Below are 57,671 nucleotides of genomic sequence, written 5' to 3'. Positions count from 1 at the left end.
AACGAACTATTAGCTTATAATCAGGATTTAATTATTGATGTTTTTGGCAATCTGAGCATTGATAAAAATAGATTACCATCAAGTGGATTAAGTTCCGCTGGAATACCTAGTTTTGTTGCCGAATGGCTGCTTGATAAAGTTGTCCCGGGAACTGGAAAACTTACTACCCCAGAATTAGAAAAAATCAATAACTTTGTCAAAAAAGCCTTTCCCCGCAAAGATGACTACAACGAAATCATGTTTGAGTTATCCCAAGGAAAAGCTAAAAAAATTATTGCCCTCATGCGCGTCCGGATTAAAGTAAATAACGAAGGTAAATTAATTCCCGACCCATTAGCACAAATCAAAGTCTTAAATTTAGATGAATGTAGAATTTCTCCCACAATTGTAGAACGCCATACAATGCTTCTTCGCCAAGGCGTTTGGGGGAAAATTGATCTAGTTATGCTTCCTGACGGCACTGTAGAAGTAATGGATTTTGAGCCTTTCCAATGTTCGCAAATTAATTTACAAAGTTATGCCAAGCTTCGAGAAAACTTTAATACACAACAATGGAAAAATTTATTATTTTGCTCAATGGGATTTAATCCCGAACACCCAAGCTACAGTGAAGATGCAAAAACCTGGGTATTATCTAGATTATTACCTTTAGTAGAATCTAATTACCATATTATGGAATTAGCGCCTAAAGGTACTGGGAAAAGTTTCGTATTTGAAAATATCAGCAGTAAAGTATGTCTAATAAGTGGCGGTAAAGTTACCCCTGCACAGCTTTTCATCAATGGTCAAACCAGAGAAGTCGGTTTACTCGGTCGTCATGATGTTGTTGTTTTAGACGAAGTTCAAAGCTTAACTTTTGACAACAATGATGAAGTGATTGGCCCCTTAAAGAATTATCTTGCTAGTGGACGCTATAACCGTTCCGGCTTTGCGGATATTTCCAGCGATTGCTCCCTTGTCATGCTAGCAAATATTGAACTAGATGAGCAATTACGTCCGCGAAATGAAGATAATTTAATTGGGGAACTACCAAAATTTTTCGGCGAAACAGCATTGCTAGACCGCTTTGTAGGCATAATTCCCGGATGGGAAATTCCTAAATTTAAACGAGAAATGATTGCTAATCAAGTTGGTTTAAAAATGGACTTTTTTGGCGAAGTGTTACTATCTCTACGCCAAGATAATCGTTTTTTATCTTACACACAGGAGCATACTCAATTCGAGAAAAATACAACAGTTCGCGATCAAAATGCAATTCTCAAATCAGCATCAGGATTTTTGAAAATTCTTTATCCACATTTACAGCTAACATTAGAAGATTATCGGCGAGATTGCCTACAACCTGCCTGTAGGATACGTCAATATATCCGAAACTCGCTGTATTATCTCGACGATGAATTTAGGCAACTAGGTCAAGAAATTTCCGTTGATGTCAAGTGATTCAAACAGCTAACTCTATATATCTCGACTACCACTCCACAACACCTGTCGATCGGCGGGTAGCAGAATTGATGTTGCATTACATGATCACTGCATTTGGTAATGCTAGTAGCGTTGATCATATTTATGGTGACGAAGCAAACAAGGCGGTTTCTCAAGCATCTGTTAACGTAGCTAAATTAACTGGTGCATCATCTAAAGAAATAATTTTTACATCTGGAGCTACAGAAAGTATTAATTTAGTCATTCAAGGCAGCATAACTATTGATAACACTGCAAAAATTAAACCTCGTATTGCTGTTTTACCCGTTGAACACAAAGCAGTTTTAGATACCTGCTATACATTGGCAAAAAAAGGATTAGCTGAAATTATAAACTTGCGTGTTGATTCAAAAGGTAGATTAGACTTAGACAATGTAGAAAAAGCCTGTGCATCAGGGCTGTCGCTGGTATCTGTGATGGCAGCTAACAATGAAATTGGTAATATTTATCCCATTCAAGAAGTTGGAAAAATAGCTCAAAATTATAACATTCCTTTTTTGTGCGATGCTTCCCAAGCTGTAGGTAAAATCCCTATCAATTTTGAAGAATGGGGCATTACTTACCTCGCAATTTCTGCGCATAAACTCTATGGGACAAAAGGTACAGGAGCTTTAGTTGTGAGAAAAGCACATCACCTCAATCCCATTTTTTTTGGTGGTGGACATCAAAAAGGAATCAGGTCAGGTACTCTCAATGTTCCTGGTATTGTTGGGTTGGGAGAAGCTTGTCGCCTACGACTGCTAGAAATGGAAGAGGATGAAAAAGCGATCGCTGAACTGAGAGATAAATTACAAAGCTTACTACTAAGTAAAATCCCTGGTCTAGTCATCAATGGCGATGTAAGTTCCCGGTTATCTGGCAACCTCCATATCTCCATTCCTGATGTTCCTAACAGTGCAATCATTGCCAGAGTCCGTAATAAACTAGCTATCTCTACAGGTGCCGCTTGCTCATCTGGTGTAGAAACACCTTCTCATGTTCTTCAAGCTATGCTTTTACCAAAAGAAGTTATTGAAGGAGCGTTGCGTATTGGCATAGGTAAATTTACTAATTCTTTGGAAATTGAACACGCAGCAGAAATTTTATCATCAGCAGTCCACTTAACTCGTCAAGCCATGTGTTCTCAGATGTAATAGGAGAGCGATTTTTTTCGGGGGAGATGGGCATTAATCATCCCAAAGACCTTGAAATTTAGTAGATGCAAGTTCGGTGTAACGAACTGTGTGCTGAATATTTTTATGTCCCAAGTAACTTTGAATTGTCCGAGTGTCAATACCTCGATTAGCCAAATAATAACCCGTCCCATGCCTTAGCATATGAGCATGAATAGGGAAAGGTAAACCAGCTAACTCACCAGCTCGTTCAATGTGCCTCTAAAAATAATGCCAGCATCGCTTCTAGATTATCTTTTTGATACTGCGTGGGCATCAACTCTTTAAGGGTGTAAACTAAATTTTGGGCGTGGGCAAGCATTTTTCTTGCTTTTTATCGAAATACATTTCACGCCCTTTCTCTCATATTTTGAGACAAAGATGCAATCATCTTTATGCTCAGGTCAAACAGCCTCTGCATTCAGCTATCTCGCATTCTCTGTATTCATTACATGAATTAAGTTCTTTTTAAAACAAAAACTACTTACCTGATTCTATTCACCTACTGTTATACTTAAACACTGGTTTATCTAGCTTGTACGTGTGACTACGGTTGGTGCAAGAAATGAGACTTGATTAACCGTTGATTCCACAAATCCAGTAGCAATAGCTTCACCATTTCGCCAACGTTCTCCATAGTTTGGGATATAAGCCCCATTGTTGGAAATATAGCTCTGAGAGCTGATTCGTAAAGAAAATCTAAAAAGAAGTGAATCTGGGTTGACCCAGGTTATAGGCTAAACCGAGTGTAGTTATTTTGTTGTCGATGAGCCGTCTACCAGCGATTGAGAATCCACACCGCAAACCCTACCCAAGTGATTTAAGCGATGCTGAATGGTTAATTATCAAGCCTCTTCTACCTACACCCAAGGGATTTGGGCATCCTGTAGAAGTAGATTTACGAGAAATTCTCAACGCTATTTTCTACGTACAAAGGACTGGTTGTCAGTGGGAAATGCTACCTCATGATCTTCCTCCTTACACAACGGTGTATGGCTACTTTCAGAAATGGCAACGTAAAGGCATTTGGCAGACAATTCACGACCAAGTGCGGCATAAACTCCGACAAGATTTAGGGAGAGATGAAAAGTCTACCGTGGCGTAGGCGTAGCCCGTCGAAGACATCGCTGATTCTCAATCCGTGAAGACCACGGAAAAAAAGGGGAGGTCTACGGTTTCGATGGTGGTAAGAAGGTTAAAGGGCGTAAACGACATATAGTTGTAGATTCTCAAGGGTTGTTGATTGGCGTTTTAGTGACTCAAGCCAATGCGTCAGAACGTTTGGGTGCTGTGGTTGTACTGCATGAAGCAGCCGAGGAATTGTCTAAATTGGAAGTTGTTTGGGTAGATCAAGGTTATTCGGGAGAAAACTTTGCTCAAGCCGTTAAGCACGTTTGTGGAGAACAGGTTCGTGTTGAGGTAATTGAAAGGATATCGAAAACATTTGAGCGATTGCCAAAGCGATGGATTGTAGAACGGACATTTGGTTGGCTCAATCGATTTCGGCGTTTGAGTAAGGATTATGAGTTGTACACCGAGCTAAGTGAAGCAATGATTTATGGCTCATTGATTCGTCTGATGATCAAGCGAATGGCAGCTTAAGGTTTTCTTTACGAATCAGCTCTAAGTGTGATAATAAAAAAATACTTTTGCCAAAACATACTATCCTTGGTGCAAAGAATACATACTACTCTGCACCAATAAAATTAGGGTAATCAGCCACTTAGTTAAAGCATTAGCCATAGCATTGAAAAACAATAAAACAAGATTATCCATCAAGTTACGAAAAAGGAATTTTGTAATGGAAAAAAATCATTCAGATCGCACTCAAGAAATAGCTCTAGTAATTCCAGATTTCGCCGATGATCCTGATAGTATTTCTACGCCTGAATTATTTTTTGAAGATGATGGGATATACGTAAATTGCTGTCACTGCGGAGGCTCAGGCTATTTGTATGGTAATAGTGGCTGGATTTGCCCTGAGTGCGATGGTTCTGGAATTGGGGGGATGAGATAAATTCAAAATGGAAAATGGCGAATTATACAAGGATGGAATCATTGAAGTAACAGAAGTCGAAGATGAGGACGAAGATTTCTTTGAAGTTGCAGTGCATTTTGATGGCGATATTTTTCTACCCAGCGTCATTTTCAAAGGCGCAGATCACGCATTGCAGCAAGCCAAAAAGCTCTATGATTGGCTAGAAACTAATCCAAAAGAAATTAAGGGGGAGCAACTACGCTGGCGATCATACACAGTTAATCGTGAAATCCTAAGAGAGTATCCATCTTGCTATTTACCTTACTGCTATTCAAAATACGAGCAGAGTTTAGAAGTTTTCGTTTTTGAGCAAGACAAGGAAGCGATCGCTTACGGTTGGTTCAGCGCTGAACCTTTACCTTACCGTATGGATAAAGAAGATGGTTTGGTAGTTCTTGCAGACATTTCAGATGATGCTGTACTTGCTGGTTGGCATAAAGCTACTGACATACGTGTTTACATTTACTCTTTTCTTTACCAGTTAGATAGCCTCTGCTGAAAGCTTCGTTGTATCTACGTATCTACGCCAAATTACACCTATATGATGCTCAATCTCACTTACGGGTGTTATTGAAAAATGGGTGGCTAAGATGCTTATGGAGAAAGGCTTTTAGCCAAGCGCGTACAATTTTCCCGTTTTGGGTGCGACACGATGGCGCACGAAGGGCTGGAAGCCCCTATATACAAAACTTCCAAAAGATGAGTGAGGAACCGATTCCTCCAGTCCAGTGTCCAGGACTGTTCCTAACCTTCCCATGCACCACTGGTAACGGTGATGTGTGAAGCGGAAAGTAAAGCCCAAGGAAGCATTTAGCCTAAAAATGTCACCGGGCAAAGGAAAGATTGGATGGGTGAATGTAAATGAATCCTTGTTGAGGCATCGTAAGAATTGGTCATCGAAAAGGCTGACACGGTGATATGAGTAAAGCACTGAATACCCCAAAATTATTCAGTCAAGGTTCAACTCCCCAATTTGGTTGAACTGGGACACCAAACACTCCGGTGTAGAAAGGACACCCTACCCAATTAAATCTCATCCGTGCGTAACGTAGTAACCCCAATGGAGTCTGGGACTATACCCAGTAAGCAATCCGTAAGGAAAGCCGAATTCTTCAGTGGGTCAAGGATGCTTCCAGAAGCGAAAGCCACCAGCCGAAAGGCAAGGGAAATCCATAACCCGGTGGATAAGGCAGATGCCTAACCTGAAAGGGTGCTGACGGGAAGCAGGTGAGTCAACCAAAATCCGTTGTAATTATTTCAAACCGAGGTGTAAGTTAGATGCAGGCAACTGTAAACCGAACCAAGGGACAGACTGATTGGAATTGTGTCAATTGGCGCAAAGCCAATCGAATTGTTCGGAATTTGAGACAGCGAATCTTTAGGGCAAAAACTGAGGGCAACCTGAAAAAGGTACGCTCTCTCCAGAAACTGATGCTACGTAGCTATTCTAATCGCCTAGTTAGCGTTAGAAAAGTGACGCAGTATAACAGAGGTCGAAACACACCAGGAATAGATAAAGTAGTAGTTAAAACTGCTACTGCCAGGGGTCAGTTAGTAGATAAATTAACTGATTATTCTCCCTGGAAATCATCACCAGCACGACGAATTTACATTCCGAAAGCTAATGGGAAGAAACGACCTTTAGGAATCCCAGTAATACAAGACCGTGCCATCCAAGCATTGGTTAAAAATGCCTTAGAACCCGAATGGGAAGCAACTTTTGAAAGGTCTAGTTACGGTTTCCGACCAGGACGCAGCCCCCATGATGCTATTGCCAGTATCTATAACCTCGCCCGTCCCAATAAACGGAAGAAATGGGTGGTAGATGCAGACATTCAAGGATGTTTTGACAACATTTCGCATAATTTTCTGTTAGAGCTATTAACAGGCTTTCCAGCCCGTGAATTAATTAAACAGTGGCTATTAGCAGGATATATGGAAGCGGATTCTTGGCATCCTACAGATGCAGGTACACCGCAAGGGTCTGTTGTCAGTCCGTTGTTAGCAAATATAGCTTTGCACGGTATGGAATCTGCTTTGGGAGTCAAATATAACAAGGACGGAGAACTCCGTGCAGCAAGAGCCTTGGTGAGATACGCTGATGATTTTGTGGTGTTCTGTGAAACACTAGAAGATGCAGAAAATGTTGTTCAAATTCTTAATGATTGGATGCAAGTCAGGGGGCTTACCCTCTCCCAAGAGAAAACCAAAATATCGCATCTTACAGTAGGTTTTGACTTCTTGGGTTTCAATATCAGACACTACAAAGACCAAACCACTAAAACTCTCTGGAAGCTGTTAATCAAACCTAGTAAAAAGTCTGTGCTAAATATTCGGAGTAAACTGCGTTCCGAATGGCTTAACTGTAAAGGTAAGTCAATAGATGCAGTGATTAAAAAGCTCAATCCGATTATTCGGGGACAAGCTAATTACTTCCGAGTTGGGGTATCCTCAAAAATTTTCAATTCTCTTGACCACTGGTTATATGAGAAACAGAAAATGTATGCCAAACGTACTCATCGAAATAAATCCGATAGCTGGCGTAAGGCTAAATACTGGGGAAATCTAAATCTTGATAGACCATTTGACCGATGGGTTTTCGGTAATAAACAAACCGGAGCCTATATGTTGAAATTTGCTTGGTTCAAGATTGAAAGGCACATTCTTGTTAAGGGTAAATCATCACCTGATGACCCCAAATTAAGGGACTACTGGATTAAACGGCAGTCAGCTAAAACTAAATCCGAATTAATCAAAAGTAGGCAGAAGATAGCTCAAAAGCAACAATATGTCTGTCCTGTCTGCGGGGAATCGCTCTTAAATGATGAGGAGTTACATCTTCATCATAAAAAGCCAAAAACTCAGGGTGGTGGTGACAATTACGGCAACCTACAACTCGTACATCTGTACTGCCATCAGCAAATACATTCTGGAACAATAAGTAGTCTGTGACTTGCTTGAGCCGGATGCGTTGCAAGGCGCACGTCCGGTTCTGAGGGGGCGGGATTATAGCGATATAGTCCTGCTACCCGACCACGGTGATGCCAGACAGGGTAGAACAAATCCTAGAGTAGTCAAAAAAACTCGTTCTAAGTTTCCATCTAGAAAACCAATCCACTCAGGAGCGGGTACTAAACGTCAACCACTCACTTTTTTTATTCTCAATACTGCTTAATTCTTAACCGAGAAGTATTGTTAATTCTTAACCGAGAAGTATTGTTAATTCTTAACCGAGAAGTATTGACTTCACTTGGGATTGTCATCTTCTATCAGTGCGTTTAATTGGGCTAACAGCTTTTCTACCTTTGCCTGTTTTTTAGGGTCATCCCAGACTTGAGATTTTTTTAAGCGGCGAAAGGTTTCATCAGCTATGTCTTTTAATGATGGAGTCCCTGATCTAGACTGCTGCTCAATTTCTTTTATCTTGCGCTTGAGTTCGCTTAGTGAGAGATTATAGGCGATCGCATCTTCTAGGAGTTGTTTCCTGGTTAATTCATCTTGCAATTTGGCGATCGCTCGTGCTTTAGTATATTCAAGTTGTCCCTGACGGAGTGCTTCTATTACGTCAGCAGGCAAATTGAGTAAAGGCAAGCGGCTGACGCGAAAACTTTCAGCACTAAATTTACCAATGGCTGAAAGGACAGATTCAATAGTTTCAAGCTGACGGAAAACGTTTTCCGTCAAATCCAAGCTTCGCTTTTTGGCATTGGCAGCAGAGTTGAGGACGGAGATCACCTCATTTGTACTAACACCAAGTTCAATGCTCAAAAGTTCAAGTATTCCCTCGGTTTCTTCTATAGGATTGAGGTCTTCGCGCTGGAGATTTTCAACAAGCTGCACCTTAGAAGTGGTGATATTATTCATTTCGCGAATCACCACGGGGACTTCGGTTAGTCCTGCAAGTTGAGCAGCCCTTAAACGCCGTTCTCCTGCCACCAGTTCGTACTCTTCATTCGGTAGGGGGCGCACCAGCAGAGGTTCGAGAATACCCAGTTCTTTGATTGAGCGTGATAGTTCCTCTAGTTTTTGAGGGTCAAAGTAACGCCGGGGCTGGGATTGTGGCAGTTTAATTAAACTGATGGCAACTGTATTGGGTGAATTAGCCAGACTTTCCGTTTCGTTAAAACTTTCGCCTAGTAGGGCGGCTACACCTTTTAAGTGGCTGGTATAGGGTTGGTCTTTTTTGCTCACTGTAGTTTTTCTAAATTAAGGGCGATTTTTTTTATTACAGCGACGGCAGGATGTTTGGGATTATATAGTGCTAACGGTAAGCGTGCTTCACTTGCATCAGCAAAGGCAATAGATTTAGGAATAGGTTCAAAGACTGTTGCCACGGGTGAAAGTTGTTCTGTGATGGCTTTCATGGTTCTGCTTTCTTGAGCAGTACGTGCATCATACATTGTAGGTATGAAACCAGCAATAGCAAGTGTTTTATTAGCACCTTTACGGAGTGTGGCTACAGTTCTTAGTAGTAAATCAGTTCCTTGAAAGGATTTGAACTGACACTGAATTGGTACTAAAACATGGGTAGCTGCTACTAAGCTAATAACGCTAAGGATACCCAGTGATGGGGGACAGTCAATCAAAATGTAGTCGTATTGATCGAGTACGGATGCGATCGCATTTTTTAGGCGCATTTCCCGCATCAAGGCAGCAACCAGTTCTAGTTCTGCGGCACTTAAATTGATGTTGGCTGGAACTAAACCCATGCCGTGAATTAATTCAGGGTGAATTGGTAATGGTTCTTCTCCCACTACGGCCTCGTAGACGGTTTTAGAGAGAGTTTCTGGTTCTAGCCCCATAAATGTCGTGAGTGAGGCTTGGGGGTCTACGTCTATCAAAAGGACACGATTTTTCTTTTTTTGAGCGAGTTGGTAGCCCAAGTTCATAGTTAAACTTGTCTTTCCTACTCCCCCTGATTGGTTAAATAGCGCAATAATACGAGTTTTGCTCACGAGTGATAAATGCAGTTGTAATTAAAAATGCCTCTAATACGGCAGATTGTAGCTTTGGATTAACGGTTATACAACTGGAGAGAGTACATTTTTCACAAATTGAGACTATAACGCTTTTTGTTCAGAAGATGCGACAAAAGGCGATGCCTAACGTCAAGGCTAATGCCAACGCTTGTTTTGTGACGTAACTTAACTTAAATCCACCAGGGAGGTACTGCCCCTCCTGTTGCCGCGTTATCAGCACGGTGCTTCACTTTTTAGCCTCTGGTGGAAGGCGGAAGATGGAGGAATCGAACCCCTGGGTTTTACCCCACCCCGGTTTTCAAGACTGGTTGCCGACCATGTAGCGGCATCTTCCTTAAAGGGGTGTCCGACGGGGCTTGAACCCGTTATAACTGGTTCCACAAACCAGTGCCGCGACCGCTTTGGCTTCAGACACCATAAGTGGAATCAAGGGGATTTGAACCCCTAGCCTTCCGCTTGCAAGGCGGACGCTCTAGCCATTTGAGCTATGACCCCATGTGGCAGGAGTGAAGGGACTCGTAGGCGTAAGCCTTCCCGAAGGATACCCCTACAAATCGATTTAGAAGATCGATGCCCATCCATTAGGCGACACTCCCATAAATTGGTAGCCCTGGCAGGAGTTGAACCCGCTACTTCCTCTTTGTAAGAGAGGCACTCTACCAACTGAGTTACAGGGCTAAGAGAGCGATTGCCTTCGGCACGCTACGCGAACGACGAGACTCGAACTCGTACCGTGAGGAGAGGAAGACTCTGATGCTGCCTTTACACCACGATGGCGTAACCGCCCGCCGTAGGCGATCGCATAATTCAAGCTGGTGACAGGAGTTGAACCCGCAACCCATCGCTTACAAGGCGATTGCTCTGCCGTTGAGCCACACCAGCATTTGGTAGCGGAGCCGGGATTTGTAGCTTGCTTCCCGAAGGGTACCCGGTACGTGAAGGCTTATGAGACCTCAGAGCGCACCATAGCTCAATCTCCGCGAGTACCCCTGACAGGATTTGAACCTGTATAAAACCCGTTTTAAGCAGGTCATGTCTGCCAATTGCATCACAGGGGTAAAATTTGGTGGGTGCTACAGGAGTTGAACCTGTGTCAACCTGATTAAGAGTCAGGAGCATAACCGTTCTGCCAAACGCCCAAGATTTGGTGGGTCGCCCAGGGGTTGAACCTGGATAAGTCCGCTTAAAAGGCGGCTGCATATCCGCTCTGCCAACGACCCAAATTGGTACTCCCGACAGGAATCGTAGCTTGCTTCCGCGAAGCCGTACTTGTAACAATTCCGTCCCTCAAACGGAAGCGTTTACCAATTTCGCCACGGGAGCATAGTTGGGCAAATGCCCAGTACCCCTGACAGGAGTTGAAAGAGCAACAAACCCGGTCTAAACGGGCTACGTCTGCCAATTGCGTCACAGGGGTAAATGGTCGGGATGGTAGGATTTGAACCTACGACTCCTTGTCCCCAAAACAAGGCTTCTAGACCACTGAATTACATCCCGATATTAGTTGGTACTCCTGATGGGATTTGAACCCATACACAGACTGTTTTTGAAACAGCCGCCTCTTCCAGTTGGGCTACAGGAGTATAATTTGTCTGCTTTATCAAAGCAGAACTGGGAAGGCAGGAATCGAACCCGCGAGATCCTGAGCCAAAATCAGGTGGCTTTGCCAACGTCGCCTACTTCCCAATAAATGGCTGCCGAGGTAGGGTTTGAACCTACAAACTCCTGTTTCAGAGACAGGTGACTCTACCAATTCGTCTACTCGGCAATAAATGGCTGCCCCAGTAAGAGTCGAACTTACAACCTCGCGGTTAACAGCCGCTTGCTCTGCCATTGAGCTATGGGGCAATGTGCCAGCCCCCCAGATCCGGATTGAACGGATGACCTCCTGTTCTTCAGACAGGCGCTACTACCAACTGAGCTACTAGGGGATAGGCGAGAACGGAAGGACTTGAACCTTCACTTTTCAGTTTCGTAGACTGATGTGTTATCCAGTTACACCACGTTCTCATAAAGCGGAGAGAGTGGGAGTTGAACCCACAGTGAGATACTGAATCTCACGACTGTTTAGCAAACAGCTTGCCCTGCCAATAGCAATCTCTCCATAATGGGCCGGGTAGGATTTGAACCTACGAAGCACAGAGGCATCCGTTTTACAGACGGCTTCCTTCAACCGGACTTGGATACCGACCCAAATCAATGTCCACTTGATAGAAATACATCTACAAGGGATGGAGTGAAGGGGAATCGAACCCCTATCCAGCAAGCGTCCGTTTGTTGGTTTCGTTGCTGTCGATCACCATTCGTCACCCCATGAGGCAGTGCAGACGGGACTCGTAGCTTGCTTCCCGAAGGGTACCCGCTAATTACACGCTTGAAAGACGTGCCGCTCGACCACTTCGCTTCTGCACCATGTATGCCATGTAAGTTGAAAAAGCTGTTGATTCACACACAGGAATTGAACCTGCATAGACTGTTTTAGAGACAGTTGCCTTACCATTAGGCGAGTATGTAAGCTTTTTCGATCAGGACACGGCAACGCACAGACAAGGATTTGAACCCAGAACAACAGTTTTGGAGACTGTAGTGTTGCCAATTACACCATCTGTGCATTTGGTCGCAGTGGTGGGAGTTGAACCCACATTTACCAAGTTATGAGCTTGGGGCTTTGCCGTTAGTTAAGCTACACTGCAATGTTTGCAAGCCTCGACGGGAGTTGCACCCGCTTCTCCGTGCTTGAGAGGCACAGCGACTTATCTATTCGTCCACAAGGCTACACGGGGATGATGGGATTTGAACCCACGGCTTCCTGTTCGACAGACAGGCACTCTTAACCACTGAGTTACACCCCCACGTTGGGTGGCAATTATTTAGTTTTCATGGTTCTGATAGTGTTTGCTCTGTTCCTTTTTGGGAGGCTTGATTGCTTCACTACATTTATACTACATAAATACTACAGAAGTGTCAAGGGTGTACTACAAACTTTTTTTAGAGGTGAGAGGGCAGGATTATTTAATGGCTGTATTGCCCTCTGTGACTGGGATGGAAGTCAATTACTCACCTTCAGGGTGGCGTTGTGAGTTCCAGAACTGTTCGGCAAATGCTACTGCTGGGTGAATTGGGGCTTTGGGCTTGGTTTTCAGTACCATTCCAGCTTCATGGGGTAGGCGATCCCTCTTGGTTGAGTTACACTTCTCACACGCTGTTACAACGTTGTCCCAGGTATGTTGTCCACCCTTGGAGCGGGGAATCACATGGTCAAGCGTTAAATGCTTGGTGCTACCGCAGTATTGGCAGGTGTGGTTGTCTCGCCTCAAAACTTCACGACGGTTGACAGGAGGTACTTTCCAGTGCCGTTCGGGATTGCCAACGGTCAAGCGAATGTGTTCTGGTACTTGTAGTACGATACTGGGTGAGCGAACTTCCCACTGTTTTGTAGTACCAAAATTCACAGACTCTGCTTGACCTGTGACTAATAGCACGATTGCTCGTTTGATGTTGATGCGTGCTAGTGGTAGGTAGTTTTTAGAGAACACCACAACTGAATTTTGTAATATGTGTGGTTGCCTAAAAGGTGGTTGAGCTTCCATGTGATTCACTCCTAAAAAAATAACCCCCGCCTCTGGATGAAAAGAAGCGGGGGTTAGGTAGTTGATACTTTTTGCCCTATGTGGGTGCTATAAGACATTTGCACCTCCCGCTTTGCTTCAGTTGCTCTGGATTCAGCCAACAGGCTAACGCTCCAAAAAAGCCAATGTTTATAGATTTATCGCCAATGAACAGATAAATTCCCCCAAACGCAAATAGCGCAATTGCTCTGCCTAAACCCTTGTTGGTTCGGCAATGCACTGCGCTACTCATGCCTGAAGAGAATCTGGTGGTCATTGAATGTTTGTAGTATTTGTAATTAGGACTAATTTCAATAATACAGTTGTAGTATGTGTTTGTCTACTGCACATCTGTGGGGGGAAAGTCTAACGAGCGATCGCATCCAAGTCGCCTTTTCCTCTAAGAAGCTATTTAACTTTTTTAATATCCTCTCCTGCATTACCATACAGAATTAAATTTCCGTCGCTGTCAACAATCTCAATATACCCATTGGGGTGAAAGTCTGGATACACGTAAACTGTGACAATGCCTCTCTCTGTAAAAGGCTTGCAATGTTCGTCATAAGAAGGGAATTCAACTTTATCCCCAGGTTTTAATTGTCGTTTCGATTTTTTCATGGTTGTAGTTGGCGATCGCTCTGGTTGTAAGGCGATCGCCTTTTTCCTCTAAGAAAATTGTTTAGTTAAGTGCAGCCATAATCGCAGTTTCTATCGAATTTAAGGTTGTCTCCTGTACAAAGCCTGTTACTGCATTGATTTTGTTTAAATACTTGGATACTTGAGCATCTGCATACTCGCAAAGTACGCAAGCAACCACACAAGCACTTCATAGTTAATAGTTATTTGTTGGTATTGAACACCTCATCGCCAGAATCTTGTTAGCCACTGCTAAAGAAACAGGCATCACCGATAAGCGATTTCCTGTTCTCACCACCATTAATTCTTCAGGGTTAAATTCTTGTCTGAGTGTTGATAGCAAGATGGATTGGTCAAAAGTTTCCACGAATTCCACTACAACTGTTTGCCAACGGGGAGATTCGGGAGTTGATTTTGGATCAAAGTAAATACTATTTAGGTCAAACTGGGTGGGGTCATCAATACCCGTTGTTACTACACGCATTAGCCCAGCAATCCCAGGAGGATTAGTATTGGAGTGATAGAAAAAAGCTAAATCTCCTGGCTGCATTTGGCGCAAAAAGTTACGAGCTTGATAATTACGGACACCGTCCCAGATAGTTTTCCCCTGCTGTTGTAGGTCAGTAATGCTAAATACTTCTGGTTCTGACTTCATGAGCCAATAATTCATCGCCACAGATTATGGATATATAAGCTTTCTCATCTACTATCCCACTGGGGAGGCGAAAATTAGACCATAATTAAACCATTTATGCTAATCCCGGCAACTTAACCTGACATCACCGGAATTTGCATAGAATGACCCTCATCGCCATTTTCAGTTTTCAGCCCTTATCCCCTGCTTTATACTCTAGTCCTTCACTCTCACTAGGAGTCATTTTTTGAGCAGTGCCATTAAGAATTTGCTCCCACATCTCATCAAAGCTGATACCTCGTTTTTTAGCTAAATACTCCACCCTCTGCCTAATCAATGTGTCTCGCTCCTGAAGTTGGCTACATAAAAGAGACTGTGCCTGGACAACCTTAGTACGACCACTTACCCACGCATCCACAGTGAGTAAGTCATTGTCATACTCGCCAAGTGCGGGAATAGCTAACCTTTCATCCTTTCTGGGCATTTCATCCTTTCTGGGGTTTGATTCTACTGCATTCATATTGCTACTTTAAGTGCTTATATTTTTCCAAATCTGCCCCAGAATTGGCACAAAAAAGGTTACTCCTATATATTATCCCAATATTGACCCATATCTGGTACAAATACGCCCACATTTGCTAGGATGCAGAAGTACCCAAGAAAAACTAGTAGTTCACCAACCCAAAAATGCTGTTTTGTTGGTCGGCAGAGGAGCAGGGGGGCAGGGGAGCAGAGGAGAGATTTGTACAATTTTCCCCTCTGTCCCTCCGCACCTGAAGCCCCTCTGCTTGCCACTACGCAAAGTTTGCGTGGCGAAGCACTAGAGAGCAATACATGAACCAAAGCTCTAAATCTGGTCGTTCTTTACTGCAACTGAATCCTCAAAACTATTAAAATATGCTGAAATTCAAGTCAAAAATAACTTCTCGTCAAATTGTGGCTATAGGAACAAGCCTTGTTCTGTCTACGACTGCTTTACCACCGCGCCTAGTGAGTGCGAATCCTGCGGTACTTGCACCCGCAGCTTTGTGTGCAGGCACGGCTGGGGTAGGATGTGTGCTGATTGGAGTTGCTATTGTAGGTGGCACTGTTTACTATATTTGGCGATCTACCAGAAATGGGAAGTATTATGCAGCAAATGCCAATGGACAAATCAACAATTCTGAACGATTAGTTGGTACAGCGAAGCCTTTGCAAAGTAGAGCTATTTCTGGAATAGAGGCAGCAAAATTAGGGGATGCTCACTGGGCTAATAGTGTTGCTGATTGTTACAAGATTGCTAAAAGGATAGGTAAAACACTCAAGAGAAGTCATCTTGCAGCAGGTGGTGGATACTGGTGTATTTTTCCTGGAGAAACAACAAGTTTTGGAGATCACAGATGAACCTACAAGAATTAGAAGCATTTAACGAATTAAGAGGCGACACGCTTTTAACATCCATCCAGACTTTTCCTAGCTTTAATGCACCAGGATATGAACTTACGGGGGGAATGGAGGTTTGTGTCGGAGTCAATGATGCCATTGCTGAGATTGAGCCTATAGTGTGGACTGCTGGTTACAAAAACCACCCCGAACACGAATGGAAGTTGGTGAGCTATGAGGTGTTTGTACCTCAAAAGATGGTTTTAGTTGGTAATGGTAATATGCCGTCATGCGAAACTGCGCCAGTGCATAGTGCCGTCATTTTCTGCTATTACAGTCCGGTAAAACCAGAAGTAATTAACCAGTTGATTCAACAAAATCAACCTTGGGTTATAGTCAATGAGTAATACTTAAACGTCAAGCCTACTCTTGTCTTAAAGCGACACGCTACGCACGAAGCGATCGCGTAGCGTTGTGCTGTCAGGGTAAAACTGTAAAGCTTAGGCTGCACTTATAGGATTGCTTGTGTCTAAAAAATATGAAAATTCTCTCTATAAGGCTGGTTGCACATTGGACAAAATTTGTATTTTGTCTCAATCCTCATCCTCTTCTATTCCAAATTCTTCAACACTCTCCCAATTAAATCGCCAAATTTTACCATTAATCTCAATTAAATCTGATTCCCCATCACGATATAAAACTTCTTTTCCTTCACCATCTTTAGAATAACCATTAACTTTTATTTCCTCAAATAATGAAGGTTGTACTTCAAATAAGGAAATAAGTTTTTTATAATTTATGTCTGTTGGCTTAATCATGTTGCTTACTTTTCCTGTCTTTTTACCGGAGAGATTTTTCAATAACCCATCCAAAATATACACCGCTTTCCATAGGCCACAAGTAATAAAATGAGTAAACAAGGTAATCAAATCAGTGAACAGTAAGCAGTCCTGAAGGCGCATAGTGGGGGATGAGTGACCCACCAAAACACGCTGACCACCAATTGGTGTATTAACTGATAACTGTTAAACTTGCTTGTTCTAATTTTCTGGAATTTGCTATCTAGGCTTGGTAGTCATTATTAGTCAAGCAACTTATCAATAACTTCTATAAATTACCCTGGGGAAGATAACCCCAACAAAAGCCCAGTCATTCCGGCTGGGTTTTTGGTTTAAGAGGATCATACTTTTAGGACTTACGCAGTGATAGGAAGAATCAAGGGTTTGGGCGAGGGTATAGGGGTATAGGGGTGTGGGGGTGTAGGTGTTCAAAACCCTTACACCCCTTCTTCACAAATAACCTCTGTGCGTAAGTCCTGACTTTAATCAATTATCTGCCTTCTCATGGACTTAATTTGTCCTCGCTTAGTTTTACTATCAAGACGTTTGGAGTGAGAACTGCGAGTTGGTTTGGTGGGTTTGCGTTTTCTCTTGATTACAACTGCGCTTTTAATCAGTTCTTTGAGTCGTTCTAAAGCTTCCTCACGGTTTTGCTCTTGGCTGCGATGTTCTTGAGCCTTAATGACAATAACCCCCTCTTGGGTAATGCGTCGGTCATTCAGTTTCAAAAGCTGTTCTTTGTAGAAACTGGGTAATGATGAAGCCTGAATGTTAAAGCGTAAGTGAATGGCAGTAGAAACCTTGTTGACGTTTTGACCCCCTGCTCCTTGAGAACGAATCGCGCTCATTTCGAGTTCGCTATCGGGGATAATGATTTTATTAGAGATTTGCAGCATAACTTATATATAGCGTTATTGGGGCGATCGCGTAGCGGTAGCGAGTCATTGAGCGTCTGCCTACGGCGGTAAACTATGCTCCTACCTGATTCAAGCGTTCCCTTCGGGATGCTACGCAAACGCGTAGCGTCTCGCAGAGAGGAAAAAAACACAGCGATGGCGTAACCGCCGACGGTAGGTCATCGCCAAAGCTGTAAATTGAGCGATCGCTATCGCACCCCCATCACTCATCATCATCATCTAAATACAACCCACTACTATTAGTCAGTTGGCTAACATTTCCCTCAAAACCTCGGCAGTACCGTACCTGTTCCCGCATCCTTTTTGGGACGAATATAAGTTTTGGTAGTATCAGACTTGGTATGTCCCAACTGGTCTTGCACATCAAACAGTGGTTTAATCTCCACCGCCCTTGTTGCGTGAGAGTGCCTGAGCCAGTGACAAGAAAATTCTATTTTAGCCACCTCAGAGATATCTTGAATCAACCTTTTAATCGCCCTATCGCTCAACGGCAACCCCCGTTTTTTCGGGTCAGGTGACATATTGGGGAATACCGGCATCTTGTCACTAGCCATCCCCCGGTACTTTTTCAATAACTTAGAAGTCTCGTGGTCTAAGCCAATCTCGCGATACTTCCCACCCTTACCCCGAAACTTAATTGTGTAATATCCGCGCTCCCTATCTTCTGGTACTGGGTCAAATTGCCATTTAAAATCGCGCCAATATAAACCCGGATAATCTTCCTTGGGCTGGCCTGGTTCATCACCCGGAATTGTTACCCGCCCCACTTCACCAACGCGCATTCCACTATAAAAAAGCAAACAAAAAACTAGCCAATGCTTACCCCCCAACTGCTGGGCAGCTTGGGCTAGTTTCTTCATTTCCCAATCTTCTAGATAACGTTCTGCTTTGGGTAAATTACTGAAATTATCGTAATTTATGGTACTTGCTATATTCCGCAAGAAATAGCCAACATTTTCGCCACTCCCATAACTCCAAAGCGACCGGAGCATCAAAATCTGGTTTGATTTAGTATAAGGGGAAACCTCACCCCAACTAGCAATAAATTCCAGTAACTTTGGTTGCTGGATTAATCTGAAATCGGGTATACCTTGATGACGTACCCAATCGAGTAATTTTTGACCAAAACGATAGTATTTTCGCTTAGTTTGTTCCCGATTTTGACTGCCTGCCCAAGCTAAGATTAACTCCTCATCATTACTCACAGCAGGGGTGCGGTAATAATATTGTCTGATTACCTCCGATACCAATTCTGGAGTTACTTGTTGATTAGTATTTGGGGTGACAACTTCCCCTTGATGACGAGGAAGAATTTCTACGGAGCTAACCTCAATATTAGTCACATCCATTGGGGAAATAAGAATTACGCGACCATAAATATATGGCTTCCTGGAAGTGATGTTTCAGGAAGCTTATATTTAATTGTAGAGCTAAGTGGATGTGCTGGCATGAAGAGAACAGTTAACCAATGCCCAGGCTTTGGGGTTGGTGGTGATTTAGATGTAGCATTTAGACGGTACTTGCCAGAACTAAAGATTGTATTTTTAAAGAAGCTCTTGGTTGTGAGTCATGAGTAAACACCTGAATTTATGGCAAAAACTCAACCAACGACAACAAGCTACCCTCACCGCTATCTACCACGCAGACCAATCGGCGGAGGCAGCACAAAAAGAAGCTTGGCTATTAGGTTCACCCAGAGAATCTGCTGCTGTGTGGCGGAATCTGCAATATTATTTTGAACCCACAAGCCATGAAACTTTATTGCATAGGTTGCTGAGAAAGGCTAATGTGGTTGACCAAGGACTGGGTTCAACTTTGCGGGTGTTGGAAGGACACAAGCTAATTCAATGTAATTATTATCAAAACGAACTAATTTCCATCAAGCTGACTACAACGGGGCGTGCTGTTACGCGTGCAGGTAATGGTGAATCAGCACCCAAAAAACCACCCAAGGGACAGTTAAAACCAAGGCAGTGGGCAGCATTGGTCACGGCCTATCTTTCAGGTGAGAACGGAATAGACAGTGGTGCAAGCTTGGGTGATTACGCTGGGTTTAGTTGGCGGTGGACTTGGTTAAGACTGGTAGATTATTACGGAACAGACAATGGTTTAGTTAAAGAAATCGGCTACTGGAACAAAAACGGTCAACACTCAACCAAGCTGGTTGTTACTCAGGCGGGGATGGAGTTTTACCGTCAACAGTGGGAACATTACCACGCTCTTTACCCAGATGTGAATGCCCCTATTCCTGAGTAGTAGGTCATGCTGCTTTTAAGCCTTAGACACAACTTAAAATTATGTTGAATCGAATCCCATTCCATTAAACCCTATTGTGGGTACACTGGCAGTTATTTCACTGGATGGTACAGCCCGTCATTGGGGTGATATTCCCAAGCCGTACTCATGGGGTCGCGGTTACGTGACCAACTGATAAATTCTTTGGGGGTGAGTTTTTCCCTTTCAGCAATCAGGCTTTGGGGAGTTACACCAAGTCTTTGGGCTAAATTTTCATTTGTTCTGGGTAGCAGTTCAACTTGGGGTTGTTGATGTGAGTAAACTTGTCTGCGCGGTCGAGTGCTGTTGTATCTACCAGAAACCATCGCCCTCTCCATCTGCTCCAGCTTCTTGGTAATTGCGTCGAGCTTGGTTTCTAGTTTCTCTTCTAGCTGCTTGACTGCTAAACTACTAGGGGCAATATCGCTATCAATTTTGCTATCAAATTGGGTGATTAATTCCTCTAACTCTTGCAACAAGGCGATTGTATGACCTTGACGATGTAGTTTGGATAGTTTTTTTACTGCTGGAATTAGGGCAGTAGGCACGCGAATCATTTCACTGGGTGGGGTTTTTTGGTCTGGCATTTGATATCAAATTTGATAGCAATTAACTGATTGTAGAGTGAAAGCGGTCTTCTGATTGCGATCCGATCGCTTACACAACTATTTTCTTAGAGGAAATTTAAGCGATGACCTACGCTACACCGAAAGAGCGATGGCGTAATGCAAGAGCGTAGCTGATCGCCACTCACCAGAATTTTCTTAGAGGAAAAATTAGGGTTAGTGGGGCAGGAGACTTGACAATTTGAAGCCTAGCTGAGTGAAAGTCAGGAAATACAATCAAAAATACTGAAGTGAAATAAGTCTCTAGGGGTGCGTCAATTTATGGGAATTTGTCGAAATTTGGGTGTAGCGGCGTTGGTGGCGTTGATTGTCGGGTGTTCGCCAGCCCAGTCCCAAGTGCCACCATTAACTGAACTTTCCCCATCAATCAGTGTGCATTTACTGCTGGGAAATCCCAGTGGTGCAACACCAACAAAGCTGACACCTGATAATTACCTGATGGTCAAAAATCAATATGCTCTCTCCTACAACAACAGCAAGGGAACTGCTAACTGGGTAGCTTGGCAGCTAAATTCCTCATGGTTGGGAGATGCAGACAGGCAGAATAACTTTCGCCCAGATAACACATTGCCTGCTGGTTGGGTGCGAGTGACTGCTTCTATGTACTCTGGAAGTGGATATGACAGAGGGCATATTGCACCATCGGGCGATCGCACGCGAACAGCAGAGGATAATGCGGCTACTTTCCTCATGACAAACATGATGCCCCAAACACCCGATAACAACCGGAACACTTGGGGGAATTTAGAAGATTATTGTCGAGAATTGGTAAGCCAAGGTAAAGAGCTTTACATTGTCGCTGGCCCTAGCGGTAGTCAAGGTCAACCCCTCAAAGGTAAAGTGACAATTCCTAAATCCACTTGGAAGATTGTTGTTGTACTAGATAGCCCAGGCTCAGGGCTTACGGGTATTACAGCTAATACTCGCGTTATCGCAGTAAATATTCCCAACGAACCAGAATTAAATAATGACTGGAGAGCTTATAAAGTCAGTGTTGATGAATTAGAAAAGTTGACGGGTTATGATTTCTTATCTAATCTTTCCCCCAATATTCAAGCTAGTATTGAAAGTCAAGTTGATAACCAGTAAAACGGTCAAGTTTCCACAACTTTAGTAGAAAGACCAGCTAAATTTCTTGTAGGAGTTTCACCAATAATATAAACATCAATCGCTACATCACCCAGTCGATACACCTGCAAATTACTCAGGTTTTCTTTGAGTGTCTGCACAAGAGTTTGAAATCGTTTGACGGTTTCCTTCTCTTCTTCATTGTGCCAATCTTCAGGAGTTGTTGCTACACCAAAAAAATCATCCACTCCTACGATTTTTACGGGTGTGTCTATAGGATGGTTGGTCTGTTGTAAGACTTTCTCTGGTGTTGCAGGTGCAATATCTGACCACAGGAAAGCTGCACAGGGATATTCCGACTCGCTCATAAATAGCAATCCGTCTGATGCTCGTTTTAGCTGTTCTAAAATTTCTGAGTTGGTTTTAGTCATAAACCATAATAGACTAATCCAATAAAGTATAATGTGTATCGTCTATTTATCTACATTCAGGTCAAGCAGCAGATTTTTTATTCATACTTCATTATTTCTAACGGTACAAGAAAAATAATTAAAAATGGTGCAATTTAAGAGTAGTGTAAATCTTGTAAATTATGGACGCTGCTAAACGCCTTGCTACAGGGTAAGCTCATCTAATTTAGTATAATAGTAACTTGACAAATCGAAAAAGATAAGCATAAACGAGCAGAAAAAATGCACTTGACAACTGAGCAGAATAAATGAGAAGACTTCAATGCTGTTGTCAAAAAATGGTCAGGAGTCAGATCAATGTCACAAGGCTTTGAAACTAAATCTACTGATGTGATAAAAAAGTCTGGTGGTCAGAGACAACCAAGACAAGTAGCAGATATCGGCAGTATTCAACAGGGTTTAGTGGAGCATTTCTCTGATATCAAAGACCCAAGAGTAGAGCGAACTAAAAAACATCAACTGACAGATATTTTAGTAATTGCAATTCTGGCAGTAATCGGGGGCGCACAAGGATGGGAAGACATCGAAAATTATGGCATCAGTAAGCAACAGTGGTTAGAAGAATTTTTGGCACTACCAAACGGAATTCCGTCAGATGATACATTTCGACGAGTGTTTGAGTTCATCAACCCAGAAGCATTAAATCGATGTTTTTTGAAATGGGTAGAAACTTTGGTCTCCAAGATGGGGGGAGAAATAATTCCCATAGATGGTAAGACAATTAGGGGTTCATATGACCGGAATCAACGGAAATCGGCACTGAATGTAATTAGTGCTTGGTCGAGTGAACAACATCTGGTTTTAGCACAGATGAAAGTAGAAGATAAATCCAATGAAATTACTGCGATTCCTGCATTATTGGAATTGCTAGATATCACAGGCTCGATCATTACTATTGATGCAATCGGCACACAAACCGAAATCGCCAAAAAGATTATCGACAAAAAGGCTGATTATGTTTTGTCCCTAAAAGCTAATCATCCCACTCTCTGTTCTCAGGTGAGTGAGTGGTTTGAAACTGCTCAGTCCAGGAATTTTTCAGGGATTGATGTCAGTTATGACAAACGGATTGAGAAAGGACATCACCGCAGAGAAATTCGTGAAGTTTGGACTGTACCCGTTGCGGCGATTGGTGAGCTTTATCAACCCAAATTATGGGCAGGATTACAAACGCTGGTGATGGTCGTCCGCGTGCGTCATCTGTGGAATAAAACTACCCGTGAGGTTCAATTTTATCTCTCCTCTTTAAACAGTGATGCTCAACTTATCGGTCGGGCTATCCGAAAACATTGGGGCATTGAGAATCAGGCTCATTGGACGCTTGATTGTACTTTTGCTGAAGATTTTTGTCGTATTCGTTCTTTCCACAGTCCGCAAAATTTTGCTCTTTTAAGACGCATTGCGCTCAATGCTCTCAATTTTGAACATACCTACAAGCGTAGTCTTCGTCAAAAAATGAAACGCACTGCTATGGATAACAATTATATGATTCAGGTTCTCAGTTGTTGTTTTCTTGACTCTACATTAGATTCTTCTAATTCCTTATGTCAAGCCTAATTGAGATGCTCTTACCCTGCGCCTTGCTACTCTAAATCGCATCCGCCAACTCAGTCGTTTGATGGATACATCAATACGCATTCCGTTAACAAGTTTTCGTATGGGAATAGACCCAATTATTGGTTTAATTCCAGGTGGTGGTGATTTAATCAGTACAGCGTTTTCAGCTTATATTATATTTTTAGCTACACGCTTTGGTATATCACGCCAAGATTTAGCCAAAATGATTTTTAATGTGGGTTTAGAAACTGTTGTGGGTACTGTGCCTTTAGTGGGAGATTTGTTTGACGCTTTTTATAAGTCCAATATTCGCAATTTAGCAATTTTAGAAAAACATTTGACAGACGTTGAACCAGAACTTCAAGAAGTATCTGATGAAATTTACAATAATCAAGTTAGTCAAGTTTAAGTAGGGAAGAATATAGAGTGATCAAGAAATTGTCCTGTACAGTATCATTCATCCCGCCGTATATTCACCACATCCGTAAGTTGTATTCATTCACCGATACGATGAGTGCCATTTTCTTAGAGGAAAAGTCAGCAATGACCTTAAGCCCCACACCCTATACCCTCGCCCAAACCCTTTATTCTTCGTATCACTGTGTAAGTCCTAAGAAGCTTCAAACCCATGATTGACTAGCACCAGACTACAAAAATACAATTTACCGGAAGCTGGAGTTAGCTGTGTATCTCATTTAGGGAAAAATAAAATTAATTCCTGTGAGGATACAAAATGTCATATACAGCTTATTTAAGCTCTATTAAAAATGAACTCCAAAGAACTGGTAAACCAAAAAAAAGCCTGCGAGTGAAAACCATCATGGAACAGTTTGGCTATCAACGGAGAAGTCAGGCATTCATTGATGAGTTTAATGCTACTCTGGATAACTTAGGACTCTGTACCGAGCCAGGGTTTGATTTATACATTCCCTTAGACACTAAAATTAATATTTCCCTCAAAGGTGTAGCAATTTCTGAAGAATTATTAACAACTCAACCAATTGATCAAAAACTGAAAGAATTGATTCAAGTCAAGCATGATTTCTTTTACTATTTATTTGACTTTGGCTCAGATCAGGAGTATGAACGTTTCCAGTCTTGTTTAGATTCTAATCAACCGATGGGGATTTTTCTCATTCCCCAAGCTGGGGATTTCTTTTCTGATATTGTAGTCAAAGTCTTAAATTATGAATTGATTAGAAAATTTCAATATCAAGGCAGTAGTGAAATTCCTGTTGCATCTGTAAGACAGTTCTCTAATAATATTATTGACTCGGACGATAGTCATGGAAATGACAAAGGAGACTCTCTTCAAGGAGCTAACATATTTCATTTTTATAGCTCAACTATGACTAGTGTCATCTTGGGAAATACTGGCTTAGAATTGCTAGATTCTGAACAATTCGACGAGCAATTTGCTCATATATCTTTAGCTTTAAACAAATATAATTCAGCCCAATCATTTATTTTATTTCATTGTCCATCATTATTAGAAATTCAATCCCACCAAAAAGAAGATACTTTAGGACATTTAGTAGATAGAGTTGCCAGTAAAATCCCCTTCACTTTTACTCTGAGATGTAAATATAACCAGGAAGCTGAAATTGAGTATAAAGAAGAGATATTAGCGCATTTCCGTCTGCTATTAGAATTACCTTATTATCAGACAGATGAAGATGATGTATCTCTACTAAATTATTTTTTAGAACTGCAAAAAGCCCAGATTCAGGCTGAATCACAATTGTTGCTGAAAATGAACCCCGAACATCTTTATCACCTTAAATGGCAACAGGAAAGCAGTGAGTATATCTATCTCAAATATTTTGCGATTAAAACTTTAGAAAGTTTAGGATATGAATTATCTCATATAGGCTGTGAGGTAGAGTTAACTTCCCAAGATGAAGAAAACATAGATGATGAGCAAAACACAGATGATGAGCAGGAATATGAAGAATATCAAAGCGAAACCATAGAAGTTTATATCAAAAATAAGATTGTGGTGGAGATAGAAACTCTGAAATATCAAGAGTTTGCCGATAATAATCTCTTTTTTGATATGATTAAAAGAATTATCCGCAAATCCCAGGTATGGCCTAATAATCTGGAAAGTTTTTGGTTAGTAGTACCTGGATTTGAAATTGCCCGCAATTACTATCAACTGAAAAAGACAAAAGAAATTTTAGAATATAAATTGGCAGGATACTATGGTGCTAACTTTAAAGTGATTATCATGACACCGGATTATGAAAAACATCAATTAGTACCTGTCTCCTTTGAAAATATAAATTATCCGACGTTTAAATATACAGCTAGAAAAAATATTACCAATCAAATCGTTCCAGTTGCGAAGACAGTAAAACTTGATTTTAACCAAGTCAAAGGACTCTATGAAGAAAAGGAAAAATTAAGGAAGCTGCTAAAACTGCAATCGCAAGGATACAAGGGAGCGGTTGGTGGTATTCTTTTCTATGGTTTACCTGGATGTGGTAAAACCTTACTAGCTAATGCTTTTGCTAATGAATCAGGGCGATATTTCTTTAAATTTTCACCTGCTGATATTGTGAGTGTTTGGATAGGTCAAAGTCAGAAGAATATTCGAGATATTTTTGCTCAAGCTAAGAAAAAAGCACCTTCAGTTTTATTTATCGATGAGTTAGATAGTATTGGGTTTAATCGTCATGAAGATCATGCCCACACTGACCAAAAAGCCACAATTAATCAATTATTAATTGAACTGAACAATATTAAAGATAGTGATGTTATAGTGATGGCTGCTACTAATTATTTAAGGGGGATTGATAGTGCATTGAAACGTTCTGGGAGACTGGATTGGAAAATTCCCATTTTCCCACCTAATCAAGCAGAGAGAGTGGAGTTATTTCAGCACTACTTATCACAAATTAATCTAAATCAGTTGGTTAATTTTGAGATGTTAGCCGAGAAGAGTGTCAGATTTACTTCATCTGATATTGAGTTAGTATGTCGAGAGGTGAATAATGCTATTTTACTGGAAGAAATCAGTTCATCTCTCACAACTTCAGATGTGATTACTTATATTCATAATCTCCAAGATGGTGGGTTAAGTTTAAATCAAGAGCAAGTGCAAGAATTTTTGCATGAATGTCAGAGATTGAGTGTAAAAAATGCGAAGTTGGAAAGTTTGAAAGTAGAGTGGGAAATTGAGTAGAGTCAGAGGATATTGGAAAAGTTCTGAGTGATGTATTCAATATAGGAATCCGATTTTTTAGGACACTAACCTGTAATAAATCAATTTTTAGCAAATCATACTTGCAGTCAATCAGATTATGTCTATGAAAGCATGGTGCGGCTGCTATTAGTTTAACTGGCTGGTCATAGTCAATTTGTTCTGCAAATAATTTTCTATCTAATAGGTTGTCATAATAACGAGTTAACTGCTGAATAACATATCTATCTTCAGCATTTTTAAGTTCTAGGATTACTAGGTGTTTTGATTCATCAAGGGCTAAAATATCGCAGACTTCACCCTTAACAGCATACTGTCGCTTTAGCGGTGTAAATCCTAATAACTGCTGTAGGTTATTCCAAATAAAATCTTCCAGTGCTGCCTCAGATGCAAATTCCCAACCCTCACTCGTTTTTCTTAAAGCAGCACCAACCAACATAATTTCTCAATCAGCGTCTAAAAATCAAGCCACAGCTAGTTTACCCTGAAATGAGGTGCGATGAATAAAGTGTTTAATTTATGATTTAAATATGGTTTAAAATATTAAAATCGAGGTAATTAAATTCCTAACGAGCTAACATTAAATAATAGTACAAACTCTTGATTATTATCATACGTAATCGTGCTACTCCCGAACAAATAGAACAGATGCTTGAGGAGCAAAAATTTTATATTAAATTGGCAGTTGATATAGAACGCCGTATCCTGGCTGGTGGCGGTGAAATGCACTACTTTTGTGAACAAGCTTTGCTTGAGGATGGCAGCTTGCAAAAAAATATCTGGGGTGCTGGCTTTATGCCGATTACTCAAAAAATCAGCTATGATTCACTCATCAACATTCGCCCCAGTCAGGGTAATCGTTCAATGGAGATACTTGACGCTACCATTAGAGAAATTGTTGCCCAAATTATTACCGAGTTGCTAGGTAACGTATGACTGACTGGACTCAAAAACAAGAACGCTTCCTGCAATATAATATCCCTACTCGCTTGGGTCACTTAGCTGCTAACTTAGCCCGAATTAAATCTTTTTGTGAGGATGTAACCCCTCAAGATGCAATAGCCAGTCTTTTAAAAGAAAGTTTGTATTTTATTGAGTGGACTGTGCCTAACATGGTGCAGACAGATGTTGACCAAGCAGCCCAGTTAGTGGAATTGGGACGGACTTTAACACGTTGGCTATTTAGCTGGGACAAAATTAGGTCTGATTCTACAGCTTTAACCCAGGTTCAAACTGAAGTTAGTTCCTGGTCACAGCGTGTTTTGGATATGTCGGGATTGTTATCAGAATCAACAGTGATCGCCTAGAAACTAAATTTCACAAGGGAGCAACGCGATTTTCTGAAGTTGGACAAAAACGAGTAACGATGTTCCACCTCGCAGGAGGCGATCGCCTATGGTTTGGCTTTTCCTCTAAGAAATTTATCCCCTTTTCCCGCACCCTCTTGACAAAAGTGCAATTATCTTAACCTCTCACGGATGGCTTTTATTCTACTCCCTTCCCAACCACAAATATGCGATTACATACAGCCCATTGCAAGTGAGCGCACCATTCATTCTTGGCAAGCTCCCAACACGCATTATGTCACACAACTTATAAATATATATAATTTTCTATGTCTAACGTATGTGTAACACTCAACAATATCAGTGAGGCTTTTTAAGAATTAAATTATTTTTAGTTCTTTAGTATCTGCTATGCCCAAATAATAGTTTATACCCTATTTAGTAAACATCTAATTCTGAAGTCATTAAAATTTCTCAAGCTATATCCAGAACGTTTATTGAGTTTAAGTTGGTTGTTAATTCCTTCTACAGTCCCACTGTTGGTTCCTTGCTCAAAGGAAGCGATTATTTCATTAAACCAACGAATCAGAGTATTGTAACTTTTGGGAAAGAGTTTCTGTGATCTAGATAGCCATATTTCTATTTGAAAAACTCTTGTGTAGAGGGAACTTTATTTATAAATCTCAAAAAATAAGTATTAAAAATAACATTTATATTAAAAATAATCTCAGTAATATTAAGAAATCCACAGTGAGGCTGTTTTGCATTCAGCCTCACTTTTTTAATTAAAAGCACACAACTCCAATTTCTAAAACTCTTGCGTAGATAGGCTTTTGAGGAACAAATAGTCACTCAGGGTAAATGAGTAGATAGCTAAAGGGGCGACAAAATTATTTATTAAAGCCTAATTTAGTTATTTATTATTTTTTTTCTTTATATTCAGTCACAATCTATATTTTATGAAACTTATAGCCATTTTATTTTTAAATCTCATCTACGTGGTACCCCAGGTTTACATTGTAGTTTTATGAATTAACTACCCGAAATTTAATTCTTGGGTTATACTAGGCTTCCCTAACAATAGATGTTGTTCTTTTAACTCTGCTGATACCGTAATATACAAAGCATTTATTATGAGCGAACCTCAAAATCTTTCTACAGTTTACGAGTTGTACTCACGACACATCCAAACTATATATGCGAGTAAAAAAGCCCAAAGAATTATTCAGGAAACTCAATCTGCCATTCTGCGCTTTCTACTCTTGGGTTTAGGTTATGAAAAACAACCAGCAGGCAGAAAAATGACTCAAGCCGAAAAACAAACAGCTTATGAATTTATGAAAACAATTCCCTTAAGCCAGCTTTTAAAACTCAATCAGGCAGTGACTAAAGGATTTGAGCTAGCTGGGGCATCAATAGCTTCTCAAAATACTTATGGAGGCAGAATTCAGCAGTTATCTGATTGGGGAGAACAGCAGTATTGGTGGCCTAGAGAAACATCTGTTGAGATTAATCAATTAAATCAATATTGTCCACCTATCCGTAAGGGCTATGGCAGAGCTAACACTAAGCAGTTAACCGAACGCAGAGAACAATATTCAGCTTATCAATTAACACTAAAAGAAATGTCTGCCGCTTTGCTTTCTCAAATGCAACAATGGGAAAAATTTCTCACAGCAAAACAGTGGCCAGGACGCTTGAGTAAACCGATTTCCAATTCATCTGCCCAAACTTACTTAAAACACATTCGTTTGATTCTCGGTTGGATGCATCACTATCGAGGCATTCCTCTTGCTGAATTGAGTTTAGATTTACTCATTCCCAAAATTACCGATGAACAAATAGAAGAATTAACTCCTAGAGAAAAAGAAAAGTTTTGGCAGCAGCATAAATACCATCTAGAAACATTAATCTGCCAATATTTTGAGTTTTTGCAGAAAGATTTGGGTGCTTTTAGCCCTTCTACTAAAAAATTCAAAATCAATGCTTTATCATCTTTGGCTAAATTTCAATACCACACAGAGATAGCTCATCTCAATGACTACAACCATATTCCCATTTTTCAAGTCATTAATAAATACAGTTGTGCTGTCCGCCAGGAAATTAAACAATGGGAACAACAAGGCCGCTCTGTAGTTGATATTGAAGACAAATGGCCTCATGTTATCGAGACTAAAACCGCGCTGAGTTCAGTGCGCGTAGAAATTTGGGAACCGTTACGCCTAGAATGTCGAGTGAGCTACGACAACTGGCATAAGCGGGAAGGTAGCACCATTGCTAAAAGCATTCAACGCTATCTTGCTTGGACTTTTCTTGCAGATATGCCTGCTAGAAGACAGGAGGAATCTAGAAGTCTCAAAGTTGCTCTGAGTTGTCCAATTAAACGTCCTGCGGAAGTTCCTGCTCACGGTCTTTACCAACCTCTACCGCCGCCAGATGTGCGTTTAAAAAGTAATTACATTCATAAAACCTATGTTCACCAAAGTCAGCATTACGAATCTGGTGTTTGGGTGTTAGATATCCAAGATTACAAAACTGATACAATTTATGGTCCGCAATCAATTGTTATTCGTAACCATAAGTTTCATGATGGTAACTGGCTTTATGACTACTTTGAACGCCATTTATATGGATGGTATTTTTATGACGATGGTCAACAACAGGGTGAGTGGCTGACAGATGGGCGCATATCTTTTGAGCCTGGTGACTGTTGTTATCTGTCTCATCGCAGTCAAAATTCTGAATTCTGGAGTTGGGGATATTTCTTCATCCAACCACTTGTGGGAATGCCCTATAATTCCACAGAATTTAAAGATTTAGTCAGAAATGCTGCACATAAATTAACTGGTGTTCCTGTCACACCGCATATTATGCGTTACGTCTGGGCTACATGGGCTTATCAAGTTGCTCTGACTGACTCTGAGCGAGAATCTTTAGCTTATGCAATGGGTCACGATGTCAAAACCATGTTGGAATTTTATGAAAAATGTACCCCAGATGAAAAACGCCGCCCGATTGAAGAAGTCATCGATGAAGTTTTGTTCAATTCTTTTTCAAAACCCAAAAAATCCTCAGAACAAGATTTAGAACAACTTGCTCAACAGTTATTGCAATTACCTAATGATGAATTACAGCAGTTTATAAAATTAGTCATTTCATAGCCAAATTGCAATCAACTTAACTCTTTAGGTAGAAATATGTGAGTTGAAAAACAATGTAATTTCTCTGCTGACCAACCAAAATTGTTAATTTATCTCCTCGACTCTAATTTCTACAATTTAGCTAATTCCTGAAGCCATACAATAATTACAGCAGGGAAAGTGAACAGGCTTGATAGTCTCTTATTATCTGGTTTTACTCTTAAATTGTGTACCTCATTTACCTGAAATCTGCTGTATCTCAATTAATTGTAAAAACTGCCTCAGTATAATTTGATGAAATCACCCTAAATGCATTATGAATAAACCGAAAGATTTACTGGAATTATACAACCGCTACGAGGAACATATTCAAGCTATACATGATAGTAAACGAGCTAAAAATCTTCTCAATGAGACTCGCTCTGCTGTCATGCGAACTTTGGTTGTCGGTCTGGGCTATCAAGGAATAATTGGTACTGGCAAAATGTCTTTAGCTGAATTAAATTCAACCAAGGAGTTTATGAAAACTCAGGGGGTAGAGAAGTTAAAAGAAGCACGAATGGCTTTCCGGCAGGGTTGTTTAATTCTGCAAAGGTCATCTAAAATTCAAAATATTGGTGAAACCAAACTGAAGCAATTATTAACTTGGGTGCAAGAACAGTCTTGGTGGACTGAAAAACCAATCAAGTTAGACCAAAACTGCCCTACTCCTCTGAAGCAGAAGGGTCTTTCTCCGGGAAGAAAAATTACCAATCGTCGAGGTAAAAATAAGAATTACTCGCTGCCAATTAACAATATTTCTCCTAGTTTACAAGCGGAACTACAAGAGTTTTTTGATTTTCTCACAGCACCTTTTTACCGAGGGAGAGTGATTGAACCCATAGCAGAATCTACTGCTAAACAATATTTAGCAGTCATCCGGCTGCTTTTAGGTTGGTTTGTTAAACACCAAGGATTCTCTCCAGAAGAATTAAGTTTGTCCTTGCTTGTTCCTAAACTGACAAAGGATGAGTTATATGATTTGAGTAAACAACAACAAGACAAGCGGTGGAAACAACTGCAAATTCAACTGGCAACTTGGCTATGTGAGTTTTTGCGATTTTTGATAGAAGTTGTTGATTCCGAAAGCCCTAGAACTAAGGTTTCCCGAATTGTTGTTCTTGCAGCTTTAGGAAAGTTTATTTACTGTGATCAAGTTGAACAAATAAGTGATTATGCTAACATTCCGATTCTCAAAACCGTTGGTCAATACGTTAATGATGCCAGTAGAGAAGTTAAAGATTGGCAACGTCAAAAACGCTACGTAACTCAGCAGGAGAAAAAATGGCCTGAACCGATTCCTAATCAAACTGTTTTAACTACTGTGCATGAAGAAGTTGTAGAACCTCTACGCCAAAAATGTCGAGTCAGAAGCAAAGATGGCAACCCACGTTATGGTGCAGGCCCAGTTTTAGCTTTACAGCGATACCTTATCTGGAGTTTTTTGGCATATATGCCAGCCAGACGACAAGAAGAATACCGCAATTTAAAGATTTCTCTTAGTTGTCCCATTCAACGCCCCAAGGATGTGCCACCGGATGGTTTATATCATCCGTTGCCGCCTGGTAGAAAGCGTGAGAAACGCTATGACGGTAGTGTAGGGGATAATTATCTTTACAAAACCTATTCTCACAAAGGGAAATTCTACAAACATGGCATCTGGATTTTAGACATCCAAGCTTATAAAAATTGGAAGGTTTATGGCCCGCAGTCGATTGTAATTCCTAATCGTCTATTTGATGATGATACTTGTTTGTATGACTATCTTGAAAGCTATTTATATGGTTACTGGATGCCTGGAGGTCGTAACAACCAAATGTTTTACGATTGGTGGCAACCAGAGTTACTGGGTTGTCGGGGCCGATGGGTACATTCCGGTCGCAATGAGTGCAATCCGGCTGATGTTTGCTGTATTCGAGATAAATCAGACCCAGAAATTTGGTCTTGGGGATATTTATTTGTCAGTGCAATTGCTGGGAGGCCGCTTGATGCTTCTAAATTTACGGTTTTAGTTCAAAATACGGCTCGCGCATTAATTGGTAAGTCACTTTCTCCCCACACTATGCGCTATGTCTGGGCTACTTGGGCTTACCAGTTACAACTCGATGACCAGAAAAAAGAATCTCTTGCTTATGCTATGGGTCATAGCCTGACAACGCTCAAAAAAATGTACGAGCGTTGTACGCCAGCAGAAAAACGCCGACCAATTGAACAAGCTATTGAAAGGTTAATATTTGATGACATGACTTTTTTGGAACAGCCTTTGCCTGTAAAAAAATCTAGTGCTTCAACTCCTGACAAGGAGGAATTAATTCATCGATTGCAGGATTTGACTCCTGAACAACGCCAGGAGCTACTCAAATTGCTGCGCCAGAAAAGTATGTAGTGGTCTGCCAACCCAAAAAAGCTAGGTGGAGGTAACCAAGGGGGCTTTAAGGGGCGCGGGGGTGCATAAGGGAAGGCAAATTCCACTGCTAGTTCTCTATCCTGTACTCCTCCGCCCACAGTACGCAAAGTTTGTAAAGCAAACCAGTAGGTTGTCGAGCCATAACCCTAATCATCCTCAAGCTGAGAACATGGGTACTTTTGTATGGCTCGCGATAATGGCATGGTTGTATGACATTTAAGCTCTGGTTCAAAGACCACAACGGCAACTTCACCGTTCATCAAGCAGCAATGCCTAATTGGTCGGCCATCGCATAATCCACAGGATGCAGCCCACTCATACCATTGTTTCTGTTCTGCATTCAAATCATAAGGATCTCGCCTTTGGGACTTACTGTCTTTCACCCATCCCTGTTCCAGACACTTACGAAAGTATGCCGCTTTATCTTTGACTTTATCCTTGCTCAATACATATGCGATCGCATTACTAAACTCACTGCTGTGTTTAGCCCAAAGTTCGTCTGCTACAGCTCGGTTGAGGAAAATGCCTTCCTCTTTCAAGCGTTGGAACTCATGTTCAGGGATACCATTTGTCTCAGGAACGCTACTGGTTTTTGCAATATCGGTTCTTTGAGTCTGTTTTTGGTTAGTAGGCTTTTGCAGACTCTTTTCTAATGATTTGTAGGCATCAACTAATTTATCGCCCACAGATGCCATTATTCCTAAAATTAACCGGGGAACTTTTGATAATGCGATCGCTCTGGTAACAACCTTTTGGGCAGTTATCCCTTCTGTTTCCATTTGCTGTTGTACTTCCACTCCAGTCGCTTCATCGTAAATGGGAGGTATTTGGCAGTAGCGAGTAGCATCTTGATTGCGTCGCCAAATTGAAGGTTTTTCAAAATCAAGAGAAACAACAACATTATCCTGTTGTTGCCTTTCTTGGTATTCCTTAAACTGGATTACCTTTGTGTCCTCTCCAGGGACTGGTGGATGTTCTTCCAAGGTATCGCTACCCATCCCTACAAGGGACGGGTCAGTTTCTGGTTTTTCCCTCTTAGTTCTGCTTAAGCACCTGTCCTCTGAGGGGACGGGTGGGGCCCACTCTGATTGGGGTGCTAGAGAATACTCATCTGTCTCCCCAACTCGTTTATTTCTGGTTAGAAGCCTATATTTCTCTGTCAGTGCGCGCAGTGCCTTAAGCGTCACATTACGGGATATCCTACAAGCTTTAGCAATTTTAGGTACTGATTCCCAACACTTTCCTGTTGTTCCTACTCGTCTAGCTATATGGCCGTAGACTCGAAATTCATTTGCAGTTAGCCCGTAGTCGTCAAGCCATGCTGGGATAAATGCTAGTGGTTGTCTAACTTCTGCGGAAGATTCAACTGTTTTTGTAATTTGAGCCTCTGGCTCAGACGCAGTAATCATGTTATACTGTCTCCAGTATTTTAAAATGGTAATTTTCTAAAAGCACTCCGATTATTTCTAAGCGGGGTGCTTTTAATTTTTACAGGATCGTACCACGTATAATATCAAATTAAGCACTCAGTAATCTTTGCAATTTATTACATTAGCAGTTCCCCACCGCTTGATGAGCACGATCAAGGTAGACTAAGACTTACTCAAGCTATTTGGGCATCCTAGCTCACAGCTAATTGATTTCTTCTTATGCTCATAGCTTGTATTACTTAGTTAGGATAAATTTAGAGTTGCTGAAAAATTCTTCTTAGGATAAAAATTATAAAATGGCTTTTGCTGAAGCTGACAATAAACACAGCAAACAGAATACTGATAAGTCTAAAGATGCCGTAGAGCCTTCTGAAGCAATATTTCAAGCAATTGGAGTCATTGTTGGAGAGGTCAGTATATCTTCTACAGGCAATAACAGCGTGACTATAGGTAACTCAATCTATCCCCTTTTTTATCTTCCCAGAAAACGCAGAGAATTTGAAGCTCTAGCACAAGAAATTGAAGCTACTGGCAAGTACACTCAAAGACTGCTGGTTTATCCCAAAGTTATGCACTTTCCTCGAAAGGATGAGCCACATCAAATCGCTTTTCAGCTTGTTACTTATGATCATGGTCAGGAAAAAACTCGCCTGTTAAAGCAATTAAGAAATTTTGAGTTTCACCTGAGTGGACTATGGCAGTTTATTCCTGTTTGTTCTCTCCCATGTATTTCAATTTTTCGCAACTTTACTCGTGAAAGGCTGGAATATATTAAGCAAGCTGAACCTACGGACAAATTTAAAATTATGAAGGCAAGCCATCTGCCTCTGTTGTGGAAGGATGCAATTGTTCCCGCATTTAAATTTAATCCTAAAGCTGACAAAGACCAGGGACATCCCATGTTTGTGTCAATTAAGGCGAAATTTCTGCCTCAGAAAAATATTTTCAAATTTGACGCATTACTATCTCTGCCTCAAGAAACTCCACCTAAATTTCTTAAGGTATCTAAGAAGGATAAAGCGGCAGCAAAGCAAGCATCAAAAAAAAATAATTCTCGAAAAAATTCTCCTAAGCCAGATAAGGCTGAGAGTCCTATAAATCAGTAATAAATACTTCCAGTAAGTTGGAGGTATTTATTACTGAATTTTAGCGGTGATTGCAGTTCGCCACATGTAACAGCGGTTCTAAAGCATTTAGTGCTGAAATATGAATGTAAAAGGCATCTGGAAGCAGCTTACCAACTGGACTACGTTTGCAAGCCTGAGCTATCATGCTTAGTTCAGGTATAACTTAATGCTGTTCACTTAACTTAATATTTGCAACGCTGCCTAGTTCATGTATATTAGAAACCTTGGTTTCTTTTATTAAACTAGTCTTCTCTAGCTTATTAAAGCTGCGATCATGCTGAACCATTGCTTATTTACTTGATAATACCCGCTTGTTAATCACTCAAGGACATATCACTTAATATGAATCTTTTTATAATAATTGGAATTTTAATAAATTTTATTAGTTATTTTATTAAGCTCTAGAAATATTTATGGTTAAACAAATCAGCCTCAACTTAGATGACATTGTTAAGGAAGTAACTAATGTCAATCCAATTTTTGCCCGTCATGAGACATTTCATCCGCGTTATGGGTGGTTAAAAAAAGGTTTTGACGCTGCTCAAATTGATTCCAAAATCTTCTTACAAGAAGATGCACCTGTGAGATTAGGTGTTGGTAAAAACATGGTCAGTGCTATTCGCTACTGGTGCAATGCTTTTAAGGTACTAGAAAATGATGAACCCTCAGAGTTTGGCGATCGCCTTTTGGGAGAAAACGGTTGGGATTCGTTTTTGGAAGATCCAGCAACACTATGGCTGTTACATTGGAACCTACTAAAACCAAGCTGTAATGCTGCTGCTTGGTATTTTACTTTTAATCTCTTTCGGGATAACGAATTTTCACAAGATGATTTATTTAATGCTTTGTGTACCTATAGGGATAGTGTTGCACCCCGCATCGTTGAATCTTCTCTAAAGAAAGATATCTTCTGTATTTTGCGAATGTATGTTGAGCAAGCAACTACTAAGGCAGGTATAACGGAAGAAAGCTTAGATTGCCCGTTTACACAGTTGGGAATTATACATACCGCAGGAGACTCTAGGCATTTTACTTTTCGAGTTGGTGCAAAAAGAAATTTGCCAGCAGAAATATTAGTTGCTGTGTGTCTTGAGTATGCCAGCTTTGTAGGACGTGAACAAAGAACTATTTCTATTTCTCGCCTAGTTTATGATATCGGCAGTCCTGGGATGGTTTTTAAACTTTCAGAAAGTGCTGTGTGTGATGCTATCGAACAAGTTGCTAGGTGGTCAAACCTGATTGCACTATCTGATTCGGCTGGTTTAATTCAATTTTCTTTTACATCCGAGCCAGAAGCTTTAGCAGAGGATATTTTAGATAAGTACTACAAACGCAGGGTTTCCTAGACAAAACGATGAACAAAGCTTTATCTGATTATTTCAGCCTCAAACGTCGTTATTCTCGTTCTATCAACCTTGAGCGGGACTTTGACAAAATTGATGCCTTGCAGGGTTATATTCTGACTGAAAGGTCAGTACATGCAACTAGACGAATATTAGCTGGATTAACTGGAGATTCCGACCATCGTGCTTGGACTGTAACAAGTGTTTACGGTACGGGAAAATCTGCTTTTGCCCATTTTTTTGCTTCTTTATGTGCTCCCGAACAAAGTCAGTCGCGTCAAGTCGCGCTAGAAATTGCAGCACAAACATTTGGTGCTGATAGTTCTGAATATTTAGCTTTAAAAGAAGTTATACCTACTCAAGGGTTATTCCGAGCAGTAGTCGCTGCACAACGAGAACCGTTAAGTAATACTATTGTTCGAGCTTTAGAACGAGGTGCTGAAACTTTCTGGTCGCGTCAACAAATTAATAAAATAAAAGTAGCACGAAAGCTGGTAGACCTTGGAGTGCAGGTTGCGGATGGAAAAGTAATAGATAGTCGAGAAATACCTAATTTAGTTAAGGAAGTTGCAAATTCTGTTTCTACAGGAATTGTATTGATTATTGACGAATTAGGTAAAAATCTTGAATTTGCTGTTCAAAATCAAGGTGCAGAAGATTTATATTTACTACAACAATTAGCAGAATTACCAAAAGATAAAGGTTATCAGGTTTATATATTAGGTTTATTGCACCAAGCCTTTGCTGATTATAGTGAAAGATTAGCTTCGGTACAACGTAATGAGTGGTCAAAAATTCAAGGTAGATTTGAAGATATTCCCTTCAAAGATTCTCCAGCCCAAATGATGCGATTGATTGGTCAAGCAATCGAACAATCACAAGCTAAAGAATTTAAGAATTTAATTCATAAACAAGTAACAGAATGGTTAGATTTTTTACCAAATAATATAAAAGATGATTATACATATGAAATTTTAGCTGATACTTATCCTTTGCATCCTATTACAGCATTGGTAATACCAATGTTATGTACTCGATATGCTCAAAATGATCGTTCACTATTTACTTTTCTCACAAGTAATGAGCCATATTCATTTAAGAAATTCTTAAATGAAAACACTATTGATAGTCATATTCTACCGACACTAAAATTAGATAGAGTTTACGATTATTTTATTGAAGCGGTAGGTTCTGGTTTAGCCTCTCGCCCAAATCTTCAACGTTGGGTAGAAATACAAAATTTAATTGCTGATGCTAAGGGTAAAGATGTTGAGAGTTTGCGAGTCTTAAAAACTATCGGCATTTTAAACCTTGTCACGACTACAGGTGCAATAAGAGCAACTCGTACTTTAGTAACATTAGCGATGTGTGAGATTCCCTCGGATGAGAATAAAAGTCTCTGGGGGCAGGTAATTGATCATCTTCTACAACAAGGTATCATTACGTATCGTCGCCAATTAGATGAACTACGAATTTGGCAAGGCTCAGATTTTAATGTTGATATTGAATTAACAAGTTATCTAGAAAAAGAACGTTCTCCCTTAGTTACTCTTCTATCTAATATTCGTCCACTTAAACCTATCGTTGCTCAACGCCATAGCTACAAAACAGGCACTTTACGCTACTTCGAGCGACGTTATTTAGATGGTTTGCAAGATTTAGCAAAATTGTCTTGTACTAGCGATGATTGCGATGGCTTGGTTGGATACTGGGTAGATGAAGCACCACCAACTAATATACCTGCAAGTACGTCTGACGGTAAACCATTGATTTTGCTGTGTCCATCTAACTTAGATATATTACGAATTAGAGTTAGAGAGTTTGCTGCACTAAAGAAAATTCAATCTAACGCTACTGAGTTACAAAGTGATGGTGTTGCAAGGTTAGAAGTACGCTATCGATTAGTACAAGCTGAACAGTTGTTAGATGAAACCATTGCTCAAGCTTTCGATATAGCAACAAATGTTATTTGTTGGATTGGAAGTCAACAAGAAATAATTAACCACATTACCGATTTTAATGCCAAATTATCAGATATCTGCGATGAGGTTTACCACCAAGGAATCAAACTCTGGAACGAACTAATAAATCGTCGTGAGTTAACTTCTCAAGGTGCTAAGGCGAGAAGAGAACTGATAGAAGCAATGCTAGAAAAGCAAGACCGAGAAAAGCTTTGCTTGGAAGGATTTGGCCCCGAAGTAGCTATGTACTATTCTGTACTTGGTGAAACTGGAATTCATCGTCAGGAGAATGAAAAATGGGGATTTTACCCACCTGACGAACAGTCTGGTATATGTACAATTTGGCAAGCAATAGATGATTATTGCTTGCAGTCCAAAGATAAAATACAAACTTTAGATAAGCTCTACAAAATTTTAGAAGCTTCTCCGTATGGCGTAAAACGTGGAGTTATTCCAGTACTGATAGCAGCAGTGTTGCTTTACCATATTGACGATGTAGGCATTTATAAGGACGGTACATTTATCCCTGTTTTAGGTGCGGAACATTTCGAGCTATTAGTAAAAGATCCATCACGATTTGGAGTTAAATATTTTGAAGTTGTTGGGCTGCGATCGCAAGTTTTTAGAGAGCTTGAGTCAATTTTACGTAGGCAGGATGGTCTGAAAGCAAGGGGTGTAAGAAATTCGACTTTACTGGTTATGGTGAAGCCGTTATTTCAATTCGTTAAAAAGCTACCATCATACACTACTAAAACCAAAAGCTTAAGTAACGAAGCATTAGCAGTTTTGCAAAACTTGCAGAAAGCCCAAGAGCCGGATGAACTTTTGTTTACTTCTTTACCTTTGGCTTGCGGGCTTAACCCTATTGTTGCCAGTGAAGAGGATGATGGCACAGTAGCAAAAACTTTGCGGAAAAAGCTTGTTACAGCACTGCATGAGATTCAAACAGCTTATGACCGTCTACTTAGCGAGTGCCAATCCCTTCTGTATGCTGCCTTTGCAGTACGCAGTGGGCAAGAAAAACTGCGAGAGGATTTACGGGTTAGAGCTAGCTATCTGAGCGGTCAAGTTTTGGAACGCCGAGTTAGAAGTTTTGTGCAAGCAGCAGTAGATGAGGATGCTACTGACACTGAATGGTTAGAAGCACTGTTAATGATTGTTGCTGATAAACCTGCTGAATCCTGGACAGATGAAGATGTAACAAATTTTGAACTAAAGCTTTCAGACCTTGCCCGACGTTTCAAAAATCTTGAAGCTTTACAGAAAGATTCTCAAACTCGAACTTCTGAAGGTTTTGAAGCACGTAAAATTACAGTTACACGTCCAGATGGGCAGGAAACTCATTCATTAGTTTGGTTTGATCATGAAAATCAAGTTCAGATCGATAATGTATTTGAGGAAATTTTGGGAATATTAAGGAAGTATGACAGTCCGCAATTACACCAAGCTGTTATTACTAAATTGACTGAGTATGTGCTAAGTTCAGAATCTAGTACTAAAGCTTCTAAAATTGAAAACAAACAGCAAAAAAGGAAGTATGGGCAAAAAAGCAGTTAGACATATCTTAGGTCTATCAGGAGGCAAGGACAGTACTGCCTTGGCTATTTTGTTACATAAGGAAATTCCTGAGATGGAATACTTTTTTTGCGATACCCATAAGGAATTACCAGAGACTTACGAATACCTTGACCGCATCAAGGCACGTCTGGGTATTAAAATTCACTATCTCAGCGAAAAACGAGGCTTTGATCATTGGTTAGTAATTCATGATGGTTTACTACCTTCACCCCAAATGCGTTGGTGTACCGTCAAAATGAAAATTAAGCCTTTAGAAGATTTTGTAGGAGATGATGAGGCTATTAGTTATATTGGAATCCGTGCTGATGAAAACCGTGAAGGTTATATATCCACTAAACCTAATATTAAGTCGGTGTTTCCCTTTAAGGAAAAGGGTTTAGTTAAGGATGATATTATTCGGCTATTAGAAGATAGTGGAATTGGACTCCCTGACTATTATCGTTGGCGCAGTCGTTCTGGATGCTTCTTCTGCTTTTTTCAACGTAAATATGAATGGGTAATGTTAGCGCAGGAACATCCTGATTTATTTCAAAAAGCAGTTGAGTATGAATCGAATCATGCCGATGGTCGTACTTATACATGGACAGATGGGGAAAGTTTATTGCAACTTTTGGAACGCAAAGATGAAATTATTGCTCAACATGAGAAGTCAATGACCAAGCAAAAAAAAGCTGCTCCTAATCAACCTCTTGCCGAGGTTCTTGCAGAGGTATTGGATGAAGAAGATGATTCTTTGCCTTGTTTAATGTGTCATTTATAACTTTTATGGGTACTCTAAGTATAGTAAAAAATTAATATTACTTAAGTGTTATCTATTCTATCTACCACAAAAGTCCATGCCTAAACTACAACTAAGCTTCCATGGTACCTTTGCTCTAAAAAAGGAAGATTTACTCAAAATTCTTCAAGTTTGTATTGAAGAAAAAGGCTTGAACGACACCAAAGAAAGGTTGATGGAACGAACAGGTTTAGGTAATCAGAAAGTAACCCCAATGAAAAGTTGGGCGGTTCGGACTGGTTTAGTTAGTAACAATCATTTAAGTCCTGAAGGAAAAGTCGTTTTAGACAAGGATATTTACCTCGAATCACTCATTACAGATTGGTTAATGCACTTCTATTTAAGTTTTGGAGACAAAGGGCTTGCTAAACCTCCAAACGATCCATCAGAGTGGGGTGGCTGGTCTTACTTGGTATATAATTTTTTGCCTAAACATCGTATTTTTACGTTTGACGACCTGGTGCAGCATAGTGCCACTATTTTTGGCCAAGAAACAGAGGAAAAACTTATAAAAAACTTCACAATGGTCTTGAAAGTATATGCATTACCACTAAATAAAAAAGAGGAATCTCCCTTGAAAGGGTGTAAATTTATTACCTTAGAGGACGAAAAATTTATTATAGGAAATGCAGCGTTACCTAATCCATACTTAATTGCCTATTTCTTAGCAAAGTTGTGGAAGCGAGACTTTGGCAATGCAACGTCAGTTCTAACATCTGAAATCCTAGAGCAAAAAATGGGACTAGCACCTATTCTAGGTGTAGAAAAAGAAGTGCTTCAGGAACAACTAAACCAGCTAGAAACCCTGGCTTTAATTGAGCAAAGACGTACAGTATCTCCATCACAAGTAATTCGCCGTTGGGATGATCCAATTGATCTGTTGGAGAAAGCTTATGGCTATTAGAGATTTACGACTTAGAGAAGCGAAACCAAGCGATCGCCCCCATATTTTGCTATGGGATACACCTAAAGATTTGGAACTGCGACAACTTGCTTACAGTGAAAATGCTGAATGCATCAGTTACCGCACCCATCTCTTGAAGCGAATTGCAGATCAAAATAGCCCTTTTTTAGCATTACATATGCGGCTTGACCGAGAGTTAAATAGTATTAAGGCAATTTGTGCAGAAACAGACAAGCCATTAGTTATTTTTAAAGACCTTGATAGGCTAATTACATATTTATGCGTACAACCAGAAAGCCCAATTACTTTGTTCTGGCAAAATCTTTTGAATACACGGCATTTAGAAAGTATTCTTTGGATTTTACTACCAAGCAAATTATCTCCTCCCAATTGGGACGAAAGCCGAATTAAACGTATCTAAATTATCTATTCTATAAGCTTACAGGGTTAGTTTACTCATGCTTCTCCTTAACCAACTAGTTACGATTAATCAAGCAGCACTTGTGGCTAATGCTGTTAGCTTTGATCTCATGGATGACTCTGATAAAAATTTGCGTTTATGTAAGGGTTTTGTATTTAATTTTGACTCTGATACCAAGAAGCTGAAAACTTCTACAGTAGGTGTATTGTATGCTGTCAGGCAAAGTTTTTATAGCCCTAGTGAACCAAATGTTCACCTAATGGTGCAGGATTATGGTAAAGGTAAGTCTCACTTTGCGCTGGCACTTGCTAACTTTTTTCAGAAACCATATAACAGCCCTGAAGTCATCGGTATTCTACAACAAATAGAAAATTCTACTTCTAGTGATAATTATATTTTAGAAAATTTAAAGCTTTATAAACAACAAGGTAAGAACCTAGTTATTTGTCTTAGCGGTGACAAACCCATAGACTTAAAAAAACATTTTCTCCAAGCTTTGCGAAAATCTCTAGAATCTGAAGGTATTACAGAATCTATTGGTCAAAAGATATGTCAAGCACCTCTCCAGTACCTTGAGAATCTCAATGCAAAAGACCGTCAAGCAGCTGAGGCTTATTTACAAGCACAAGGAAATCCAGAAGGCGACTTAGATACAATTATGGATCTGTTACGTGAAGATAACTATCAAGTTATTTCTCGTGTTAAAGAAATTAGTCGTCAATTAACTGGTACAGGTTTACCTCTTGATTTTGATGTTGATATCGATGTTGAAGAAATTCTTTCTAATGTAATAACTAAACTCTGCACAGGCGAAAATTGCTGTTTTCAGGGTGTATTAATTTTATTTGATGAATTATATAATTATCTGCAACTTTGGGCAAATGACCCAGTTCGAGCAGGTAGCACAACACTACAAGGTATTACAAATATTTGTGAGAGGTTTAAGGGAAAAGTAGCTCTTCTGTGCTTTAGTCAGAGAAGCCCTAAAAGAGTTACTCCGCTAAAGCATATAGAAGACTATAACAGATTAGTTTCACGCTTAGAATTACTGCCTACAACATATGAACCTGCTGCTAGCTTAGAATTGGTACTTAATAACTTATTATTCCAGCAAAAAAGAAGCTCTGCTTGGCAACATTTTTATCCAAAATGGCGCAATACGTTAACTGCACTTAGCACAGAAATCTATCAAAATCGTACGGCTAATTCTTATCAAATACGTAACTGGCTACCACAAAATTTTTTCAATCAAATTACTGTAGGTTGCTTCCCACTCCATCCTCTAACTTCTTATTTACTTTGTAATTTAAATTTTACTCAGGGACGTACGGCAATCCAATTTGTCCAAACAGATGTTGCAGACTTTATTCAAGATCAACCAGTTGAAAAAAACGATAACATCAATTTTATTTATCCAGTTACATTAGTTGATGCTTTTTTGGATAATTTTAAGGTATCTGATTATTCCGCTTATTCGGATTATAAATATGCCTATGATTCCATAATTGCGTCTGCTAATATTGAAGAACTTATAGTTCTGAAAGCTTTATTCCTTTACTATGCAAGTGTTAGCGTTGATAAATTAAAGAAATCTGATAACGAAAAACATGAAAATATTCTTAGTTTGCTAACTGGAATGTCTCAAGCACAACTAAGAGTGAGTTTGGAAAGATTAAGCCAAGAAAGGCAAGTAATTTTTTACAATCCCGCAAATAATGTTTACCGTTTTTATGCTGGTGGTTTTGGAATACAAGATTTACGCAAACGGATTGAAGAGGAAGTTGGTAATAGAAGCTTAGAAATTAAAAAAGTTAAAGATTTTTGTCAGGGAAAGTTGCACTTATGGGGTGCAAGTAATAATATAATTCCAGTTCAATTTATTGAGCAAAATAAGCTTAATAGTAGTGATTGGTTGTTTAAAGCTACTGTTCATACTACTATTGACTTATGGGAAGCACTTAATAATCAACAATCTCCAACCGATGAAATTGGCACAGTTGCATACGTAGTTGCAGAAACTAGTGAAGAATTAGCTTCGCTCAAAAATGAGATGAGCCAGCTACTTGAGCCTCCTCCTAATGATTTGACATCTATTAAACGTAAAATAGCTGTAGCAGTCGCATCTCAACCAGCCGATGAAATTGCTAGATTACTGTTAATGTTGGAATGTGCAAGGGAAAAAAGTGTTCAAGAATGTGGCGATGCTTTGACACAACTCAAAGAGCAACTTGAAGGGCAAATAAAAAATAAAGTAGAAGAACTATTTAAGTCCTGCACTTATTATTGCCATATTTTGGATAGAGTGCCAGTAGGCGAGCGCACTAACTTATCCAAAGTTACAAGTATACTTCTTCAAAACCTTTATCCACAAGTAGCACCACAGGAAAAGAACGACAAACTAGCTCTGAAGAGTACCAAGGGAGGAGAGATAATTGGTTACACCTGTAAGCGATTATTAGAAGATGATTTGCGTTCCAAAGCATTTCCTCATCAAGCATACAAAAATTTGATTGAACCTGTTTTTGAAAAATCTTGGAGGCTGCTTAAACTCGATTCCGCTGCAAAATATTATGTCCAGGTACCAATTCAATCAAATGTCAAAGCAGCTTGGGATAAAATCTCCGCTTTAACTGCATTAGGTAATGAATCCGAAAAAACTGTAGATATAGCAAAAATCTGGGAAGCTCTTGCTAAACCACCCTATGGTTATAACGAATATACTTTCACAATATTATTTGCTGGATGGCTAGCTTATCACCGTTCCGAAGTATTTCTCAAAGGTGGATTTGGTATTCCTCAGAAAAGCTCCGAGGAGGTTAAGATAGTTACAAAACCCGTAAAAGACTGGGCTTCTACAAATATTTTTGATAATCCTAAACATTTTGTTCAAAAATGGATTCTTAATAGGTCTAAAACTCAGCTAATTCGACATCAACCAATCACCTGTCCAGAAGTTCCAAATTCTCTTACTTTTGACCAAGCACAGCAATTTATTCAAGAAATCAATGATTATTTAGCTAATAATCCAGATCCAGTTAAAGTTAAAGAAATTACCAATATCAAAGATAAACTTGCATCTAGTGTAGAAAGCATTAATCAAAGATTAGCTCCTGTTTCACAGGCTAAAATTTTACTGCGATTATCAAATGATGCTGTAGATATTGAGCAATTATTGTTAATCTGTAATAGCTTACATGACAAATTTACTGTTATCAGTGAATTCGGTTTATCTATCAGCCTGACATCGCAACAAAAAGCAGAAAGAGAAGAAATTTTACAATCAAATATTGAAAAAATTGGTGGGATTATTACAGAGAAAATTAAGCAAGTTCAATTAATACGTACCGTAGCAGATTGTACAGAGGTTCAAGCTGATATCAATCAAACAATCAATTTGATTCAGCCAGCTAATTATTTACCATCTCGGTTTATTGAAGAATTAAACACAGCTTCAAAAGCTGCTACTGCTAAGTTAGTAGAAATTACAGAACAAACAAAAATTGATAATTGTTTGGCGGAAATTCAAAGAATTTATCACAGCTTAAGTTCATTAGCTACACAAACTGAATATATTGATATTCAAACTCGAATCGATAATCAAGCTGCTACTGTACCTGCTGTTAGAGAAACAGATATTTACCAAAATATCATTCAAGCTTTAGCGGCTAAACAAGAAGCATTAATACAAAAAATCTCAGATTGGGAACATCAGTTTTCTCAATCTATGTCACGCACCTCAGCGATGCAGTTGAGTAATAGCATCAATCAAGAAATTAACCGTTTTACTGATGAAGAGAGTAAACAAAGATTAAATAACCTGCGTCGGCGTGTAGAAGATATAATTTTGCAACGCGAGACAGAAGAACAAGAATCTGAAGAGATTCACGATATAATTGCAGACGCAGTCAGAAAATTACAAGGGGCTAAAAATGCGAAAAATTTATCTGAGGCTTTTACAGCATATCGTGATTTAAATCAGTTAAGATTACCGATTGTCATTAAAGACGCAGCTTTAAAAAATAAGCCACAGGAATTAGAACATTTAAAATCTCAAGGCTATGAAGCTATTTTAGAAGGGCTGAGAAAAATTATCGAGAAATGCACGCAGCCAATAAATCAAGATTCAGATTATGAGCAAATAAATCAATCTCTGCAACAAACTAAACAATTTGTCACAACTTGTGATGATTTTCGCAGATTGATCGCTGAGTTGCAGGAAGCCGAAGAAAATCTGCAAACTCAGTATCAAGATTTTCAAAAACAACAGCAAGATAAGCAAATACTACATTCCATTCGCCAACATACTTTATCAAAAGCAAATACCGTTCATCTTTGTGAAGAGGCCCTTACCAATATCCATCAGCTAAAAAATAATTTTTATTATCCAGAAAAATACATTTATGAAGTCGATAAATTAATTCAAGAGTTCACCAATAAAGTTACAACATTTAAAAATCAACTGCATGGTTTGCAACAACGTTTGTCAATAGTCAAAAAGTCCAAAGACATAGACAGCATTAAAAAAGATTATGCTCAGTTGAATTTTGTCTTTAAAGATTCTACAGAATATCCCGCTTATCAGCAACTACAAGCTGAAATAGATTCCTTAGCAGCTGACCTAGAGCTAATTCGCCATTGGGAGATTCTCGAACAACAAAGTAACTCGATTGCATCTTGCGATCGCACTCTCACAACTATCAATAACAAGCAAGCCAATTTACATAATTTAGAGCGTTTCAGACAGCAGATTGAGCAATTACAAACAAATCTACATCAAAAAATACAAGGATATACAGACCAGCTGAACGAGCTTTACAATAAATTAAGCAATATCAAAACTCAAAAAGAAGCTCAAAAGCTGCAAGCAGAGATTAATAGCAAGTCTAGTTACTATCACCAATCCCAACAAGAAGAACGCTATAAATCTATTTGTACTGAAGTTAACTTACTTTCAAACCTGCTGCAAATTTTCGCAACTCAAAAAGTAGATACAGTACAGGCTTGTCAAGCAGAGAAAGAACGGTTGCAAAAGTGGCGTTCGGAAATTGAGGAAATTCCCGCAACAGTATTAACTCGGTTTGATGCAATGGTTGCACAATTAGAACAAACCCAGCAGCAGATTAAAAATCAGCAACGCAATGCTGCTATTAAATGGTTAGAAAGTTTAGAAACACAAAGCCAACAGTTACAATCTACCAACTCAGCCAAGAAACTGGATCGTGCACATGAATTACTCAAGTCCATAAAACAACAGCAATATCAATACCAACACATACTACAAGCCGAGCAACAACAAGTTTTAGCACAAATTATTAATAATTGTGTAGAAATTCAAAATCAAGATAAGGAAAGTCAAATTATTACCTTATTCCAACAATTACCCCATGAACGACGAGAAAACTTACTGAAAAAACTGCCACAATATTTATCAGGGACTACGGAGGAGTTTTGATGGCTGAACTCTGTCATTTTGGAGAGCCAGAAAATGAATCAGAACGCAAAGCTTTTGAGTATCTGCGTGACAATTTACCTGATTCCTACAAACTCTTTACGAACCTGGAAATTAAGCAATGTGTAGAAATTTGTGAGGTGGATTTAATTCTCATCGCCCCACACTGCGTTTATGTGGTAGATATTAAAAATTGGCATGGTAATATCGAAATTTATGACCCTAATTGGTATCCAGATAATTACCAACCCTTTTTATCGCCTTTAAAAAAATTAAGAAAACACGCAAAAGTCCTGAGTACGATGATTTGTGATGCTAATCGCGTCAAGGACAGTGAGTTGCGGAAAGTTCACATCCAAGCGGCAGTGTTAATGACAAATATTGATGTCAAAATTATTGATCGCGGGGATAAAGATGGTGAACACATAACATATTTAGATGAACGTTGCCTGAAATACTTTAAAAATAAAGCTTATATTCCTGACTATCGCTATCAAGATATTAAACATTATATTACAACAGTTGAAAGAGCAATCCAGGGGAAATCTAGACCGAAAACAGCACCGCAAAGATATCGTGATTGGCAAGTAGAAGATAAACTTAGTAGCAATGAGCGATATACAGAATATCGTGCTAAACATTTAATGATGGGTATGAGTAGCTGGACAGCAAGATTGCGTGTTTATCAAGTCGATCCACTGCTAGAAACTAGCAAACGTCAAGAACAATATAAACTGATCGGTACAGCATTTCGCGCAGTTCGCCAATTACCATCCCATCCAAATATTCTCAGCGTGCAAGACTTTTTTGAAAGTCGAGAACATGATTGTTTAGTAATGGTAAATGAAGATGTACCAGGGCAAGTTTTGCACCAACATATCAAAAAGCAAAGTCTCAATTGGGAACAAAAATTAGCAGTGATGCGAGATGTTTTATCGGGCTTAGAACACGCCCATAAACATGGTGTGATTCATCGTAATATTACACCCGATAGCATCTTAATTACTACTATCGGTCAAGCTCGTTTAGTAAATTTCGATTATGCGCGTATTTGCGATCGCACCAGCACGATCGCAGATGATATTATCGATGACTTGGAAAAATATGCTGCTTACCAAGCTATCGAATGTCAAAACGATCCTTCTCAAGCCAGCGTTGTTTCTGATTTGTTCTCCGTTGGCTTAGTATTTTACGAACTGTTGACGGGCGTTCCAGCTTTCGCAGATGCTAATCAAATTTCTGAATGCAACGCTACTTTTCCCATTCAGCCATCGGAACACAATCCTGAACTGTCATCGGATTGGGATAAATGGTTGCAAAAATTATCTGCTTTTGCTCCCAAAGACCGCTATCCTCATGCTGATGCAGCATTACAGGATTTAATTCCACTTGCAACTCTACCAAATCTAGATATCACTAACTTGCCTGCCGATACAATTGTTGATGAGCAATATCGGATAATTCAGCGATTGGGGCGACCGGGTAGTTTTGCTGTAGCTTATCATGTTTTTGATATCCTCCGCAAAACAGATTTGGTACTCAAATTAGTTACTCGCGATCGCCGTTCTGTGTATGAACGACTCCAACAAGAGTATACTGCTTTATTAAAGGTTCCCAAGCATCCTCATATTGTGGAAGTTATATTTGCCAGTCGGTTAAAAGATGATACTCCTTTCATTGTTTTTGAGTATATCGCTGGACAAGATATTGAATCTCTAATTGCAAACCAAACTCTTTGTCTCGAAAAAGCAGTTGAAATTGCTAAACAGACTGCTGCTGGTTTATTACACTTGCACCAATACAAAGTTTGTCACCAAGATATCAAACCTTCTAATCTACTTTTAACTGGCCAAGGTGTGCGAATTCTTGATTTTAATGTCGCCGTATCAGACAGCGATGAAATGACTATTAGTGCTGGAACTCGTCGCTACATTCCCCCGGACTGCAAATTAACAATAGATTTGAGTTTAGCCGAAAAAATCGATAGAGATGTGTATGCTTTAGGTATAGTTTTTTATGAATGTGTTACAGGTCGCTACCCCTTTGATGAACCACAACCACCAAAACGGAAATTACCCCGCAATCCCAGCGAATTAGAGGGATGCGAGAATTTAAGCGATGAATTAGTACAAGTAATGATGCGAGCGATCGCACCTCAACGCACAGAGAGATTTACTGATGCAGCCGAATTTTTACAGGCAATTAATAACCTTTCTTGTCTGAGAAAATCTGAGCCAAGAAGTTTATCGTCAGAAATTAAATCAGTACAAATATCTCCCAAAACCGGATATAAAGTCAAGCAAACACAACAAATAACTGCCAATACAACCCCAACAACGTTTAACTTATTTACTCTGCCAAAATTGACAAGTCAAAGTCAAATTGACCCAGATAAACCAATAGTTTTAGACCCCACAGGAAAATACGAAATTCCACTGGGATACATTGGTATTACCACAGAAGTTGAGTGGATGGAATCTTTTGGTATTACTAATTCTCCCTACTGGGTGAGAGGTAAAAGATTATGTGATTGGGCGCAAGAATGGCTAAAAGCTTGGAACAAATTAGATGCGATCACCGAAATTAAACAAGATCCACGCCTGCGCTTACAAGAAACTTTTGGTTCCTTACCTTTACCCAGCGAGTGGACAGAAAACCAACAGCTAGCGGTAGCCACTAAACTTGACTTTTATCCGCAAGATAATCCAATTGCACATTTATTAGCGGATATTACCGAAACTGACAAGCAAATATGGTTAGGCGAACCTTCCATAGAGAATTTAGCTGCTTGGCTGGCGATTCAAGTACCGCCAGAGTGCAAACCTTTAGAACGAGTATGGCAAAACCAATTTCTAGAGCATAACTTAGGAATATACTACCAAACATCAGATAAGCTTAAACTTTTACGCCGTTGGCTAGGAATCGCAGAACCAGCTATTACAGAACTACCTAAATATCCCTTAGCAATTCCCAATTGTTTAACACAAGAGTTTGATCGCTACTGGGAACAACAACTATACCGTTCAGATGGACAAATATTAGAAAATCTCATTCTCAGCGAACAAGTTGGTTGTGAGCGGATTGCAACTGTTGCCTATAATGTCCTTGAGAATCGACCTAACTTGCTGAATAAAGTTCGAGAAAAGAAAATTGCTGCCTATCTCAGTCATCAGCAGCGAGAAACACTCAGCAATAAACAGCCTCCACCTATTCCCGAACCCCTTGATATTCAAGCTACTCCCCAAGAAGCCTTGAGGTGGGTTACGGAAAGTTATTTACCTTTTCGTCGTTGGGAAATAGCGATCCATCAGCCCATCTCTGCACAAAATATAAGCGATCGCTTGGCTGATAGTTTTGTGGTATGGATATTACATCACTATCCCCAAATGAAGGAAAATGATGTTAAAGATTCACAATTAAATTACAGTGTTGCATCTCTAGTGCAAAATCTCTGTCAAACTTCCCCGGTACTTTGGGTTGTAATTGATGGCTTAGGCTGGTTAGATCATCTAGAACTGTTATCCTTCCTCACACAAAACCAGCAACTCGCCATAGAAACTTATATCCAACCGCGCTTCAGCATCTTACCTACAACAACTGCATACGCCAAATGGAGTCTTTACACACAACTTTTACCTAACGATTCTGCTTGGGTTAAAGATGCAGGAAAAGCCTTGCCAAAAATGGAAATAGGAAAGCGTTATACAGACTCTGATAAAGCCAAACTCCTTCAAGATTTAAAAAAAGGCAAACACAAGCTTTATTGTTGGGATACGCAACAATTTGACGAATTACACCAAACTGAACGAGATTGGCAACACTGGTATAAAGTTAAACGCCCCCACACCTTGGAAGGAATCGCCAGAGAAATCCAATCTTTCGTTGCCGAACATTCTTACCCAGAACAACTACAAGTTATCGTTACTAGCGATCGCGGACAAATTTTAGGTGTCTGCGAACAAATCACCTACCCTGACAACCTAGAAGCCCAAGGAAGAATAGTTATAGGAAAAATCGACGATCCTCGGTTCGTAGTTTTAGAAAGCGATCGCTACGGACTTCCTCACGATATCAGTATTGTTAAAGGTGCTGCTACTCTAAGTTCTTTTAGCTACTCTCAAAATCAAAAAACTTTCGGTTCCCACGGTGGGCTATTTCCCGAAGAAGTTGTTATTGGCGTATCTATATTGCGAAAATCTGTACAACGCCGTCCAGTGCTAGTATATTGCCGTGGCGAAGGAGAAGTAGGAAAAATCGGCAAGTTAGAAATTACTATTGATAATCCTAACTCCGTACCCTTAATGGATGTATGCATACGTATTCATGAATTATCGAATCTCAATTATGGAATGCCCTTAGAAACAATCATCCCAACAAATGATAAATTAACCTTGACGATAGATATTCCAAAAGTACCAGAGTTACCACCTGGTTATGAAGGCGATATCCTCAGCTTAAGCGGCGAATTAAATTTTCGATTTCCTAGCTGTGAAATAATGAGTACAAGTCTTGCTGCTGACTCGACATTCAAAGTTGAACAAATATTTATTAGTGGTATTGCAGGATTTAATATAGATGAATTCTAACGAACTATTAGCTTATAATCAGGATTTAATTATTGATGTTTTTGGCAATCTGAGCATTGATAAAAATAGATTACCATCAAGTGGATTAAGTTCCGCTGGAATACCTAGTTTTGTTGCCGAATGGCTGCTTGATAAAGTTGTCCCGGGAACTGGAAAACTTACTACCCCAGAATTAGAAAAAATCAATAACTTTGTCAAAAAAGCCTTTCCCCGCAAAGATGACTACAACGAAATCATGTTTGAGTTATCCCAAGGAAAAGCTAAAAAAATTATTGCCCTCATGCGCGTCCGGATTAAAGTAAATAACGAAGGTAAATTAATTCCCGACCCATTAGCACAAATCAAAGTCTTAAATTTAGATGAATGTAGAATTTCTCCCACAATTGTAGAACGCCATACAATGCTTCTTCGCCAAGGCGTTTGGGGGAAAATTGATCTAGTTATGCTTCCTGACGGCACTGTAGAAGTAATGGATTTTGAGCCTTTCCAATGTTCGCAAATTAATTTACAAAGTTATGCCAAGCTTCGAGAAAACTTTAATACACAACAATGGAAAAATTTATTATTTTGCTCAATGGGATTTAATCCCGAACACCCAAGCTACAGTGAAGATGCAAAAACCTGGGTATTATCTAGATTATTACCTTTAGTAGAATCTAATTACCATATTATGGAATTAGCGCCTAAAGGTACTGGGAAAAGTTTCGTATTTGAAAATATCAGCAGTAAAGTATGTCTAATAAGTGGCGGTAAAGTTACCCCTGCACAGCTTTTCATCAATGGTCAAACCAGAGAAGTCGGTTTACTCGGTCGTCATGATGTTGTTGTTTTAGACGAAGTTCAAAGCTTAACTTTTGACAACAATGATGAAGTGATTGGCCCCTTAAAGAATTATCTTGCTAGTGGACGCTATAACCGTTCCGGCTTTGCGGATATTTCCAGCGATTGCTCCCTTGTCATGCTAGCAAATATTGAACTAGATGAGCAATTACGTCCGCGAAATGAAGATAATTTAATTGGGGAACTACCAAAATTTTTCGGCGAAACAGCATTGCTAGACCGCTTTGTAGGCATAATTCCCGGATGGGAAATTCCTAAATTTAAACGAGAAATGATTGCTAATCAAGTTGGTTTAAAAATGGACTTTTTTGGCGAAGTGTTACTATCTCTACGCCAAGATAATCGTTTTTTATCTTACACACAGGAGCATACTCAATTCGAGAAAAATACAACAGTTCGCGATCAAAATGCAATTCTCAAATCAGCATCAGGATTTTTGAAAATTCTTTATCCACATTTACAGCTAACATTAGAAGATTATCGGCGAGATTGCCTACAACCTGCCTGTAGGATACGTCAATATATCCGAAACTCGCTGTATTATCTCGACGATGAATTTAGGCAACTAGGTCAAGAAATTTCCGTTGATGTCAAGTGATTCAAACAGCTAACTCTATATATCTCGACTACCACTCCACAACACCTGTCGATCGGCGGGTAGCAGAATTGATGTTGCATTACATGATCACTGCATTTGGTAATGCTAGTAGCGTTGATCATATTTATGGTGACGAAGCAAACAAGGCGGTTTCTCAAGCATCTGTTAACGTAGCTAAATTAACTGGTGCATCATCTAAAGAAATAATTTTTACATCTGGAGCTACAGAAAGTATTAATTTAGTCATTCAAGGCAGCATAACTATTGATAACACTGCAAAAATTAAACCTCGTATTGCTGTTTTACCCGTTGAACACAAAGCATTTTAGATACCTGCTATACATTGGCAAAAAAAGGATTAGCTGAAATTATAAACTTGCGTGTTGATTCAAAAGGTAGATTAGACTTAGACAATGTAGAAAAAGCCTGTGCATCAGGGCTGTCGCTGGTATCTGTGATGGCAGCTAACAATGAAATTGGTAATATTTATCCCATTCAAGAAGTTGGAAAAATAGCTCAAAATTATAACATTCCTTTTTTGTGCGATGCTTCCCAAGCTGTAGGTAAAATCCCTATCAATTTTTGAAGAATGGGGCATTACTTACCTCGCAATTTCTGCGCATAAACTCTATGGGACAAAAGTACAGGAGCTTTAGTTGTGAGAAAAGCACATCACCTCAATCCCATTTTTTTGGTGGTGGACATCAAAAAGGAATCAGGTCAGGTACTCTCAATGTTCCTGGTATTGTTGGGTTGGGAGAAGCTTGTCGCCTACGACTGCTAGAAATGGAAGAGGATGAAAAAGCGATCGCTGAACTGAGAGATAAATTACAAAGCTTACTACTAAGTAAAATCCCTGGTCTAGTCATCAATGGCGATGTAAGTTCCCGGTTATCTGGCAACCTCCATATCTCCATTCCTGATGTTCCCTAACAGTGCAATCATTGCCAGAGTCCGTAATAAACTAGCTATCTCTACAGGTGGCCGCTTGCTCATCTGGTGTAGAAACACCTTCTCATGTTCTTCAAGCTATGCTTTACCAAAAGAAGTTATTGAAGGAGCGTTGCGTATTGGCATAGGTAAATTTACTAATTCTTTGGAAATTGAACACGCAGCAGAAATTTTATCATCAGCAGTCCACTTAACTCGTCAAGCCATGTGTTCTCAGATGTAATAGGAGAGCGATTTTTTTCGGGGGAGATGGGCATTAATCATCCCAAAGACCTTGAAATTTAGTAGATGCAAGTTCGGTGTAACGAACTGTGTGCTGAATATTTTTATGTCCCAAGTAACTTTGAATTGTCCGAGTGTCAATACCTCGATTAGCCAAATAATAACCCGTCCCATGCCTTAGCATATGAGCATGAATAGGGAAAGGTAAACCAGCTAACTCACCAGCTCGTTCAATGTGCCTCTAAAAATAATGCCAGCATCGCTTCTAGATTATCTTTTTGATACTGCGTGGGCATCAACTCTTTAAGGGTGTAAACTAAATTTTGGGCGTGGGCAAGCATTTTCTTGCTTTTTATCGAAATACATTTCACGCCCTTTCTCTCATATTTTGAGACAAAGATGCAATCATCTTTATGCTCAGGTCAAACAGCCTCTGCATTCAGCTATCTCGCATTCTCTGTATTCATTACATGAATTAAGTTCTTTTTAAAACAAAAACTACTTACCTGATTCTATTCACCTACTGTTATACTTAAACACTGGTTTATCTAGCTTGTACGTGTGACTACGGTTGGTGCAAGAAATGAGACTTGATTAACCGTTGATTCCACAAATCCAGTAGCAATAGCTTCACCATTTCGCCAACGTTCTCCATAGGGATATAAGCCCCATTGTTGGAAATATAGCTCTGAGAGCTGATTCGTAAAGAAAATCTAAAAAGAAGTGAATCTGGGTTGACCCAGGTTATAGGCTAAACCGAGTGTAGTTATTTTGTTGTCGATGAGCCGTCTACCAGCGATTGAGAATCCACACCGCAAACCCTACCCAAGTGATTTAAGCGATGCTGAATGGTTTATCAAGCCTCTTCTACCTACACCCAAGGGATTTGGGCATCCTGTAGAAGTAGATTTACGAGAAATTCTCAACGCTATTTTCTACGTACAAAGGACTGGTTGTCAGTGGGAAATGCTACCTCATGATCTTCCTCCTTACACAACGGTGTATGGCTACTTTCAGAAATGGCAACGTAAAGGCATTTGGCAGACAATTCACGACCAAGTGCGGCATAAACTCCGACAAGATTTAGGGAGAGATGAAAAGTCTACCGTGGCGTAGGCGTAGCCCGTCGAAGACATCGCTGATTCTCAATCCGTGAAGACCACGGAAAAAAAGGGGAGGTCTACGGTTTCGATGGTGGTAAGAAGGTTAAAGGGCGTAAACGACATATAGTTGTAGATTCTCAAGGGTTGTTGATTGGCGTTTTAGTGACTCAAGCCAATGCGTCAGAACGTTTGGGTGCTGTGGTTGTACTGCATGAAGCAGCCGAGGAATTGTCTAAATTGGAAGTTGTTTGGGTAGATCAAGGTTATTCGGGAGAAAAACTTTGCTCAAGCCGTTAAGCACGTTTGTGGAGAACAGGTTCGTGTTGAGGTAATTGAAAGGATATCGAAACATTTGAGCGATTGCCAAAGCGATGGATTGTAGAACGGACATTTGGTTGGCTCAATCGATTTCGGCGTTTGAGTAAGGATTATGAGTTGTACACCGAGCTAAGTGAAGCAATGATTTATGGCTCATTGATTCGTCTGATGATCAAGCGAATGGCAGCTTAAGGTTTTCTTTACGAATCAGCTCTAAGTGTGATAATAAAAAAATACTTTTGCCAAAACATACTATCCTTGGTGCAAAGAATACATACTACTCTGCACCAATAAAATTAGGGTAATCAGCCACTTAGTTAAAGCATTAGCCATAGCATTGAAAA

Annotated in this window: 44 protein-coding genes, 24 tRNA genes and 5 pseudogenes (2 of these 73 only partly in view); 33 read left to right on the top strand and 40 right to left on the bottom strand. The window is 39.9% G+C overall.

Features of this window, described 5'->3' with window-relative positions; all coding sequences use genetic code 11:
• A protein-coding gene (locus CV014_RS08940) for a hypothetical protein (RefSeq protein ID WP_236141700.1) crosses the window boundary here: on the top strand, positions 1-2 show a 2-nt sliver of it. It extends 397 nt beyond the left edge of the window; a 2-nt sliver of its 399-nt coding sequence is all that appears in the window; the start codon falls outside the window, past its left edge; only part of the stop codon is in view: it crosses the left edge, with 2 bases visible at positions 1-2.
• A protein-coding gene (gene brxL, locus CV014_RS08935; RefSeq protein ID WP_236141664.1) for a BREX system Lon protease-like protein BrxL crosses the window boundary here: on the top strand, positions 1-1,440 show its 3' portion. Its footprint begins 9 nt before the window's first position; only the last 1,440 of its 1,449 coding nucleotides appear in the window; its start codon lies beyond the left edge, outside the window; the stop codon is at positions 1,438-1,440. The genes CV014_RS08940 and brxL (CV014_RS08935) overlap by 11 nt, the downstream gene beginning before the upstream one ends.
• Positions 1,437-2,615, top strand: coding sequence for a cysteine desulfurase family protein (locus tag CV014_RS08930; RefSeq protein ID WP_236141699.1), 1,179 nt, complete (start codon positions 1,437-1,439; stop codon positions 2,613-2,615). Before brxL (CV014_RS08935) ends, CV014_RS08930 begins: the two co-directional genes overlap by 4 nt.
• A gap of 33 nt (positions 2,616-2,648) precedes the next feature.
• Here CV014_RS08930 and CV014_RS08925 read toward each other — a convergent pair whose 3' ends face one another.
• Positions 2,649-2,798, bottom strand: coding sequence for a tyrosine-type recombinase/integrase (locus CV014_RS08925; RefSeq protein WP_329608359.1), 150 nt, complete (start codon positions 2,796-2,798; stop codon positions 2,649-2,651).
• A gap of 601 nt (positions 2,799-3,399) precedes the next feature.
• Between CV014_RS08925 and CV014_RS08920 the strand changes: the two are divergent.
• The 6 genes and pseudogenes from CV014_RS08920 (at position 3,400) to CV014_RS08895 (ending at position 7,846) form a co-directional block, all read left to right on the top strand.
• Positions 3,400-4,235: pseudogene (locus CV014_RS08920) on the top strand (IS5 family transposase).
• 199 nt (positions 4,236-4,434) lie between these two features.
• A complete protein-coding gene (locus CV014_RS08915) occupies positions 4,435-4,650 on the top strand; it encodes a hypothetical protein (protein WP_236141698.1) in 216 nt (71 codons plus the stop codon).
• Between the two features lie 7 nt (positions 4,651-4,657).
• A complete protein-coding gene (locus tag CV014_RS08910) occupies positions 4,658-5,170 on the top strand; it encodes a hypothetical protein (RefSeq protein ID WP_236141697.1) in 513 nt (170 codons plus the stop codon).
• Positions 5,171-5,178: 8 nt separating this feature from the next.
• Positions 5,179-5,454, top strand: a complete 276-nt coding sequence (locus CV014_RS08905) for a hypothetical protein (RefSeq protein WP_236141696.1) — start codon at positions 5,179-5,181, stop codon at positions 5,452-5,454.
• Positions 5,455-5,949: 495 nt separating this feature from the next.
• The gene (gene ltrA / locus CV014_RS08900) at positions 5,950-7,623 is read left to right on the top strand and encodes a group II intron reverse transcriptase/maturase (protein WP_236141695.1); all 1,674 of its coding nucleotides are present in this window, start codon (positions 5,950-5,952) and stop codon (positions 7,621-7,623) included.
• Between the two features lies 1 nt (position 7,624).
• Positions 7,625-7,846 carry a hypothetical protein gene (locus CV014_RS08895; RefSeq protein ID WP_236141694.1) on the top strand — a complete coding sequence of 74 codons (222 nt, stop codon included), beginning with the start codon at positions 7,625-7,627 and terminating at the stop codon, positions 7,844-7,846.
• 71 nt (positions 7,847-7,917) lie between these two features.
• Here the strand turns inward: CV014_RS08895 and CV014_RS08890 are convergent, their stop codons facing one another.
• The 29 genes from CV014_RS08890 to CV014_RS08750 all read right to left on the bottom strand — a co-directional run bounded on the left by CV014_RS08890 (position 7,918) and on the right by CV014_RS08750 (position 15,048).
• The gene (locus CV014_RS08890) at positions 7,918-8,862 is read right to left on the bottom strand and encodes a ParB/RepB/Spo0J family partition protein (RefSeq protein WP_236141693.1); all 945 of its coding nucleotides are present in this window, start codon (positions 8,860-8,862) and stop codon (positions 7,918-7,920) included.
• Positions 8,859-9,626, bottom strand: coding sequence for a ParA family protein (locus CV014_RS08885; protein WP_236141692.1), 768 nt, complete (start codon positions 9,624-9,626; stop codon positions 8,859-8,861). The genes CV014_RS08890 and CV014_RS08885 overlap by 4 nt, the downstream gene beginning before the upstream one ends.
• 365 nt (positions 9,627-9,991) lie before the next feature.
• A tRNA-His gene (locus CV014_RS08880) sits at positions 9,992-10,065 on the bottom strand.
• 6 nt (positions 10,066-10,071) lie between these two features.
• Positions 10,072-10,145: transfer RNA gene (locus tag CV014_RS08875), tRNA-Ala, on the bottom strand.
• 3 nt (positions 10,146-10,148) lie between these two features.
• Positions 10,149-10,246 (bottom strand) — tRNA-Arg (locus CV014_RS08870).
• 6 nt (positions 10,247-10,252) lie between these two features.
• Positions 10,253-10,328, bottom strand: a tRNA-Val gene (locus CV014_RS08865).
• Positions 10,329-10,460: 132 nt separating this feature from the next.
• A tRNA-Thr gene (locus tag CV014_RS08860) sits at positions 10,461-10,532 on the bottom strand.
• Between the two features lie 3 nt (positions 10,533-10,535).
• Positions 10,536-10,632, bottom strand: a tRNA-Met gene (locus CV014_RS08855).
• Positions 10,633-10,634: 2 nt separating this feature from the next.
• Positions 10,635-10,708, bottom strand: a tRNA-Leu gene (locus CV014_RS08850).
• Between the two features lie 6 nt (positions 10,709-10,714).
• Positions 10,715-10,789: transfer RNA gene (locus tag CV014_RS08845), tRNA-Lys, on the bottom strand.
• A 6-nt stretch (positions 10,790-10,795) separates the two neighbouring features.
• Positions 10,796-10,870: transfer RNA gene (locus CV014_RS08840), tRNA-Lys, on the bottom strand.
• Positions 10,871-10,874: 4 nt separating this feature from the next.
• A tRNA-Leu gene (locus CV014_RS08835) sits at positions 10,875-10,973 on the bottom strand.
• Between the two features lie 97 nt (positions 10,974-11,070).
• Positions 11,071-11,147 (bottom strand) — tRNA-Pro (locus CV014_RS08830).
• Positions 11,148-11,155: 8 nt separating this feature from the next.
• A tRNA-Leu gene (locus tag CV014_RS08825) sits at positions 11,156-11,233 on the bottom strand.
• Between the two features lie 28 nt (positions 11,234-11,261).
• Positions 11,262-11,336: transfer RNA gene (locus CV014_RS08820), tRNA-Gln, on the bottom strand.
• Positions 11,337-11,341: 5 nt separating this feature from the next.
• Positions 11,342-11,418, bottom strand: a tRNA-Gln gene (locus CV014_RS08815).
• 5 nt (positions 11,419-11,423) lie between these two features.
• Positions 11,424-11,498: transfer RNA gene (locus tag CV014_RS08810), tRNA-Asn, on the bottom strand.
• Positions 11,499-11,507: 9 nt separating this feature from the next.
• A tRNA-Phe gene (locus CV014_RS08805) sits at positions 11,508-11,581 on the bottom strand.
• Between the two features lie 5 nt (positions 11,582-11,586).
• Positions 11,587-11,660 (bottom strand) — tRNA-Arg (locus tag CV014_RS08800).
• Positions 11,661-11,666: 6 nt separating this feature from the next.
• Positions 11,667-11,754 (bottom strand) — tRNA-Ser (locus CV014_RS08795).
• Between the two features lie 4 nt (positions 11,755-11,758).
• A tRNA-Tyr gene (locus CV014_RS08790) sits at positions 11,759-11,843 on the bottom strand.
• 126 nt (positions 11,844-11,969) lie between these two features.
• Positions 11,970-12,062, bottom strand: a tRNA-Glu gene (locus CV014_RS08785).
• A 127-nt stretch (positions 12,063-12,189) separates the two neighbouring features.
• Positions 12,190-12,261, bottom strand: a tRNA-Trp gene (locus CV014_RS08780).
• A 3-nt stretch (positions 12,262-12,264) separates the two neighbouring features.
• Positions 12,265-12,343, bottom strand: a tRNA-Ile gene (locus CV014_RS08775).
• 8 nt (positions 12,344-12,351) lie between these two features.
• Positions 12,352-12,425: transfer RNA gene (locus CV014_RS08770), tRNA-Glu, on the bottom strand.
• A 3-nt stretch (positions 12,426-12,428) separates the two neighbouring features.
• A tRNA-Asp gene (locus tag CV014_RS08765) sits at positions 12,429-12,502 on the bottom strand.
• A gap of 201 nt (positions 12,503-12,703) precedes the next feature.
• On the bottom strand, positions 12,704-13,240 hold the full coding sequence (locus tag CV014_RS08760; RefSeq protein WP_236141691.1) for an HNH endonuclease: 537 nt from the start codon (positions 13,238-13,240) through the stop codon (positions 12,704-12,706).
• Between the two features lie 850 nt (positions 13,241-14,090).
• Positions 14,091-14,564 carry an EVE domain-containing protein gene (locus CV014_RS08755; protein WP_329608362.1) on the bottom strand — a complete coding sequence of 158 codons (474 nt, stop codon included), beginning with the start codon at positions 14,562-14,564 and terminating at the stop codon, positions 14,091-14,093.
• Positions 14,565-14,718: 154 nt separating this feature from the next.
• The gene (locus CV014_RS08750; RefSeq protein ID WP_236141689.1) at positions 14,719-15,048 is read right to left on the bottom strand and encodes a hypothetical protein; all 330 of its coding nucleotides are present in this window, start codon (positions 15,046-15,048) and stop codon (positions 14,719-14,721) included.
• 377 nt (positions 15,049-15,425) lie between these two features.
• Here CV014_RS08750 and CV014_RS08745 point away from each other — a divergent pair, with 377 nt between their 5' ends.
• On the top strand, positions 15,426-15,911 hold the full coding sequence (locus CV014_RS08745) for a hypothetical protein (protein ID WP_236141688.1): 486 nt from the start codon (positions 15,426-15,428) through the stop codon (positions 15,909-15,911).
• Positions 15,908-16,297: a hypothetical protein gene (locus CV014_RS08740; RefSeq protein ID WP_236141687.1), complete on the top strand. Its 390-nt coding sequence runs from the start codon at positions 15,908-15,910 to the stop codon at positions 16,295-16,297. The genes CV014_RS08745 and CV014_RS08740 overlap by 4 nt, the downstream gene beginning before the upstream one ends.
• 186 nt (positions 16,298-16,483) lie before the next feature.
• Here CV014_RS08740 and CV014_RS08735 read toward each other — a convergent pair whose 3' ends face one another.
• From CV014_RS08735 to CV014_RS08725, 4 genes are all read right to left on the bottom strand, one after another.
• Complete coding sequence (locus CV014_RS08735; RefSeq protein WP_236141686.1) at positions 16,484-16,762, bottom strand: hypothetical protein; 279 nt, start codon at positions 16,760-16,762, stop codon at positions 16,484-16,486.
• 449 nt (positions 16,763-17,211) lie between these two features.
• Positions 17,212-17,625 (bottom strand): alternative ribosome rescue aminoacyl-tRNA hydrolase ArfB, encoded by a 414-nt coding sequence (gene arfB, locus CV014_RS08730; RefSeq protein WP_236141685.1) that lies wholly within the window; start codon positions 17,623-17,625, stop codon positions 17,212-17,214.
• 111 nt (positions 17,626-17,736) lie between these two features.
• Entirely contained in the window at positions 17,737-17,865 is a 129-nt protein-coding gene (locus tag CV014_RS29940) for a hypothetical protein (protein WP_268964565.1), read from the bottom strand.
• Positions 17,866-17,909: 44 nt separating this feature from the next.
• Positions 17,910-18,995 carry a tyrosine-type recombinase/integrase gene (locus CV014_RS08725; protein ID WP_236141684.1) on the bottom strand — a complete coding sequence of 362 codons (1,086 nt, stop codon included), beginning with the start codon at positions 18,993-18,995 and terminating at the stop codon, positions 17,910-17,912.
• Positions 18,996-19,215: 220 nt separating this feature from the next.
• Between CV014_RS08725 and CV014_RS08720 the strand changes: the two genes are divergently transcribed.
• Positions 19,216-19,902 (top strand): hypothetical protein, encoded by a 687-nt coding sequence (locus CV014_RS08720; protein ID WP_236141683.1) that lies wholly within the window; start codon positions 19,216-19,218, stop codon positions 19,900-19,902.
• A 92-nt stretch (positions 19,903-19,994) separates the two neighbouring features.
• Here the strand turns inward: CV014_RS08720 and CV014_RS08715 are convergent, their stop codons facing one another.
• The gene (locus tag CV014_RS08715) at positions 19,995-20,507 is read right to left on the bottom strand and encodes a hypothetical protein (protein ID WP_236141682.1); all 513 of its coding nucleotides are present in this window, start codon (positions 20,505-20,507) and stop codon (positions 19,995-19,997) included.
• A 300-nt stretch (positions 20,508-20,807) separates the two neighbouring features.
• Between CV014_RS08715 and CV014_RS08710 the strand changes: the two genes are divergently transcribed.
• Complete coding sequence (locus CV014_RS08710) at positions 20,808-21,635, top strand: DNA/RNA non-specific endonuclease (RefSeq protein WP_236141681.1); 828 nt, start codon at positions 20,808-20,810, stop codon at positions 21,633-21,635.
• 5 nt (positions 21,636-21,640) lie between these two features.
• Here CV014_RS08710 and CV014_RS08705 read toward each other — a convergent pair whose 3' ends face one another.
• Positions 21,641-22,045, bottom strand: coding sequence for a nuclease A inhibitor family protein (locus CV014_RS08705; RefSeq protein ID WP_236141680.1), 405 nt, complete (start codon positions 22,043-22,045; stop codon positions 21,641-21,643).
• A 336-nt stretch (positions 22,046-22,381) separates the two neighbouring features.
• On the opposite strand from CV014_RS08705, the gene CV014_RS08700 reads away from it, so the two are divergent.
• From CV014_RS08700 to CV014_RS08690, 3 genes are all read left to right on the top strand, one after another.
• Positions 22,382-23,641, top strand: coding sequence for an ISAs1 family transposase (locus CV014_RS08700; RefSeq protein ID WP_236141679.1), 1,260 nt, complete (start codon positions 22,382-22,384; stop codon positions 23,639-23,641).
• Between the two features lie 16 nt (positions 23,642-23,657).
• Positions 23,658-24,050 carry a DUF4112 domain-containing protein gene (locus CV014_RS08695; RefSeq protein WP_268964566.1) on the top strand — a complete coding sequence of 131 codons (393 nt, stop codon included), beginning with the start codon at positions 23,658-23,660 and terminating at the stop codon, positions 24,048-24,050.
• Positions 24,051-24,374: 324 nt separating this feature from the next.
• Positions 24,375-26,828: an ATP-binding protein gene (locus CV014_RS08690; protein ID WP_236141677.1), complete on the top strand. Its 2,454-nt coding sequence runs from the start codon at positions 24,375-24,377 to the stop codon at positions 26,826-26,828.
• Between the two features lie 205 nt (positions 26,829-27,033).
• Here the strand turns inward: CV014_RS08690 and CV014_RS08685 are convergent.
• A pseudogene (locus CV014_RS08685) lies at positions 27,034-27,285 on the bottom strand (endonuclease NucS domain-containing protein); the annotation flags it as partial.
• Between the two features lie 161 nt (positions 27,286-27,446).
• Between CV014_RS08685 and CV014_RS08680 the strand changes: the two are divergent.
• Positions 27,447-27,782, top strand: coding sequence for a DUF5674 family protein (locus CV014_RS08680; protein WP_268964564.1), 336 nt, complete (start codon positions 27,447-27,449; stop codon positions 27,780-27,782).
• On the top strand, positions 27,779-28,153 hold the full coding sequence (locus tag CV014_RS08675) for a hypothetical protein (RefSeq protein ID WP_236141676.1): 375 nt from the start codon (positions 27,779-27,781) through the stop codon (positions 28,151-28,153). The genes CV014_RS08680 and CV014_RS08675 overlap by 4 nt, the downstream gene beginning before the upstream one ends.
• 406 nt (positions 28,154-28,559) lie before the next feature.
• Here CV014_RS08675 and CV014_RS08670 read toward each other — a convergent pair.
• Positions 28,560-28,793: pseudogene (locus tag CV014_RS08670) on the bottom strand (transposase); the annotation flags it as partial.
• 472 nt (positions 28,794-29,265) lie between these two features.
• Here CV014_RS08670 and CV014_RS08665 point away from each other — a divergent pair.
• Together CV014_RS08665 and CV014_RS08660 are read left to right on the top strand one after the other, a co-directional pair.
• Positions 29,266-31,293 carry a hypothetical protein gene (locus CV014_RS08665; protein WP_236141675.1) on the top strand — a complete coding sequence of 676 codons (2,028 nt, stop codon included), beginning with the start codon at positions 29,266-29,268 and terminating at the stop codon, positions 31,291-31,293.
• 295 nt (positions 31,294-31,588) lie between these two features.
• Positions 31,589-33,697, top strand: coding sequence for a hypothetical protein (locus CV014_RS08660; RefSeq protein WP_236141674.1), 2,109 nt, complete (start codon positions 31,589-31,591; stop codon positions 33,695-33,697).
• Between the two features lie 167 nt (positions 33,698-33,864).
• On the opposite strand, the gene CV014_RS08655 is transcribed toward CV014_RS08660, so the two are convergent.
• Positions 33,865-35,127: a helix-turn-helix domain-containing protein gene (locus CV014_RS08655; RefSeq protein WP_236141673.1), complete on the bottom strand. Its 1,263-nt coding sequence runs from the start codon at positions 35,125-35,127 to the stop codon at positions 33,865-33,867.
• 317 nt (positions 35,128-35,444) lie between these two features.
• On the opposite strand from CV014_RS08655, the gene CV014_RS08650 reads away from it, so the two are divergent.
• From CV014_RS08650 to CV014_RS08595, 12 genes and pseudogenes are all read left to right on the top strand, one after another.
• Positions 35,445-36,254: a hypothetical protein gene (locus CV014_RS08650; RefSeq protein ID WP_236141672.1), complete on the top strand. Its 810-nt coding sequence runs from the start codon at positions 35,445-35,447 to the stop codon at positions 36,252-36,254.
• A 434-nt stretch (positions 36,255-36,688) separates the two neighbouring features.
• Positions 36,689-37,621: a DUF4007 family protein gene (locus CV014_RS08645; protein ID WP_236141671.1), complete on the top strand. Its 933-nt coding sequence runs from the start codon at positions 36,689-36,691 to the stop codon at positions 37,619-37,621.
• 8 nt (positions 37,622-37,629) lie between these two features.
• On the top strand, positions 37,630-41,136 hold the full coding sequence (locus tag CV014_RS08640) for a hypothetical protein (RefSeq protein WP_236141670.1): 3,507 nt from the start codon (positions 37,630-37,632) through the stop codon (positions 41,134-41,136).
• Entirely contained in the window at positions 41,117-41,917 is an 801-nt protein-coding gene (locus CV014_RS08635; protein WP_268964563.1) for a phosphoadenosine phosphosulfate reductase family protein, read from the top strand. The genes CV014_RS08640 and CV014_RS08635 overlap by 20 nt, the downstream gene beginning before the upstream one ends.
• Positions 41,918-41,993: 76 nt before the next feature.
• The gene (locus tag CV014_RS08630) at positions 41,994-42,839 is read left to right on the top strand and encodes a DUF4007 family protein (protein WP_236141668.1); all 846 of its coding nucleotides are present in this window, start codon (positions 41,994-41,996) and stop codon (positions 42,837-42,839) included.
• Positions 42,829-43,260 (top strand): hypothetical protein, encoded by a 432-nt coding sequence (locus tag CV014_RS08625; RefSeq protein ID WP_236141667.1) that lies wholly within the window; start codon positions 42,829-42,831, stop codon positions 43,258-43,260. The genes CV014_RS08630 and CV014_RS08625 overlap by 11 nt, the downstream gene beginning before the upstream one ends.
• Before the next feature lie 37 nt (positions 43,261-43,297).
• On the top strand, positions 43,298-48,712 hold the full coding sequence (locus CV014_RS08620) for a hypothetical protein (protein WP_236141666.1): 5,415 nt from the start codon (positions 43,298-43,300) through the stop codon (positions 48,710-48,712).
• Positions 48,712-53,295, top strand: coding sequence for a methylation-associated defense system protein kinase MAD6 (mads6, locus tag CV014_RS08615; protein ID WP_236141665.1), 4,584 nt, complete (start codon positions 48,712-48,714; stop codon positions 53,293-53,295). The genes CV014_RS08620 and mads6 overlap by 1 nt, the downstream gene beginning before the upstream one ends.
• On the top strand, positions 53,285-54,733 hold the full coding sequence (gene brxL / locus CV014_RS08610) for a BREX system Lon protease-like protein BrxL (RefSeq protein WP_236141664.1): 1,449 nt from the start codon (positions 53,285-53,287) through the stop codon (positions 54,731-54,733). The genes mads6 and brxL (CV014_RS08610) overlap by 11 nt, the downstream gene beginning before the upstream one ends.
• 71 nt (positions 54,734-54,804) lie before the next feature.
• Positions 54,805-55,319, top strand: a pseudogene (locus tag CV014_RS30600) (aminotransferase class V-fold PLP-dependent enzyme).
• 44 nt (positions 55,320-55,363) lie between these two features.
• Entirely contained in the window at positions 55,364-55,666 is a 303-nt protein-coding gene (locus CV014_RS08600) for an aminotransferase class V-fold PLP-dependent enzyme (protein ID WP_236141663.1), read from the top strand.
• Positions 55,656-55,907, top strand: coding sequence for a hypothetical protein (locus CV014_RS08595; RefSeq protein WP_236141662.1), 252 nt, complete (start codon positions 55,656-55,658; stop codon positions 55,905-55,907). Before CV014_RS08600 ends, CV014_RS08595 begins: the two co-directional genes overlap by 11 nt.
• A gap of 33 nt (positions 55,908-55,940) precedes the next feature.
• Here the strand turns inward: CV014_RS08595 and CV014_RS08590 are convergent, their stop codons facing one another.
• Positions 55,941-56,090: a tyrosine-type recombinase/integrase gene (locus CV014_RS08590; RefSeq protein ID WP_329608359.1), complete on the bottom strand. Its 150-nt coding sequence runs from the start codon at positions 56,088-56,090 to the stop codon at positions 55,941-55,943.
• A 596-nt stretch (positions 56,091-56,686) separates the two neighbouring features.
• Between CV014_RS08590 and CV014_RS08585 the strand changes: the two are divergent.
• A pseudogene (locus CV014_RS08585) lies at positions 56,687-57,519 on the top strand (IS5 family transposase).
• Positions 57,520-57,671 lie beyond the last annotated feature (152 nt).

The organism is Nostoc sp. CMAA1605 (assembly GCF_021596505.1).
Lineage (GTDB): Bacteria > Cyanobacteriota > Cyanobacteriia > Cyanobacteriales > Nostocaceae > Trichormus.
Note: the sequence above shows the minus strand (reverse complement) of the source record. Positions and strands in the feature narration are given on the sequence as shown.

Coding starts and splice junctions, on each gene's coding strand:
- CV014_RS08925 (WP_329608359.1), bottom strand. CDS start 2,798: ATGCTAAGGCATGGGACGGGTTATTATTTGGCTAATCGAGGTATTGAC.
- CV014_RS08915 (WP_236141698.1), top strand. CDS start 4,435: ATGGAAAAAAATCATTCAGATCGCACTCAAGAAATAGCTCTAGTAATT.
- CV014_RS08910 (WP_236141697.1), top strand. CDS start 4,658: ATGGAAAATGGCGAATTATACAAGGATGGAATCATTGAAGTAACAGAA.
- ltrA (WP_236141695.1), top strand. CDS start 5,950: ATGCAGGCAACTGTAAACCGAACCAAGGGACAGACTGATTGGAATTGT.
- CV014_RS08760 (WP_236141691.1), bottom strand. CDS start 13,240: ATGGAAGCTCAACCACCTTTTAGGCAACCACACATATTACAAAATTCA.
- CV014_RS08755 (WP_329608362.1), bottom strand. CDS start 14,564: ATGAATTATTGGCTCATGAAGTCAGAACCAGAAGTATTTAGCATTACT.
- CV014_RS08750 (WP_236141689.1), bottom strand. CDS start 15,048: ATGAATGCAGTAGAATCAAACCCCAGAAAGGATGAAATGCCCAGAAAG.
- CV014_RS08745 (WP_236141688.1), top strand. CDS start 15,426: ATGCTGAAATTCAAGTCAAAAATAACTTCTCGTCAAATTGTGGCTATA.
- CV014_RS08740 (WP_236141687.1), top strand. CDS start 15,908: ATGAACCTACAAGAATTAGAAGCATTTAACGAATTAAGAGGCGACACG.
- arfB (WP_236141685.1), bottom strand. CDS start 17,625: ATGCTGCAAATCTCTAATAAAATCATTATCCCCGATAGCGAACTCGAA.
- CV014_RS29940 (WP_268964565.1), bottom strand. CDS start 17,865: ATGATGATGATGAGTGATGGGGGTGCGATAGCGATCGCTCAATTTACA.
- CV014_RS08725 (WP_236141684.1), bottom strand. CDS start 18,995: ATGGATGTGACTAATATTGAGGTTAGCTCCGTAGAAATTCTTCCTCGT.
- CV014_RS08720 (WP_236141683.1), top strand. CDS start 19,216: ATGAGTAAACACCTGAATTTATGGCAAAAACTCAACCAACGACAACAA.
- CV014_RS08715 (WP_236141682.1), bottom strand. CDS start 20,507: ATGCCAGACCAAAAAACCCCACCCAGTGAAATGATTCGCGTGCCTACT.
- CV014_RS08710 (WP_236141681.1), top strand. CDS start 20,808: ATGGGAATTTGTCGAAATTTGGGTGTAGCGGCGTTGGTGGCGTTGATT.
- CV014_RS08705 (WP_236141680.1), bottom strand. CDS start 22,045: ATGACTAAAACCAACTCAGAAATTTTAGAACAGCTAAAACGAGCATCA.
- CV014_RS08700 (WP_236141679.1), top strand. CDS start 22,382: ATGTCACAAGGCTTTGAAACTAAATCTACTGATGTGATAAAAAAGTCT.
- CV014_RS08690 (WP_236141677.1), top strand. CDS start 24,375: ATGTCATATACAGCTTATTTAAGCTCTATTAAAAATGAACTCCAAAGA.
- CV014_RS08675 (WP_236141676.1), top strand. CDS start 27,779: ATGACTGACTGGACTCAAAAACAAGAACGCTTCCTGCAATATAATATC.
- CV014_RS08665 (WP_236141675.1), top strand. CDS start 29,266: ATGAGCGAACCTCAAAATCTTTCTACAGTTTACGAGTTGTACTCACGA.
- CV014_RS08660 (WP_236141674.1), top strand. CDS start 31,589: ATGAATAAACCGAAAGATTTACTGGAATTATACAACCGCTACGAGGAA.
- CV014_RS08655 (WP_236141673.1), bottom strand. CDS start 35,127: ATGATTACTGCGTCTGAGCCAGAGGCTCAAATTACAAAAACAGTTGAA.
- CV014_RS08650 (WP_236141672.1), top strand. CDS start 35,445: ATGGCTTTTGCTGAAGCTGACAATAAACACAGCAAACAGAATACTGAT.
- CV014_RS08645 (WP_236141671.1), top strand. CDS start 36,689: ATGGTTAAACAAATCAGCCTCAACTTAGATGACATTGTTAAGGAAGTA.
- CV014_RS08640 (WP_236141670.1), top strand. CDS start 37,630: ATGAACAAAGCTTTATCTGATTATTTCAGCCTCAAACGTCGTTATTCT.
- CV014_RS08635 (WP_268964563.1), top strand. CDS start 41,117: ATGGGCAAAAAAGCAGTTAGACATATCTTAGGTCTATCAGGAGGCAAG.
- CV014_RS08630 (WP_236141668.1), top strand. CDS start 41,994: ATGCCTAAACTACAACTAAGCTTCCATGGTACCTTTGCTCTAAAAAAG.
- CV014_RS08625 (WP_236141667.1), top strand. CDS start 42,829: ATGGCTATTAGAGATTTACGACTTAGAGAAGCGAAACCAAGCGATCGC.
- CV014_RS08620 (WP_236141666.1), top strand. CDS start 43,298: ATGCTTCTCCTTAACCAACTAGTTACGATTAATCAAGCAGCACTTGTG.
- mads6 (WP_236141665.1), top strand. CDS start 48,712: ATGGCTGAACTCTGTCATTTTGGAGAGCCAGAAAATGAATCAGAACGC.
- brxL (WP_236141664.1), top strand. CDS start 53,285: ATGAATTCTAACGAACTATTAGCTTATAATCAGGATTTAATTATTGAT.
- CV014_RS08600 (WP_236141663.1), top strand. CDS start 55,364: ATGGGACAAAAGTACAGGAGCTTTAGTTGTGAGAAAAGCACATCACCT.
- CV014_RS08595 (WP_236141662.1), top strand. CDS start 55,656: ATGTTCCCTAACAGTGCAATCATTGCCAGAGTCCGTAATAAACTAGCT.
- CV014_RS08590 (WP_329608359.1), bottom strand. CDS start 56,090: ATGCTAAGGCATGGGACGGGTTATTATTTGGCTAATCGAGGTATTGAC.